Genomic DNA, 57671 nt, shown 5'->3' on the forward strand with positions numbered 1-57671 from the left:
AGAAAGCGATGGAAACAGCCCGCGAAAAAGGCATCAAGGTAGGAATCCTCCGCCCCATCACACTGTGGCCGTTCCCCAAAGAAGCGATAGCATCGTATGTCGGCAAAGTGAAAGGAATACTTGTAACCGAGTTGAATGCCGGACAAATGATCGAAGACGTTCGTCTGGCAGTAGACGGAAAAGTGAAGGCAGAACACTTCGGTCGCCTCGGAGGTATCGTCCCCGACCCGGACGAGATAGTAAAAGCTTTGGAAGAAAAATTAATTTGATGAACGATTTAGTGATTATATATCAAGGTAGAGAATACCGCAAACGGGAATCACTGCTTATTACATCACAAAACCGCCAATCGTTAAATTACAAATAAAAATGGATCCCGATAAAATAAGAAACGTATTGAACATTGTGTTTATGATATTGGCTGTAGCGGCGGTTATCATTTATTTCGTCGCAAAAGACGACTTCAAACTGTTTATCTACGTATGCGGTGCGGCAATATTTATCAAACTGATGGAGTTTTTTATACGGTTCACCAACAGATAAGGCTGAGGCAAGCGAAAACGGAAAAACAGCCAAACGGCAAAACTGCCAGCTTGGCAACCGGAGATCGCCGGCTGAAACTTTGTCAACTAAAAACTAAAGTTATGACTAAAGAAGAAATAATCAAACCTGAGAATCTGGTTTATAAGAAACCGACTCTGATGAACGATACTCCCATGCACTACTGCCCCGGTTGCAGTCACGGCGTGGTACATAAATTGATTGCCGAAGTAATCGAAGAAATGGGAATGGAAGAAAAAGCAGTCGGCATATCTCCGGTAGGTTGCGCGGTGTTTATTTACAACTATCTGGACATCGACTGGCAGGAAGCAGCGCACGGAAGAGCTCCCGCATTGGCTACTGCCATCAAGCGCCTGTGGCCCGACCATCTTGTGTTCACCTATCAGGGAGACGGCGACTTGGCGTGTATCGGTACGGCCGAAACCATCCATGCGCTGAACCGGGGCGACAACATCACCATCATCTTCATCAACAATGCCATCTACGGAATGACCGGCGGACAAATGGCGCCGACAACGCTGTTGGGAATGCCCAGCTCTACCTGCCCCTACGGGCGTGAGGCCAGCATCCACGGCTATCCGCTGAAGATGACCGAGATTGCCGCCCAACTGGAAGGTACGGCGTATGTCACCCGTCAGTCGGTACAATCGGTTCCCGCCATTCGTAAAGCGAAAAAAGCGATTCGCAAGGCTTTTGAAAATTCGATGAACGGCAAAGGATCCAACTTGGTAGAAATTGTCTCCACATGCAATTCCGGCTGGAAAATGACGCCCGGAAAAGCCAACAAATGGATGGAAGAACACATGTTCCCGTTCTACCCGTTGGGAGATTTGAAAGATAAATAATCTGTTTTCGAGTTTTCGAAGAGTTTTGAGTTTGGATGCGGAAACCCGCGAAAGAAGCAATTTCAAAAGGAGTTCGCCGCTCGTATTCAGAGATTTATGGGATTGCAAGGGTCATACCCGCTGTTCTGAAATCCTGTAAGAATCGAGATCCGAACGCTCACCGCCCGCTCCGGTTTACGGATGCAGCTCGAAAACCAAAGAACGAACAAATAAAAAAAGTATGAAAGAAGAAATAATTATTGCAGGTTTCGGCGGACAAGGAGTGTTGTCCATGGGAAAAATTCTGGCTTATTCCGGACTGATGGAAGGCAAAGAAGTGACTTGGATGCCGGCATACGGCCCCGAACAGAGAGGAGGCACGGCCAATGTGACAGTTATCGTGAGCGATGATAAGATTTCCTCTCCCATTTTAAGCAGATATGACGCTGCCATTATCTTGAACCAACCCTCGCTGGAGAAATTTGAGAGTAAGGTGAAGCCGGGCGGTATTCTGATTTACGACGGATACGGCATCATCCATCCGCCTACTCGCAAAGACATCAAGGTATATCGTATCGATGCCATGGATGCAGCCAACGAGATGAACAACGCCAAGGCTTTCAACATGATTGTGCTGGGCGGATTGTTGAAACTCCATCCTGTAGTGACTCTCGAAAGCGTTATCAAAGGATTGAAAAAAACTTTGCCCGAGCGCCACCACCATTTGATTCCGATGAATGAAGAAGCCATCAAACGGGGGATGGAGCTGATTCGCGAAGTGGGATAAATAAAAAGCCGAGAACGGAGAATGAGAAAATTATTTGCTTGCGAATATCGAAAGCAACATATTTTCAATTCTCCGTTCTTGGCTTTTCAATTTAAGTAAGTATCTTTGTCTCCATTATGAGACGAATCTTACTGATATATACATTACTTTCCGTTATGGGAGCGACCGCAATCCGCGCTCAGATCAACCCCGCCCGAAGGCAGATCGACAGGAACGGACGCGATCAATACGGAAATCAGGTAGACCCTTCCACAATACCGGAGAATCTGGACAGCGCAAATGTAGAGATACAAGGTCTGCCCCCCAAACTATACATGTGGCGCATCAAGAACGAACTGGGCGACCGGGTTATGATTCCCGCCGACACCGTTTACCATCACTTCCAGAACACGAATCTGACCGAAGGTATCAAGGGGCACTACAATTATTTGGCCAATTTAGGCTCTCCACGCATATCGCGCATCTTTTTCAAACGGCGCGATCCGCAGCCCGGCATCTTCATCGAGCCGTTTTCCGGCTTCTTCGTCCGACCCGAAGAATTCAATTTCACCAACAGCAATGTGCCGTATACTAACCTGACTTATCACAAGGCGGGAAATAAAGTCAATGGCGAAGAACGATTCAAAGCGTATTTTTCGGTCAATGCAAACAAGAGGCTGGCCTTCGGATTCCATATAGACTACCTGTACGGAAGAGGATATTACAACAATCAGAGTACCGCATACTTCAACGGGGCAGTGTTCGGAAGCTACATGGGCGACCGGTATGAAGCGCAAGGAATATACAGCAACAATTACCTGAAAACGAATGAAAACGGCGGAATTACGGACGACAGATACATTACTTCTCCTGAAGAAATGGCCGAAGGTAAAAGAAGTTATGAATCGGTGAACATACCTACCGTGCTGAATGCTTCCACCAACCGGAACCATGCTTTTTACGTTTTCCTCACCCAACGCTACAAGCTGGGGTTTAAGCGCGACCTTCCGAAAGCGGAGAACGACACCACACCCGCACAGAAAGAGTTTGTTCCGGTTACGAGCTTTATTCACACACTACGAGTCGAGCGGTCGCGGCACAGCTTCCACATGAACGATAACGTAAAAGACTACTTCCGGAACACTTATCTCGATCCCGGCAACACGGCGGTAAACGACAGTACGGTTTACGTCGGTGTGAAGAACACTTTCGGCATCGCTCTGCTCGAAGGATTCAACAAGTATGCCAAAGCAGGGCTTACGGCATTCGTCTCGCATAAGTTGAGCAGATATTCGTTGATGGGCATCGAAGCGCAGAAAGCTGATAAATACAATGAGAATGAAGTATATGTGGGCGGAGAACTCTCCAAGCGCGAAGGACGAGTATTGCATTATCACGCCATTGGCGAAGCGGGAGTAGCGGGAAAAGCCATCGGACAATTCAGCGTGAAAGGAGATATCGACCTCAATTTCCGGCTGTGGAAAGATACCGTCAGCCTGATTGCGCGTGGGGAAATCAGCAACCGGATCGCTCCGTTTTATATGCGCCACTACCAGTCGAAACATTTCTGGTGGGACGATGATATGGATAAGGAATTCCGCACCCGCATAGAGGGAGAGCTGAGCAGCGAACGGTGGAAAACCCGCATCAAGGCCGGAGTGGAGAACATTAAAAACTTTACGTACTTCAACCGGCAAGCGCTGCCCGAACAAAAGAGCGGAAGCATCCAAGTGGTATCGGCAACCCTTCAGCAAGATTTCAAATTAGGAATCTTCCATCTCGACAACGAGGTAATCTGGCAGAAAACAAGCGACGGAGATGTGCTTCCCCTGCCCGACCTCTCTCTATACCACAACTTCTACATGCAGTTCAAGCTGGCAAAAAAAGTACTCAGCGTTCAGTTGGGCGCCGATATGAGGTACTTCACCAAATATCATGCGCCGGCCTATATGCCCGCCATACAGCAATTCCATCTGCAACCGGAGAACGACCGGGTGGAAATAGGCGGCTACCCGATGGTGAACGTATATGCGAACTTCCACCTGAAGCGCACACGTTTCTACGTAATGATGTATCATGTAAATCAGGGTACAGGGCGAAAAAATTATTTTCTGGCTCCCCATTATCCCATCAACCCGCGTCTGCTGAAGATCGGACTATCGTGGAACTTCTATGATTAAAAAGACATTCAGATACCTGTTGCCTGTCATCCTCATCTCAGGCGCCATTTTCGTTTTCCGCTATTGCGGCAAACGCGAAAAGCCCGTCGCCGGGCATCCCCGCGATTATGCAGCCATCGCCGAAGAAGGAATCTTACGCGCGGCAACCGAATACAACTCGACCGGATTCTTTGTCGACCGCGACACCCTCTCCGGATTCTATTACGACCTGATACAGGCGTTTGCCCGCGACAAAGGGCTGAAAGCCGAAATCATCCCCGTGATGAGCTTCGAACGGTGCATGAGAGAATTGAGCGAAGGGAAATACGACATCATCGCCAGCAGCATATTGGCAACCAGCGAACTCAAAGATTCACTTCTTCTGACCACTCCCATAATCCTCAACAGGCAAGTGCTGGTACAGCGCAAACCGAAAGACGAAAACGACTCGCTATACATCCGCAGCCAGTTGGATCTGGCAGGACGAACGCTGCATGTGGTAGAAGGTTCTCCCTCCATCCTTCGCATCCGCAATCTGGGAGACGAAATAGGCGATACGATTTATGTCAGGGAAATCGAGAAATACGGTCCCGAACAGTTGGTTTCGCTCGTAGCGCACGGAGACATAGACTATGCTGTTTGCGACGAAAGCATAGCCAAAGCCTTATCCGATTCGCTCCCGCAAATAGACATAAACACGGCCATCGGTTTTACACAATTCTATTCGTGGGCCGTCAGCAAGCAATCGCCGGTTCTTCGCGACAGCCTCGACGCATGGCTGAGCAAATTCAGAAAAGGGAAAGAGTTTCAACGTATCTATCGGAAATATTATTATAAATAAGCCCTTGCGACAAAGAAAAAAACACGGCTTATTTTACAGAATCTACAAGCTGTTGTAAAACATTATTTCGATTGCTCCAACAGAGCCTCTGAATCAATCGGATAGAGCTTCTGACGCCCTCTGGCAGAGGCTCCGTTGGGGGCAAACAGAGGCTCTGTTGGAGCAATACTTCCGGTCAGTAAATAATCAATAAAGTTGCTCTAAAAGAAAAATAATTATATCTTTGAACTTTGTTAGAAATAATGAGAACATGAGCGAGAAGATTATCAAATGGGGATTCATAGGTTGCGGAGAGGTGACCAAGACCAAGAGTGGCCCCGCTTTCCAAAAAGTAGAGCACTCGGAAGTTGTGGCGGTGATGAGCCGCAAAGCGGCAAAAGCCAAAGCCTATGCCAAGGAGAGAGGCATTCCCAAATGGTATGACGACGCGCAAGAACTGATAGACGACCCCGAAGTCAACGCCGTATACATAGCGACTCCCCCCTCATCGCATGCCACCTACGCCATCATGTCGATGAAAGCGGGCAAGCCCGTTTACATCGAAAAGCCGATGGCGCAAACCTACGAAGAGTGCACCCGCATCAATCGAATCTCGCGCGAAACGGGAGTACCCTGTTTCGTAGCCTATTACCGCCGGTATCTTCCCTACTTCAGGAAAGTAAAGGAATTGGTGGAAGACGGAGCTATCGGCAACGTAATCAACGTACAGATTCGTTTTGCCCAGCCTCCGCGCGATTTAGATTACAACTGCGAAAACCTCCCTTGGCGTGTGCAGGCGGACATTGCCGGCGGCGGTTACTTCTACGACCTCGCTCCGCATCAGATCGATCTGCTGCAAGACATGTTCGGATGTATACTCAAGGCGGGGGGCTATAAAGCCAACCGCGGCGGACTATACAGTGCCGAAGACACGCTAAGCGGCTGTTTCCAGTTCGACAACGGACTGGTAGGAAGCGGATCATGGTGTTTCGTGGCACACGATTCCGCACGCGAAGACCGCATCGAACTGATCGGCGACAAGGGAATGATCTGCTTCTCGGTTTTCACTTACGACCCCATCGCCTTGCACACCGAACGCGGGCGCGAGGAAATACGCATCGACAATCCGGAACATGTGCAACAACCTCTGATACAGGCCGTAGTAGACCATTTGCTCGGAAAGTCGATTTGCTCCTGCGACAACGAAAGCGCTACTCTCACCAATTGGGTGATGGACAAAATACTCGGAAAGCTGTAAGCCCCGCCGGCTATCGGGCGCATCATGTCCGGAATGAGGAAACACAAAGTTCCAAACAAAACATAACCTATCCCGACACTTAAAAACAAACAAACTTAAAGACGCAAACAACATACTTTTTCGCACCATGACCAAAGAAGAATTGATGAGGAAAGCAATTGAGCTTTCCTATGAAAACGTAGCGAACGGAGGCGGCCCTTTCGGAGCAGTAATTGCAACCAAAGAGGGAGAAATCATCGCTACGGGGGTCAACCGGGTTACTTCTTTATGTGACCCTACCGCCCATGCCGAAGTAAATGCCATACGTGCCGCAGCCGCACGCTTAGGTACTTTCAACCTCAGCGGACATGTAATTTACACCTCATGCGAGCCTTGCCCCATGTGTCTGGGAGCCATCTATTGGGCCAGATTGAATAAGATATACTACGGAAACACCAAAGAGGATGCCAAGAACATAGGGTTCGACGACTCCTTTATCTACGGTGAGCTGGCAGTGAGTGCCGCCGACAGGAAACTTCCATCCGAGAGTTTGTTGCACGACGAAGCCATTACCGCTTTTCAGAAATGAATGGTTACAGAAAATAAAATAGAATATTAAATTCTATAATCTCCCTATTATTAACTAATTAATATCTCATTAAATGAAAACAAAAAAAATTTTAATGTTCCTGACATTAGGAACTTTGTTTGCATGTCAACAAAATGAGCCACAAGAAACGACCAATGAGTCCCTCAAGCTCTTTGTTACTGTTGAAAACGACGAATTAGGCGCACTCACCCGTTCGCTCGGTATGAATTACTCTCTGGGGAAAAACGCTTTTTCTGCCGGAGAGGTTCTCTCTGTCGCCGCAGCCAACGAGGACTTCCTCCCGTACACCATAGGGAAAGACAATTACCTGTGGAACAATATGAAAACAACCAATCAGAATGTAGAGCTCGCCGCCCACTATCCTGCTGTCGATAACCGACAGTTAAGAGAAGAGCGTATCCTCGAAGGAGGTGCAGAGTACCTGTTCGGAACCACAGAAGTAGCTCAGGGAAGCTCAAACGCAGCTCTCAGGATGAAGCGAATGACCGTTCCTGTCGTTCTACTCTCTGAAAACGGCGAACCATACAATGGTAACGCTAAAGTAACCCTCCACCTTCAGAACGAAGGAGTCCAGAACCTGAGAACCGGATTGATACAAGCTGCTCCAAACGCGCTGAAAGAAGAAATCGAAATCAACAAGTTCTCTGACGGACCTATAACAAACCTTATTCCGCAAAGACTTGTCAAAGGACAACGAATCGGTACGGTAGCGTACGGAGGAATAGAGAAGAACATCTTTGTCGACCAGAACATCTCTTTAAGCTCGGGCAATATGTTAAGCATCCGTTTGTCCGAATACACCAATGACATTATTATCGACGGAAGCATCCCCTTGCGCAACGAGCCTATACGCAGAAGAAACCGATAAATGTAAAAGATACCTGTAATCAGAAATCCCCGGAGAAGCTATAAACATTTAGCCTTCCGGGGATTTTCTTACACACAAAAGTTTATATTGAATTGAAACTGCCGGATATTAAAAGCGCATGCCGAGCGTAAAAACTACCTTATGATTATCGTTAGCGATCGAAGTGCCCGGTAGATCTTTATGATCGAAAGCGTAGAAGTCTTCCTTGTAATTGCTATACTGGTAAGCCATATCGGCATAGAAAGACTTTCCGCGATATCCGAATCCTAACGTGTAATTATTGGTAGAGCCGGGATTCGAGAATTCAGTATCCGTGCGTACGGAGTTGTTCGGAAGTCTTTTAAACGTCTCTACACCCGATTTCATGGAGGCAGTGACATGATTATACCCTAAGCGGACAGCGAATTCAGGCGCAACCTTCCATTCCATGCCGGCGCGAAACGTATGAACTCCCTTCATCATGCTGCGTATGTCATCTGTCTGTCGAAGCCTGTTGCCATCCGAGTCATTCAATTTGGCGGATGAATAATCGCTATACTCATATTCAACCCCGATAGCGGCGTTACTGCCTATGGTATAGCCTGCATTTACATTAAACTTCCACGGCGTAATCAGATGATACTCATATTCACCATCCATCCCGTTGCCATACTTGTCAACCACCTCTTTCACACCATGCGTATCCTTATTCAGGTTGTAGTCGATGTAAGCATTGTTATACTCTTTCAAAGAAAAGAAAGTAGGCGTATGTACCGAAGCCCCGATGCGGAATGACGAATACTCTATAGGGCGCCAGATAAAACCGAGCTTGAAATCAACTCCGTTTCCATCCACCCAAAACTCGTTTCCAAGATCATAACCGCCATGTTCTTTGCCGTCGGCTGCCAGAAAGTCTTCTTTGTAAAGGCTCGTACGGCGGTAGTCCACGCTATACGCTCCGATGGTGGCGCCCAGATAAAAACGGTCGTACAGGTTAAACGCTACATTGAAGTCGTACGAATGCAATCCTCCCCTTTCACGGGCCGTATACGCTTGTATGACCTTATCGCCTGCTTGCCTATAAGGAGCATAATGGTGCAAAAACTTATTTCCTTCTTTATCTTTGGCTTCTACAGGATCCACCAAATAAGAATTATAACCTAAAATACCAATCCAAGGTAGCTTTGGATTGAGATAAGCATCTTGGGCCTCCAAATCCTTTACAGGATGCGGATGTACCTTTTCCATATCATCAAAAGTCAATATATCTGCGATAAAATCCGTTTGAGACTGTTCGAACACTCCGTTCATCACCACATTCTTATCAAAAGACTTCATGCGGTGGTAATTGAAAGCGAAGTTTACATAACGCAACGCAGTAGAGTTTCCCTGCTTCAGGGAGAACACAAATCCCGCATTATCAAAAGAACCGTGGAACTTGTCCACTTTAGCTCCTCCCGCATCCTTGGCTCCGGTGTTGTTAAATCCAAACGACGCCATCACCTCATTACTGCGATAAATACCTATGCCTGCGGGGTTGGTTCCTACAGTCGATATATCTCCTCCTAAGGCGCCTAAAGCTCCTCCCATACCAACGAACCGTGCCGTTCCATTCAAATCCCGGCCCATCCAGCGATTGGCATCATAGATAGTAGTCTGCGCGCCTACCTGCGCACAGATGCCCAAAAGCAGGGCACCTGCTACAAATATTTTATTCTTATTTCTCATAACTATTCTTATTTTTGGAATCTATCTTCTGGTACTTCTCAAGGTGCCTCCGCTACTGCTGCCGGACGAACGCGACGAGCTTCCGCTTGAGTAGCTGCTGCGGGAACTTCCGTCATAAGAAGACGACGAGCGCGAAGAACCGCTTGAATAACTGCTGTTGCCCGAACTTCTGCTGTAAGAACCTTCGTTGTATGACGAAGAACGGCGGGAGCTTTCTCCGCTACTGCGCGAATATGAACTTGATCTGCTTCGCGAGTATGAGCTCGAACTTCCTCGTGAGTATGACGGGCCTCTATCTCTGACACTCGTTCCTACACTGCCTCTCGACGTTCTGCTTCCCTCATCCGTCACAGGAGAGTAACCTCGGGTACTGCTCGGACGGGTGTAAGTAGAAGAACCCCGGCGCGTGCTTTCCATTCCCGAGCGGCTATAAGTACCTGTTCCCTCCGAACCGGACACACGGCTGCTGCTTCCGTTGCGAGTACCTACCACTCTTCCTGAAAAGGTTCCATCCCGGCGAGATGTGGCTTGATATCTGGAAGAGCGCACATCACCGCTACGATCGGAATAGTATGAAGACCGGCCGTTGCTGTAACGCGAGCGGCTGTTCGCATTGTAAACGCTGCGGCCTCTGTAGTAATTGCCTCCGTACCAACCGTAATCATAATAATGATGCCCCCAGTAGCCGTCATACCAGCCACCCCAATAGCCCGGATAATGCCACCGTGAGTAGTAAGGATATCTCCATGAGTAATAAGGATAACCCCATCCATAGTTCCATCCCCATCCGTAATTCCAGTTCCAGCTATAAGAGCGGTAGCGCCAGTCCCACCAGAGAGGATTCCTAAAGGTCGGGAATGCATAAGCATACAAACCGTCGGTATATACATTCCAGTCCCATGAGTTAGGTCCGTAAACCACTTCCCAATAAAGCGGACTACTGATACTTATGGCAAAACGCGGATTGCGAAAGCGAATGATCCGTTCAGCGTACTCATAATCGTCTCGCGTCCCGGCAAATTTGCCGGTCACCCACTCTCCTTCCAGCTCCGGACGTTTCTTTTCTTTAATATACAAAGTATCGTTCTCTACCGCGAAGTCGTTGTCATGCGATTCATAACGACGATTATATTCATCTACATTCCGCGTATTCCCATTCCGGTCCCGAATCACGACCGTAGTACCCGGGGCTGTGTAGATGTTGGCTCTAACCTCTTTCTTCACCGGAGTTTCTTTCTTTTCTTTCTCCTTGGAAGGTACAAAGTAGAGGTCGTCATCAACGCTTTGCGCCATCAAGCCTATCGGAAAGCACAAGGCGAATAGCAAGGAATAAACAATCTTTTTCATATCATCTCGGTTTATATAATTAATGCAAGCCTTTTTATTCACATTACAAAGATACTGAAGAGATTCACCACCTTAAGGAGATTTTCCCCAAAGGATAATAGGGGAATCCCTATTTCTAATTATATTTGCACATTATTTACCGGAATTAAAGAAACGATGAAATACTTTGAATTCATATTCCATACAGAGCCATGCACGGAAACCGTGAATGATGTGTTGGCGGCAGTTTTAGGCGATGCAGGCTTCGAAAGCTTTATTGAGAATGACAACGGATTGACCGCATATATCCAACAAACACTCTGTAACGAATCTGCCATCGAAGAGGCGATAAAAGATTTTCCTGTCCCCCACGTACGTATTTCATACACTTTTACCGAAGCGGAAGACAAAAACTGGAACGAGGAATGGGAACAGAACTTTTTCCGTCCCATCGTCATCGGCGACCGTTGCGTGATTCACAGTACATTCCACGAGGATATTCCCAAAGCTGAATACGACATTGTGATCAATCCGCAAATGGCTTTCGGAACAGGGCATCATGAAACGACAAGCCTCATCATCGGAGAATTGCTGGAGAGCGAACTGAAAGGGAAATCGGTATTGGACATGGGGTGCGGCACTTCCATCCTTGCCATCCTTGCCCGGATGCGTGGCGCACAATGTTGCACAGCCATCGACATCGACGAATGGTGCGTAAGAAATTCGCTCGAAAACATAGAGTTGAACAAGATAGACTCCATCGACGTTTTGCAGGGAGACGCTTCATCATTGACGGGTAAAGGTCCTTTCGACGTTATTATCGCCAACATCAACCGAAATATTCTTTTGAGCGACATAAAGCATTACACAGCTTGCATGCGTTCAGGCTCCGAGCTATACATAAGCGGTTTTTATGTGGAGGACATTCCGCTTATCCGCAAAGAAGCAGAGAAACACGGACTTTCGTTCGTTCATCATAAAGAGAAAAATCGCTGGGCAGCAGTAAAGTTCATTATGGCTTCTATTTAAGAAGCAATGTTTCCAACTCTTCCAGAGTACCGTTGTAAACATTCAAGTCTACCTTTTTCTCTATTCCCGGTACGGTAGCCACATCGGTGTGTTGCCAGAAGTGCCATTTACCCTCATATTTCACCGAATCCTGGTAATAGTGAGCAATCCAATAAGGGTATGTATTAAACACGGAGTCGTTAAGATAACGTTTTTTAAACTTGTAAGAAGTATAAAGTATCGGTTTCACTCCGTAGTGAGCTTCTACATGATCCAACCAACGCTTTATGCCTTGCTGCAATTCACTTTTTTCTTTTTTGCCGGTTACTTCGACATCGAGCACCGGAGGCAAATCTCCCGGTTCGAGACGGACGGTACGGATAAAAAAATCGGCTTGTTTCACGGCATCGGTAGCGGGAATATAAAAATGATATGCACCGCGTATCAACCCATAATTGCGGGCATTTACAAAATTGGCGACAAAAGTACTATCGCCATAGTCACCGCCTTCCGTAGCTTTCATAAAAACGAAATGCAAAGGAGCTGCCGTATTTTGATTCTGCAAAAACTCTGCCCAATCTATCTTCCCTTGATAATGAGAAATATCCACTCCATGAACACTATAGCCGTAAGGCACGCAAACTCCATATACTTTCCGTCCGTAACAAGGCTTCCAGCGATAGGCATAAGGACGAATAAAAAAATAGTAAAATACGACCGACAAACAAAAAACCATCAGCATAGCCAGCAAATTACGCTGCCATACAGGCATGGAACGATTCGATCTCTTTTTCTTCGAGGACCGACCGGACTTATAGTACCTCTTTCGCTTGTTGGCAGTACCGGCTCTTTTCTTCCGAACAACGGAAATAGACGAAGAAGACAAGTGATTAACGGTTAATGGTTAAATTGGACATAGATAATGAAGCTAAATCGGGAAAATGACGAACGGCGAACAAGCCGACACGGAAATATCCCATGTGTTCATTGCTCACCGTTCGTATTCATGCTATATTATTATTTAGCTTGCTCCAACTGCAAAGTTTTAGTAGGTTGGTCGCAAACTTCTGTCGGACCAAAATACTGTATCGGACCCGGATATACATAATCCGTTTCGGCTGCCCAGCGATCACGCTGTGCGGCAAAAGCCTTGAAAGGGGCTGCATCCAATCTTACCAGAGCTTTCTGGATAACCGGCTTCATTTCACCGTGGCGACGCTCCATATTCATCATCATCGTAATAGGTACACCGCCGGCAAGCCATTCGGCAGCAGGAGCCGTTGTGTTGCGCACCGACGACATATAACCCGTTTTACCATCGGCAATCAGCATAGAAGCCGTATATCCCAGAGAGTAGCAGTAATCGGCATCGAAATTAGACGGAGCGGCGCAACGTCCCTCATACCCGAAGAAGTGATGTTGGGCAGCAAACTTGCCTACATACTTGCCCGCCTTCTTCCATGAGTCCAACTTGGTAGCCACCATCTCCGACAAGAGTTTTTCCGTCTCGATGAGCGATACCTGAACGTTTCCGTGAGGGTCGCGATCCAGAGTAAGCTGACGGGCTACCCCATCCGGCAGACTGGCATATATGGCCGAATTCTCGGGAGACAATTTGCTGATAATATAGTCACGTTGGTGCGAACGTTTGATGTGAGAGAATTCCTCTGAATTTTTGGCCAGGAAATCGTTCAATTCGGCAATTAAGCGTTTCATGGCCGGAATGAATTCTACCAAACCTTCCGGAATCAATACTGTACCGAAGTTGTTTCCTTGGGCTGCACGATCGGCTACAACCTGAGCAATGTAAGTCACCACATCGTCCAATGACATATCTTTCTGTTCCACTTCTTCGGATATGATGCACACATTAGGCTGAACCTGCAATGCACATTCCAAGGCAATGTGAGAAGCCGAACGCCCCATCAGCTTGATGAAGTGCCAGTATTTACGGGCAGAGTTACAGTCGCGTTGGATGTTGCCGATTACCTCGGAATACGTTTTACAAGCCGTATCAAAGCCGAATGAAGTCTCAATCATATCGTTCTTCAAGTCGCCGTCGATCGTTTTCGGACAGCCGATTACTTGTACGCCATATTTTTTAGCAGCGTAATATTCAGCCAATACGCAAGCATTCGTATTGGAATCATCACCACCGATAATCACCAATGCTTTGATGCCCAGTTGCTTGATTATCTCATATCCTTTTTCGAACTGCTCTACGGTCTCCAACTTTGTGCGCCCCGAACCGATAATGTCAAAACCTCCCGTATTGCGGTATTCATCGATAATATCTGCTGTCAGTTCCATGTAATTATGGTCTACCAAACCACCGGGACCGAGAATAAAGCCATATAGTTTATTGTCTGCATTCAGTTTCTTGATACCGTCGAACAAACCGGAAATCACATTATGGCCGCCCGGAGCCTGTCCGCCGGAAAGAATGACACCGACATTCATAGCAGTCGATTTAGCAGACTCACCTGCTTCAAACGAGATCAACGGCATTCCGTAAGTGTTAGGAAATAAAGCCTTGATAGCTTCCTGGTCGGCAACAGATTGAGTAGCGGCACCTGCTACAGCCTTAACATTTCCTGAAGCCAAAGCTTTCGGAAGTTTGGGCTGATAAGCAGCCCTTGCGATTTGCAATGCACTTTTTGTCATTTTCTCTATTAATTTATTTAAAGGTGTTAGTAAGATTCTTGCCTAAATTGAAAAGCGTTGCAAATTTCGCATTTTTTCGTGAATTACGAAAGAGAAGCCTGATTTTATTTTGCTTCATGAAAATACGCGAACCCTATTTTTAGGAAAAACGCATTTTTGAGTCCCCCAAAAACATTAAAATGCTTGACGATTGACTATGAGATAAGTGTTTTGTAAAATACACACAATTAAGAAATCCTAATTATATTTAGATGAATTTTGCCGAATAAACAAATTATCTCTTATTTTTGTATTTGTAAATTCTATACTAACAAATATTCCGATGAAAAAACATTTTCTCCCAATTGTTCTTCTTATCCTCTGCACTTTGAATACTTGCTCTGTACATGCTCAAGAGAAGCGCAAAAAGGTAGCTGTGGTATTAAGCGGAGGAGGAGCTAAAGGAGTTGCCCATATCAAAGCTTTAAAAGTAATTGAAGAAGCTGGTATTCCGGTTGATTATATTGTAGGAACAAGTATGGGTTCTATTGTCGGCGGACTTTATGCCATAGGTTATACTCCCGAACAGTTGGACAGCATGGTGCGCAAACAGAATTGGACATTTTTGTTAAGCGACCGCGTAGAACGAAGCGCTATGTCGCTTACCGAACGCGAACGGTCGGAGCAATACGTGCTCTCGTTTCCCTTTATGAAGAAACCGAAAGATGCCGTATTGGGAGGTATTATTAAAGGGAAAAACCTGGACAATTTGTTTTCGGAACTCACCGTGGGATATCACGATTCTATCAGTTTCGACAAGTTGCCGATTCCTTTTGCATGCGTTGCAGCCAATGTGGTTAACGGCGAACAGGTTGTGTTTCGCGATGGAGTGCTTTCTACTGCTATGCGTGCCAGCATGGCGATTCCCGGAGTTTTCACGCCCGTAAGGAAAGACAGTATGGTACTTGTCGATGGCGGAATGGTAAACAACTATCCGGTAAACGTGGCCAAAGCAATGGGAGCCGATATCGTGATAGGAGTCGATGTGCAAAAAGACTTGAAACGGGTATCTGAACTCAACAGTGCTTCCGACATTTTGGGGCAGATTATCGATCTCGCCTGTCAAGCCAATCACGATAGGCATGTAGATCTTACCGACGCATATATTCAAGTAGATGTGGAAGGATATTCATCCGCCAGCTTTACTCCCGAAGCTATCGACTCGTTGATGAAAAGAGGAGAAGAAGCCGCACGTGCCCAATGGCAGACGCTTATTGCATTGAAGAAAAAAATCGGCATATCCGACACCTATGTGCCCAACCCTCGCCCTCCTTACTCCTTGCTTTCCGATACTTGCACGCTTTATGTGAGCGACATTACATTTTCCGGTATAGAAGAGAGCGATGAAAAATGGTTGCTGAAAAAATATAAATTGAAAGAAAACAGCAGAATTAGCAACCGCCAAATAAAACAGGCTTTACTATTGTTGCGTGGAAGTAAATCGTACTCTAACGTCAGCTATACACTGACCGAAGAACCCGACGGTTATCATCTTGCGTTTTTACTGGAAGAAAAATACGAAAAGCGCATCAATCTGGGCATCCGGTTCGATTCGGAAGAAATAGCCTCCCTGCTCGTGAATGCTACGGCGGATTTCAAAACTCCCATCCCATCCCATCTTTCTCTCACCGGCAGATTGGGAAAACGCTATGCCGCACGCATAGATTATACCCTTGAACCGATGCAACAGCGCACTATAAACATTTCATATATGTATCAATACAATGATATTAATATATACAACAAAGGAGACCGGGCCTACAATACGACCTATAATTATCATTTAGGAGAATTGGGGTTTTCCGATGTCTGGTACAAAAATTTGCGTTTCGGTCTCGGACTTCGTTTCGAGTATTACAACTACAAAGATTTCCTATTCAAAGAGCCGGCGTTAAACGAAGAGAACGTGAAATCGGAACACTTCTTAAGCTACTTTGCTCAAATATATTATAATACATTCGACAAAGGATATTTTCCCACAAGAGGAAGCGATTTCAAAGCCACTTACTCGGTATATACCGATAATATGGTGGAATACAACGACCATACTCCATTCTCCGCCTTAATGGCTTCATGGACCAGTGTCATTCCTGTCACAAGACGCTTCTCCGTCACACCTTCCATCTATGGGCGTGTACTTATCGGGAGAGAGATTCCCTATTGGGTGAAGAACGCTATCGGAGGGGAAGTTTTCGGATTTTACGTTCCCCAACAACTGCCTTTTACCGGAATTACAAATTTAGAAATAATAGACAACACCATCTTAATATCTTCTCTTAAGTTCCGTCAACGGATGGGAAACATTCATTATCTGACATTGAGCGGTAATTACGGGCTGGCAGACAGGAGCTTTTTCGACATATTGAAAGGAACACAATTATACGGTATAACAGCCGGTTACGGAATAGATAGCATGTTTGGCCCATTGGAAGTATCTTTGGGATATTCTAACCGGAGTAAAAAAGGCGGTTTTTATATCAACTTGGGATATTACTTCTAATAAAGAGTGATGGATACTGAATCAAAGACAAATCGAACAAAGTCCCATAAATCAGTATCCATCAAACTATTATAAACAGGTAAGGTTTTAACCAAATAGTAATCTTCTCATTGTTCTAAAACCCTGTCCAGAGTTTTAAACACTTTTAACTCAACCCCTCTATAACACCATCCACAATATCCATATGCAATGCTTGCGGATTTTTGGGCAAGCCCGGCATACGGACGATTTCTCCTGCAATGGCTACAATCATTTCGGCACCATTATTGATAACAAGGTCTTTAATATGGAACTCAAAATTTTCCACCACTCCATATAATTTCGGATCGGCAGAAAAAGAATACTGGGTTTTTGCTATACAAACCGGAAAATGGGCGATTCCCATCTTTTCAATTTGCTTGATACGGTTACGTGCCGCGACACTATATGTCACTACACTTGCGCCATAGATGCCAATCGCTATTTTTTCAATCTTCTGCTCTACGCTGTCTTCTTCCTTATAAGTAAACCGCAAAGGCTCCGAAGGACGATTTTCTATTGTATCCGCTACCAGATGTGCCAGCTCTACAGCGCCTTCTCCGCCTTCGATAAAAGCATTATTCACGGCAAAGCCTACTTCCAGTCGCTCGCAATGTTGGCGCACCAACTCGATTTCCTCATCCGTATCACAAGCAAAACGATTATATGCCACCACAACCGACTGTCCGAACTGCCGGAGATTATGAACATGCTTGTCCAAGTTGCGCAATCCTTCTTTCAAACCTTTCATATCCAGCTCTTTCAAGCGATCGAGACTTACGCCTCCGTGCATTTTCAACCCCTGGGCCGTAGCGACGATCACCGTCAGGCACGGACAAATACCACCCTTACGGCATTTGATGTTATAGAATTTCTCAGCTCCCAGATCTGCCCCGAATCCGGCCTCCGTAATCACATAATCGCCAAAAGTCATAGACATTTTGGTAGCAAGAATGGAGTTGCATCCATGAGCTATATTGGCAAACGGTCCGCCATGTACGAAAGCGGCAGTGCCTTCGGTTGTCTGCACCAGATTAGGATGAATGGCATCTTTCAGCAACACGGTTATGGCTCCCGCTACTCCTAAATCTTTCACCGTAAACGGTTTGTCGTCGAACGTGAAGCCGAGCAATATATTTTCAATCCGGCGACGCAGGTCGGGAATATCTTTTGCAAGACATAGAATAGCCATGATCTCCGAAGCAGAAGTAATATCAAACCCCGACTCTTGCGTAATTCCGTTCGATTTAGGACCAAGCCCCACAACGGTACTTCGCAAAGATCGGTCGTTTACATCCAACACACGCTTCCAGAGAATTTCCTTCAATGCAAATCCTTTCGCCTGATTATGATACAGATAATTGTCCAGCAATGCGGAAATCATATTATGGGCGGAAGTGATCGCATGAAAATCTCCCGTGAAATGCAGGTTTATTTTTTCCATCGGCAACACTTGCGCGTAACCTCCTCCCGCAGCGCCGCCTTTCATTCCGAAACAAGGTCCCAGAGAAGGCTCGCGTAAAGCCACAATCGCTTTCTTCCCTATTTTGTTCAATCCCAACGAAAGACCGATAGACACTGTGGTCTTTCCGATTCCTGTCTTTGTCGCCGTGATGGCAGTCACCAATATCAGCTTGCTCTTTTTAATTTTCTCTTCATCAATGAGATGCTCCGGGATTTTAGCCACATAACGGCCGTAATTCTCTACTTCATAACGTGGAATGCCGATGTTTTCGGCTACCTGCTTTATTTTCTTCAGCTCAATGCTGCGAGCAATTTCAATATCCGACTTCATATAAAATTATGTTTTTGATTTAATAATGAAGTGCAAAAATAACAAATCCTCGCAAAGTTTCAAGCACAACTAATTATTTAAATCGCGAGGTGTCCACCTCTTCTCTCTTTTTCTCCTTATATCCGCCGAACTTATATATTGCCGAGAGTCCCAGTTTGCGTGTGCGTTGCGAGTAGTGATTGGTTACGTGCTGACGTTCGAAACGGATGCGGGGAGAAATCGTGCTCGTGTTGAATATATCGTCGCAACTGAAAGTCAACAACAGCTTCTCTTTGCATAAAGCATATCGCAAGGAAGCGTTTAAGTATCCCGAGCAAGGAAGGTCGTATATACCCTGTATCGCTCTGTTCTGATAAAACCCGCTTAAGGTAAACTTTATATCGGGGCGTGCAGAAAGCGTAAAGGTGTTGTTCATAGTCAAAACAAAAGTATAGAGCTTGCGATCGAAAGAAGTATCCCAGAAATCACTATCTTTTTGACGATAATACAAACCGATAGCGGTAAAACGGGAGTTGAGCCATTTTTTTATTTTCACCGGGACGGCCACCACCATGCCTGCCTGCCGGCTAAAGTCGAAGTTGACGAATTTATAGATTTCGGCCAAGCGTTCGGGCGATTGATAAAGCGTTTGCATGGCTTTGTCTTTGGTATGACTGTAATAGAGAGAAAAAACATACTTATTTTTAAGAATATAGTTAAAGCTCGTCTTATAAGTGGCTTCAGATTTCAGCAGCGGGTTACCCTGAATTTCCGAATACGAATCGAGATAAGATGTTGCCTCCTGAACGCTCCAATAGGCAGGATATTTCTTATCGCTACTGACAGACAGTTGAAGCACCTGCCCGGGCGTTGGAATATAAGTCAGATTGGCGGTAGGATAGAAACTCCATTCATTCCATCGATCGGTATGATATTTTTCCATAGCCAGAGACATATTCGCCGTAAGTTTCTTGCCGAAACTTTTACTCCAACCGGCATATATATTCAACGTCCGTTCGTGCCGGCGCGATTCCATCTGATTGCCCGGCAGAGGAGTAAGGGTTTCAGGATCATAATAATGCTGGTAGCTTCGATCCAGAGTCGTTGTATAAACAGCCCCGTAATTCACTCTCCACCCTCTTCCCAACGAATGCTCCTGTCCGGCATACAGCTTCCATAAATTAATACGCTGATTATCTTTACTTAAGAAATACAGGGTTTGCGTTCCCATTATGCTGTGCAACAATTGGGTCCGCGGCGAAGTATAGTAGGTAAAAGCGCCTCCCGCCTTCATTCCAAAAGGGGTCTGATAATCCAATTGCACATTGTGAAGTTTGCTGTCGCTATCCTTGTTTGTGGAAGAGCGTTGCACTCCCGACGTCTCGGCCCGGCCTTTGGAGTCGGTAAAGGAGCCCGTATATATCAGGCTGAGTTGATGGTTCTTGGAGAAGGTATAATCCGATCCCCAACGAATCCGGTGCGTATTGTAGCGGTTCGTGGATAAGTTCTTCAGGTCCATGGTATGCACGGAGCCATCGGCAAGGGTATGTATCGCTTCTTTGTCCGTCTCCGTCCTCCCCCGTCCGTAAGAATAAGAGTAAAGAAGATCGGTAAACAATTTCTTCTTTGAGAAAAGAACGCTTACCCTTTCTTCCAACGATTCATAATGTTTTTGATAATAGAAAGAAGCCAATTCCCCCTGTAGCAGATCCTTCTGTTTCGTGTTCGATTTTAAAACAAGGTTAATCATCGGGCCGCGCACCTGATAAGAGGCCGGAGCAGCATACATCACTTCGGCCTTTTCTAATCTGCCGACAGGTATGGTCTTTAAGAAATGGTTCAAATATTCGCCTGATAAAGCCGTCACCTTGCCATTGATAATAACTGCCACCTTTTGTCCTGCCAAAGTCAGCATTCCGTTTTGTTCCACTACCCCCGGAAGATTTTTCATTGCGTCAAAAGCATTCTCCACCGGCAAACCGGCGACCAATTGAGGCAAATCGTATACCAGTTTCCCTTGGTCTGCCCTTACCAGAGGGCGTTGGCCGGTTATCATCACCTCAGGCAATGCTTTAAACAGACTGTCCGTATAAGCAAGGTTTAAACTGTCAGCCGTCTCTTTCTCCTGTTGAGCCGATAAATTGAACTTAAATCCGCAGAGAATCAAAAATAACAGAACAACTCGTTTCATAATAATATAAAAGTTTGGTTTTCACAAAATTCGGAAGAAAAAGTAAAACGTCGGGTTATCAATACCTTATCTACTGTTATTTAGTCTTATCAAAAAGCGGAAAAGAAAGAGTTTCTTCTTACTTTTGCAAGTATGAAACTGCCACTCAGACATATCGTTATTTCAGTTGTCGGTTCATTGACGATTATCTTAAGCTATCAGGCCTATTGGCTGATAGGTTTGTATCGCACCATGAAGTCCGAAATGATAAACAACATCAGAGGTGCCATGCGCACCAGCGACTTCAACGAGATTATCCTCAGAATAAAAGATATGCAAACGCAGAATCAAAAGCACGGCTCCATATCCGTTTCGACAGGATATGATGAAAAAGGAAAGAAAGTCAGTATGGTTGCGTATAATAATTCAGACAGTACACAAGCCAAAGTAATAGCCTATAGGCAAGAGAATATCTCCGACAGCGTAAAACCTGTGGCGGGGATTCAGACCAACAAGGGGCTGAGCCTTTTACTAAAAAAACACGACTCGCTGAAAGAGTTGTCCGACTACATTCAGCAAGGAATACATTCCGGAATCGATCTATATCATGAGGTAAACCTGCAACGGTATGACAGCTTACTGACCGATGCCCTGTCGGAGCACAACATCGACATTCCACACCGTACGTTATTGCTGCGCAACATACACACAGCAAAATCAGACAGTACACATACCGACACGCTGGGCATGGCAGGCAACAGCGACTATATTCCCACAAGCAAGGCAGTAAGATACGACTATTCGTATGACTTACGCAGGAACTACCGCTATCAACTCGTATTAGAGCCTGTCGACTCTATCGTTTGGAGACAGATGACCGGTATTCTTATCACTTCGCTCATTACTCTTCTTATCGTAGGCTTCGTATTTTGGTTTCTCATATATATGCTTCTCCGGCAGAAAACACTGGAAGAAATGAAAAGCGACTTTACCAACAATATAACACACGAGCTAAAAACACCTATTGCGGTGGCTTATGCCGCAAACGACGCTTTACTCAATTTCAACCAAGCCGAAGAAAAAAGTAAAAGAGACGCGTATCTGCGCATTTGCCAACAACAGTTGAAACGACTAAGCGGACTGGTGGAACAAATCCTCGCAGTGAGCATGGAGCGACGCAGAAATTTCAGCCTGCATTTGGAAACAATCGCATTGAAAGAACTTATTGAGCCGCTAATCGACTTGCACAAGCTGAAAGCGGATAAAGAAACAAATATAGCATTGGATATAACACCCGGTTCGCTTACTGTTACGGCAGACCGAAACCACCTCGAAAACATCATCAGCAATTTGATGGATAATGCGATAAAATATTCGAAAGAAACGGCAGAAGTGTCGATCAGATGCTATCGGCAGGATGATAAAACGACGATCAGCATTGCGGATAAAGGAATCGGAATTTCCGCCGATAAGCAGAAACACATTTTCGATAAGTTTTACCGTGTTCCGACGGGGAATGTGCACGATATAAAAGGATACGGATTAGGGCTTTACTATGTCAAAACAATGATAGACAAACATGGAGGCAACATCACGGTAAAGAGCGATCCCGGTAAAGGAACGACATTCATTATTGATCTATAAAACTCAGAAGAGCATGGGAAAACAATCGATTACGGTATTATTGGTGGAAGATGAGCCGACATTGGCCATGATCATCACAGACACACTGACAGAAAACGGTTTCATCATACACGCTGCTCCCGACGGAGAAAAGGGGTTGAGAGATTTCTTCCAACTTCGTCCCGATATTTTAGTAACCGACGTAATGATGCCGCGAATGGATGGTTTTGAGATGGTACGCCGCATCAGGCAAACCGACAAAAAGACGCCGGTGTTGTTTCTGACTGCCCGCTCGGCCATCAATGACGTAGTCAAAGGATTCGAGCTCGGAGCCAATGATTATCTGAAAAAACCGTTCGGCATGCAAGAGCTGATTATCCGCATCAAAGCTTTGTTAGGAAAAGCTTTCGACTCCGCCGCCGAACAAACTCCTTCCCGTTTCGAAATAGGAGATTACTTGTTCGACCCCACAGCGCAAATGCTGCAACACAGCGAAATGAAGCAGAAGTTGTCGTACAGAGAGTCGGAGATACTGCGAAAGCTATGCGAAAACCGCAACCAAGTGGTCAATGCGCAAGATGTATTGCTCGATCTCTGGGGCGACGACAGTTTCTTCAATTCCCGGAGCCTGCACGTCTTCATCACCAAGTTGCGCCACAAGCTCTGCAAAGACGACCGAATACGCATCGTAAACATACGGGGAATCGGCTACAAATTGCTTGTAAACGAAGCGGAATCGTTTTTATAAACAACTTGCGAATCATTACTTCAATATCGTACGCCAAACGATCGCTCACATCTTGCAAATCATGACTCCGGAAGTTTTTATTGCAAAGGAAGAGTCTCACTTTTCATTTTATTCCCTACCTTTGCAGAAAGTAAAAAATATTCTACATCAATGAAGAAAATTATAAAAGGCATCCGATTCACTCCGGCATGCTACCCTGACGAAATAGAAGAGAAAATCCAGAAATACAGGAAACAACACTACAAACTCCCACCCAGAAAAGTACTCCGCACACCGGAACAACTGGAAGGAATCCGCGAAAGCGCCAAGATAAACACCGCATTGCTCAACCATATATCCGACAATATACGCGAAGGGATGTCGACCGAAGAAGTGGATAAAATGGTGTACGAATTCACCGTCGGACATGGAGCCATCCCCGCCCCTCTCAATTACGAGGGATTCCCGAAAAGCGTATGTACAAGCATTAACAATGTGGTTTGCCACGGGATACCGAGCAAAAATGATATTCTGAGAAGCGGAGACATTGTCAACGTAGATGTTTCGACCATCTACAACGGATACTTCTCCGATGCTTCACGCATGTTCATGATTGGCGAAGTGAGCCAGGAAAAAAGAAAACTGGTACAGGTAACCAAAGAGTGTTTGGAAATAGGCATTGCCGCTGCCCGCCCTTGGGCGCGTCTGGGAGATGTGGGAGCAGCCATTCAGGAGCATGCCGAGAAAAACGGATTCAGTGTGGTACGCGATCTTTGCGGGCATGGCGTAGGAATCAAGTTTCACGAAGAGCCCGACGTGGAGCACTTCGGACGTCGCGGAACGGGAATGCTGATTCTGCCGGGAATGACTTTCACCATCGAGCCGATGATTAATATGGGAAGCTACGAAGTGTTTGTAGACGATGCCGACGGCTGGACGATTTATACCGACGACGGACTGCCTTCCGCGCAATGGGAGCACATGATTCTCATTACCGAAACGGGAAACGAAATTCTGACTTACTGATGGAGACCGTTTTACTCATTGCCATCAGTGTACTGCTGGTTGTATTGCTTATTCTCGTACTGACAAAGGGAAACAACCGGGCAGAGACGGAACAGTTGCAGGCCGATTTGCGGAAACAAATGCAAGAGAACCGCGAAGAGCTGAACCGCAGCATGCGCGAATTGCGCATGGAAATCACACAGGCATTCGACCGGAACATGCAGCAGATACAGGACGCGCTACATAAAAACATGATTACGAACGGCGAGCTCCAACGACAGAAGTTCGAGACAATGACACGCCAGCAACAGCAATTGATGCAGTCCACCGAAAAAAGGCTGGACGACATGCGACTGATGGTAGAGGAAAAGCTCCAGAAAACATTGAACGAACGGATCGGGCAATCGTTCGAGATGGTGCGTTCGCAACTGGAAAATGTACAACGGGGGCTGGGAGAAATGAAATCACTGGCGCAAGACGTGGGCGGGCTGAAAAAAGTACTGAGCAACGTGAAGATGCGCGGAACGTTCGGTGAAGTTCAACTCGGTGCTTTGCTGGAGCAGATGATGAGCCCCGAACAGTACGACGCCAATGTAAAAACCAAAAGAAACGGAACCGAATTCGTCGAATTTGCCATCAAACTGCCCGGCAAAGATGACGCCGGCAGTACGGTCTATCTGCCCATCGACGCCAAATTTCCCAAAGACGTGTACGAGCAATATTACGACGCTTTCGAAGCGGGCGACGCAACGCTCGTCGAATCATCGGGCAAGCAGTTGGAAGCAACCATCAGAAGAATGGCCAGAGACATACACGACAAATACATCGATCCGCCTTTCACCACAGATTTCGCCATCCTGTTCCTACCCTTCGAAAGCATCTACGCGGAAATCATACGGCGCACCCATCTGGTAGAAACATTGCAGAAAGAGTATAAAATCGTGGTGACCGGACCGACCACTTTAGGAGCCATCCTCAACAGCTTGCAAATGGGATTCCGTACGCTCGCCATTCAGAAGCGGACGAGCGAAGTGTGGACGGTGCTGGGAGCCGTCAAAACCGAGTTCGGAAAGTTTGGCGGACTGCTGCAAAGGGTACAAAAGAATCTCCAGAGTGCCGGCGACCAATTGGAGGAAGTGATGGGCAAACGCACCCGCGCCATCGAACGGAAGCTCCGCCAAGTGGAAGAGCTCCCCCACGACGAAAGCCGCAATCTTCTTGCATTGGAGGAGGAAGAATGAGATATGTTCTGCCTCGAAATGTGCATACAGATTTCTGACATTGATAATTAAGAAGCGTTTTGCGTTTGGAAAGTAATTCCCATTTAAATGTAGGCATAGGTTCTTTGTATTTCAAAACAGGACCGGTCAGCATCTCATAAGTAATAATGTAGCTGGCAGAATCTAATACCATATATCAAAACGTTACAATCCTTGCCAATAAAACGATGCAGACAAACTACAATTGGCAAAAGGCAAAACAGCTCAAGTCGGTTTTATATAAAAGTTTTTTCATTTTACTCTAATTCTATGGGATTATATGGATATGATAATTTTTTATTGTCTATTTCTTTCCCTTCCGGTGTGAAAAATGCTACATGACGCCCCTGTGCCTCCAGAACAGTTGCGAAATTTTCATGTAGATTTTTAATGTAACTGTTTAGCTTTTTTCGGTTGGTGTCCGCAAATTTTATTTTGTACTTTTCAATAAATTCTTGCTGCTTCGGTCGTTCAAGTCCTATGCATTTAAATACATAATGACCTCTGCTGTCAGATACCTCGAGAATTAACCCCGGAAGTCCGGAAAATTTCCAAGGGCCTTCGTGTATCGGGATAGCTGGCGCAAACCAAGCTGTGTAGGTTCTGCCCAGATAGGTGGTGGTGGCAGCCTGACAAGAATAGCCAAGTATTTGTTTTCTTTGATTGAGAATTTTCCAGACTTGCTTAGGAATACTTTCTATATAACGATAGGTGTTATGATCGGTCAATTTTACATTGACCTCCATTTGGTTCGTTTTTTTGTTTTTATAAATAATGGTGGCGGCAAGACCTCTGCCTTCTACATTAAATGCAGAACCTTTGGGAGCTTTCTTTTGCAGATTGTCTATGCCATAATACTGAGAACTCATCAATTTGGTATAGATATTCCCCAATGACAAAGTCAATTGATTGGTCAGTATAACATTCTTTTTCGTACTGTCAGGCAAAAAACTAAGTTCATAAGAAACCATAAGTTTGACAGTATCTATCACAACTTTCTCTTTTGTGTTGAAGGGAATAATACCTCCTGTACTTTGTGCATAAATGCTTTTAAAACTATATCCTAATATGATAAACAATATAATACTCTTCTTGCTCATAATATTTTATTTAGGGTTCACTAAATACCTTTCTTGGAGTTTAATTTCATTCTAATTCAATCGGATTGTAAGGAAAAGAAACGTTTTTGCTCCCGTCTCCTCCTCTTACGGAAACATTGCTTCCGTACATTGCTTTTAAAAATGCGACAGGATTATCGTGATATCGTTTCATCGTTTTATTTAGTTTTATTCGACTTGTTCTTTCACTTTTTACGGAATATTTCACAATAGGTTCCTTCTGTGTCGACTTTTCAATTCCAACACACGAAAAACGATAATGTCCCCGGACGTCGGACACATCTAAAATAAATCCCGGCAGATTACCAAATTTCCAAGGGCCATTATTCACAGGTATCGCAAAAGTAAACCAAGCTTCGTAAGTCCTACCCAGATAATCACATACAGCCTTTTGGCATTGATATCCTTTTATTATTTTCTTTTCATTGGTTATTTTCCATTGGATATTCGGAATAGCTTCTTCATATTCCCATTTTCCTGTCATATTCATTTACACAACAGTCATTTTCCCGGCTTGGGTATTTTTTATAATCTCAATATCCCCAATTCCCCTACTGTCAATGTTTTTTTGAAAAGATTTTGTACGGTCTGTTTTTACTGCGTATTGCGAATTGAAAAACTTTGAATATTTATTGCCTATCAGTAAAACATGTTCACTATCCAAGGTTTTCATTCCATGCAAACTGTCCGGAATAAATTTTAGATGATACGTAAAACGGTAATTGGCACTGTCTAACACGTTGAATTTCTGGTTGTCAAAAGGGGCTACTTGTGACCATGCACATAATGATGCCATTAAACAAATCACATTTAAAAATATTTTTTTCATATTTGATTGCAGTTCAAGTTTATTTCACATAAAGATAAAGACAAATCTATTTCCATTTTATTCCAATTCAATAGGATTATAGGGATAGCTCAACAAATCAGCATTCGCTCCGCCTTTTATATGGATACCGCTTCCGGTCACGCTTTTAAAAAAGGCATTAGGCCTCTCATGCATATTCTTTATAAAGGGGCGCATTTTCTCTCTTGTAGAGCTTTGATAATCCCATTCCCAATACTTGATAGGTTGCTTTTTCTTTAGTTTCTGTATGCCGATACATTGATACTCAAACTCGTTTTTATCATCGGAAACCTGTAATATCAATCCCGGAAGCCCATGGAATTTCCATGGTCCTTCAGATAGCGGTATTTCCGGTGTAAACCAAGCAATGTATGTTCTGCCTCGAAATGTGCATACAGCTTTCTGACATTGATAATTAAGAAGTGTTTTGCGATCGGAAAGCAATTCCCATTTAAATGTAGGCATAAGTTCTTCGTATTTCAAAACAGGACCGGTCATAAAGGTCCTGTACGAGACGGTCATTTTCCCTTTCGGATGATTTTTGTAAATATCTTCCGGTGATGCCAATCCTTGATATATAGGAATATTTCGTGTCCCTTTTTGGATTAGCATTGTACATACCGAATCATTATCAAACAGGTATTTGCTATACGTTTTAGACACATCGTTACCTATTTGCAGAATTTGTATATCCGTATTCCTATCATTAGTCGCTGTGCCACTTATAGCCTGCACTTCATAGGTTATGATATAATTTGCAGAATCTAATGTCATGTATTTCACATGACTTTGAGGTTCGACTGGCATTTGTGCTTTTGCGTAATAGTGCACACACAGTAATGCCAAGAAGAACAGAAAGAGAAATTTTCTCATAAGTAAATTTGCTTTTACCTTCATTTGTTCCATTTTTAATTATAATTTAAACAGATCGTAGTTTTTAATTGTTCCATATTTCGATTGCATCGTTTTCAAATGCTTTCTCAAAAGCGTTACAGTCCTTGCCAATAAAACGATGCAGACAAACTACAATTGGCAAAGGCAAAACAGCTCAAGTCGGTTTTATATAAAAGTTTTTTCATTTTACTCTAATTCAATGGGATTATAAATAAAAGTTAGTTGTTCTCTGTTGTTTATATCATTACCGTTTATCTCTCCAACGTAACCTTGGCTGGTTAACATTTGAGAAAAATGAGTGTGTAACTTTTTAATCACCTTATTTATTGATTCTCTATCTGTTTTTTCATATTTGGCATTGTATTCCACTATCGGTTTTTTATTTTTCATTTTTTCAATACCTATACACATAAAATGATACTCCTTTCTTTCATCAGATACATCTAAAATAAGCCCAGGCAATCCGTAGAATTTCCAAGGGCCCTCAGAGACGGGTATCTCAGGTGTAAACCATGCAATATATTTCCGTCCCAAATAAGTTGTCGTAGCTTTTTGACAAACGTAATTATGTATTTTCTTTTTCTCTGGTCCGATCAGCCATGATTGTCCTTGCAGGCTTTCGGCATAGGTATAAACAGTATTTCTTACACCAAAAAGCATAACTGTTACTTTCTGCATTTTGGATGTATATAGCTTGTAGATTTCCGTTCCTCCTAATCCAACGGCATCCATATTCCTAACCTCTCCTTTCTTATACAGTTCTTTCAGTGCACTTTCGTTATCCAAATAGAAATTATTAAAAAATTTAGAACACTTATTCCCTACAAGGAGAGCCATTATATTTGTCTCTTTCTTATTTTCCACCGTATCTCTCATGAAATTCAGCTGATATGTAAACAAATAATTGGCGGAATCTAACACGGTGTATTTTCTAACATCCAAAGGGGTAATGCGTCCTATCGGACTTTGAGCCAAGCAAACACATACATGTGCATATAGAAAAGTAGAAAGCGATAAAATGAATCTAAATTTAGACTGTTTTCTCATAAAGCTGCAAGTTTAAAGAATTCTCGAATGTTTCATATTTCGGCTGTATCGTTTCAGACTATTTATTTAAGTGTTACGACCCTTACTAATAAAATGATACAGATAAACGGCAATTAGCAAGGGAATAAATGCTCAAGTTAGTTTTACATAAAGCATGAATACCTTTTCCATTTTACTCTAATTCTATGGGATTATAAGGATATGATAATTTTTTATTGTCTATTTCTTTCCCTTCCGGTGTGAAAAATGCTACATGACGCCCCTGTGCCTCCAAAACAGTTGCGAAATTTTCATGTAGATTTCTAATGTAACTGTTTAGCTTTTTCCGATTGGTATCCACGAATTTTATTTTGTACTTTTCAATAAATTCTTGCTGCTTCGGCCGTTCAAGTCCTATGCATTTAAATACATAATGACCTCTGCTGTCAGAAACCTCAAGAATTAACCCCGGAAGTCCGGAAAATTTCCAAGGGCCTTCGTGTATCGGGATAGCTGGCGCAAACCAAGCTGTGTAGGTTCTGCCCAGATAGGTGGTGGTAGCAGCCTGACAAGAATAGCCGAGTATTTGTTTTCTTTGGTTAAGAATTTTCCAGACTTGCTTAGGAATACTTTCTATATAACGATAGGTGTTATGATCGGCCAATTTTACATTGACCTCCATTTGGTTCGTTTTTTTGTTTTTATAAATAATGGTGGCGGCAAGACCTTTCCCTTCTACACCATACGCAGTCCCTTTTGGAGCCTTCCTCTGCAGATTGTCTATATCATAATACTGAGAATTCATCAGTTTGGTGTAGATACTCCCCAATGACAAAGTCAATCGATTTGTCAGTATAACATTCTTTTTTGTGCTGTCAGGGAAAAAACTAAGTTCATAAGAAACCATAAGTTTGACAGTATCTATCACAACTTTCTCTTTTGTGTTGAAGGGAGCAATGTTTCCTGTACTTTGTGCATAAATACCTTTAATACTATAGATTAATACAATAAACAATATAGTAATTTTCTTCTTGTTCATAATATTGATATTTATTCTGATTATTCATGGCATTACGTTAACGGTCCTATCCTTTCGGGTTTGAACCTCCAGTGTTCACATATGCGCATGAACACCTGCAGCACTTTCCTCCTTTAATTTCTTTCATTTCCCGATTAGCCAAACTGTTTCCGGCCAATTTATTCAAATTAAATTTTCTAAGTTTTATCTTTTTTCAATATTTTATTGTCTGAATATTTTGTTTTTCAAATGAATGCCGATTCCCTTTTCATTCTAATTCTATAGGATTATAAGGAAAAGACGAACTTCTTGTTCCACCTTTTACAGCCACAACTATCCCTCCCATACTTTCTATCATTGCAACAGGGTTTATATGTTCATTTTTAAACATTTTATTGAGCTTTTGTCGCGTCGTTTTTTCGTATTTGAAATTATAAACAACAATGGGCTCTTTTTTTGTCAATTCTTGTATTCCGATGCACTCAAACACGTAATGTTCACGGGTATCCGAAACTTGAAGAATTAATCCCGGAAGTCCGCCAAATTTCCAAGGGCCGTTGGGTATGGGAATTTGATGGGTAAACCACGCCGTATAATTTCTTCCCAAGTATCGGGTAGTCGCTTTTTGACAGGAATAACCTTGTATTATTTTCTTTTCGGTACCAATTTCCCAGTTTTGAACAGGATAATCTTCCGTATATTCAAATTTACCTGTCATCCCCATTACTTTTACATTCATCTTGTTATTCGCTTTGTCTTTGAAGACTTCAGTTCCTCCAAGTCCTTGCATATTCATTCCTACAGCAGATCCTGCTGGAGCCGAAATATCGCTTTTGGACTTTTCGTATTCGGCATTATAGCTTTTGGATATTTTATCGCCAATCAACAGTATAAGTCTCTGTTCATCAACTTGCTGTCTCTTGGAGCTGTCCGGCATATATTTTAGACTATACGTGAAGCGATAATTGGCCAAGTCGATTTGGGTGTTCTTTGTCGGATCAAAATATCGCCCACCTCCTATACTTTGCGAAACTCCAGGGAAGCAATGAGCAAATATAATAAATCCAATGATTAATAACTTCTTCATATAATAATTACAACCATCTACAGAGTGTCCATTCGGACCTAATTTAACATAAGCACAAGAGCATGAGCAACCCCAAGAGCCTCCTCCTTTCAATTCTTTTATCTCCCGATTAGCCAAACTGTTTCCGGCCAATTTATTCAATTTAAATTGCTGAAGTCTCATGCCTTAAGTTATTTGTTTTTTCATTTTACGGTTAGCCAAACTGTTTTCAGCGATTTATAAGGTTTAACTTTAATATCGCAATTTATTCCAATTCGATGGGGTTGTAAGGGTATGAAATCTTTTTTACTTCGGCTTCGCTTTTCCCGGGATAACGTAATTTGGTGCCAATACTTACTGCAAAATCAGCCGGTTGTTGATGCATCCGTTTTATCATTGAGTTCAGTTTTTCTCGATTTGTTTTTTGTGTATCCCATTCCCAAAAGACAATCGGTGTTTTCCTCTTTGGTTTCTGTATCCCAATACAAGTGTATGAGTAATGATTCTGCGCATCAGCTATTTGAAGAATTAAGCCGGGTAAACCAGCGAATTTATACGGTCCCTCTTTTATTGGAATTTCCGGAGTAAACCATGCCTCGTAGACTCGTCCTCGAAAAGAAGTTGTAGCTTTTTGGCAAGTATATCCCAGTATTGTTTGTTTCTCTGTAAACACTTTCCATTCAAAAGTTGGGATATTTTCCACATATTCCATAATGGGGCCACTCATAAAAGTACGATATACCACTGTATTTTCCCCCTTAGGATAGTTTTTGTAAACAATTACAGGTGGAACTAACTCTTGAAACAATGGAACTGCTCTTGTTCCTTTCTTTGTCAAAATAGAATTTATTGAATCCGCTTGATAAAGTAATTTACTGTACGACTTTAAAATTCTATTTCCTACTTCTAATACGACTATGTCTTTAGCCGGCTTCTTTGACTCTTCCGGATTATTAACAATAGTCAATTCGTATGTAACAAAATAATTTATAGTATCAATAACCGTGTATTTATCTATGCTTACCGGAATAACAGGTAATTGGGCATTGGTCGGCAAGAACCAGCATAATCCTACAAGGAATAAATATATTTTTCTCATTGGGGTATCAAATTTATCGTTTAAGTTTTATATTAATGTAAAATAGGGTTTGTTCTCATAATAATCTGAACCTCACTTTCAGCATTACCGCCATCGGCCGGATGCCGTATTCGGAATAGTACGAGTTTAGCGCACCATAAGATGCCGAAACGTATTTTTCCGTATTGAAAATGTTTGTCCAATCGAGCGAATAACGCACGCCTCCGTTCACATACGTCAAGCCCAAATCGGCAAGCGAGAAGTTCTTGTCGCCCTGAATGGCGCTGTTATAATAATGTTCCAACGAACCGTTCAGGCTTATGCCCAACGGCAGCGAGATGTCTATTACGGCCCGGTGCGTAAGCGATTGTATCGGCTCAAAACTCTCTCCCGAACTGACCTTTCCCTTGCTGCGTCCCCACGATATTTTATATTCTGTGAGAAACCAACGAAACGGCTTTAAGTTTACCGACGCGCTTGCGTTTGTCCATTGGCTTTTATAGGTCACCAACTTACTTTGACGCATTTGTTCGCTTGCGGATTTTCCCCACGATGCGTCTGCCGAAACGACCAATGCCTTCCAGTCAAAACCTTTGCTCATCCGTCCGTTTACCGAAAAAGAATTACCGCCGTTGGATTGCATGGCGACTTGAGTTACGGACAACAGCCCGTCGAAGGTTTGAGCGTACATCCCTTCGCTATGGTAGCGATTGAACGAAATGCCGCCGCCCGCAAAAAACATATCTAAAATGTTCTTGTAAGATAAACCGAGTGAAGCGAATAAACTGTTTGAATCAAAAAGTTGTGTGTCATATCTGTTGATGCTGCGATAGTTTTGCAGGATATAGCCTGTATAAAGCGACGCGAGTCCGGGTGTCCGGGTGTAATATCCTGCCCCGCCGTTGGCTTCCAGCTGATTGGTGAAATTGTATCGTGCCGAAAGAGACGGTTGAAAATAAAATTTGCCGACATGCAACGTTTTATCGTTCGTCTGCCGGTCATTCATAGAGGTGTACCGATACGTAACAGGCATAAAAAAGCTGATTTTCAGATTATCTCCGTTGTATGTCGCGTCAAGCGAGATACCGGCATTCATGCGCGTCCAAGTTATGTCATTTCGCATTTCGGCATTCAGAACCGGATGAATAACGTTGCTATTGTCCGTTGTTTCCATATCGGAACGCAATGTTTGATGTTCAACATTGACGTTTGCCGTCGGGTTAATCCGCACATTACCTATCACTGCCGCCGATAGAAACGAAAATCTGTTGTTCGACGCGAAAGCGTTGTATCGCACGTTTTGCGAAAGAGCGGCGTATTCATTGCCTGCGTTTATGAGGTCAGGGTACAGCCCCGGAGTAATGCGCAAGTGATGCGGCTGTGTGCGATAGGCGTTCCGGAGCATCAACTCTACGCCCTTCTCATTTTCTCCGCGTTTTATCCAATGGGTAACATTATTGGCGAAAAAACTTTTGTTATCCAACCGTTGTCCTATCGTTTGCCGAGTGTTTACTTCCCCCGAAGCGTCGTCCCAACTTCCCGAAACGTTGAGAAAATTATTGAAGTAGTTGCGGTCTTTGTTTAAGTTGTATCGAAGTTCCGTTTCAATGTTATTGGTCCTGTTTCGGGTCGAAATATCTTCTTCGATGATTTTTGCATCTTCTCCCGGCAGTACGTATGATGTCCGGGCAAAGCTGTGGCGCCGGTCTTCGTTGTTGAAATAAATCAGATTGGCGTTTACTTCAGCATCGTTTTTCAACTTGAACAGGTTGTTTGCCGTAGCTGCATGCGATGTATTGAAGTTGTACCGCTCAAAACGTATGGATGGAGGCGAAGGCTGTTGCACGCCCGTCATTTGCAGTCCTCCGATAAGGTTGTCGGCGGTAAAAGAGCGCAATTCTTTGTTTACATCCGTACCGTTGTTGTTGGTTTTATAGGTAAACAGGTGCTGACGTCCTTTGGCGAAATACATCCCGGTAAGTTCTTCCTGCCACAAAAAGCTTTTATCGGTGCCTAATCCCAACATGGCCATCATACTGAAAATGCCTTTTTTGCTTTCCTTTATTTTCAGATTGATTGCCGCATCATTGGAAAATTGCGTTTTTTCCAATGCTTTTATGGGTTGATGATTCTCGAGAACTTGTACGGTCGCTATATCATTGGCCGAAATATTGTTGGTTGCAATGCCGTAGCGACCTTGCAACATATCGAGATTCTCAATATAAAACTTATTGATAGGCTTGCCTTTGTAGGTGATCTGCCCGCTTTCTTTCACATCGATACCGGGCATTTTCTTCAACACATCGCCAATGACAATGTCTTTTTTATCTTTGAAAGCCGCAACGGAATAATTGATGGTGTCTTTTTCGCCCCACATTTTGATTGGTTTTACAACCACCTCCCGAAGGGTAATGCTGCCTTCTTCTGTCGTAAAAGTAACGGTCTGGCTTTTGTTTTCCACGCGCTTGATTTGCCGCTTGATATCAAATGCGGATATGGTGATTAGCAGATGCGGACTGTTGCCTTTGTAAGAGAGTTTGTAATTCCCTTTTTCGTCCGTGAAGCTGTAATCCACTATGGCGCTGTCTGCCGGAAGCATCAGCATTACGGATATGTCGGGCAAGCCTTTATTGCCTTTGTCGATTACTCTTCCGGTTATGACCGTTTGGGAAAACGAAGGAAGCGTACTGCACAATAACAGCAGCCACCATGTTGGAATGAATATTTGTTTGTAAAAACAATGATTATCCATGTGATCAAGTATCAGAAATAAGAATGACACAAAGATATATTTTAAAAGCTAAAAACAAAATTCATCCGATAAATCCGTACTTTCTTTTAGTAAAAATTTATATGACTGTAAAAAGACCCAAAAAAGGCGGCGGGCTTTGAAAGTAAACACGCACGGGCTTTGAAAAAAAGGCGGCGGGCTTTGAAAGCAAACACGGCGGACTTTTTTTCAAAGCCCGCCGCCTTTTTAGACAGCTATGAAGTTCTTTCTCAGAAAAGATTCTTTTGCTATTGCACCCTAAAGCTGCTGCCGGCAATCGAGGGTGAAGAAGAGCTGAACAGACGTTACCAAGGACTAAAAATCAATCCCCGCGGTGAAGCACCGACCGAAGAAGCAGATAGCCCAAGACACCTGAAAGAATGGAACCGGAGAGGACTCCGAATTTAGCCTGATTCAGCAATACCGGATAATCGACGCCGAACGAGAGATTGGCTATGAAAAGAGAAACGGTAAAACCGATACCTCCCAGCAGAGATACCCCGGCAAGGTTGGTCCAGTTCATGCCTTCGGGCATGGTAGTGACACGTAACTTGATAGCCAATCCGGTAAACAGATAAATCCCGATGAATTTTCCAAGCAGAAGGCTGAGGGTAACCGCCATGCTGACATGACCTATCAAACTATCTCCGCCACCGAATACAACGCCTGCATTGACAAAAGCGAAAAGCGGAAGGATGAAATAGTTTACCGCCCCATGCAGGTTGTCTTCCAACGACTGAAGGGGGCTGATCACGCGGTCGGAAGCAGACTCCACTTCTTTCAGTTTGGCAATCTGCTCGTTAGTCAACACGATACTTTCCGACTCCATTTCAGGAAATTCGGAAATCGTATGACGGATACGTTCGATATATCTTCCGACATCAAGACGGGGCTTGGCAGGAATCACAAAGGCCAGAAGAACTCCCGATATGGTGCTGTGGATGCCTGATTGAAGGAAGAGATACCAAATCAGCACACCGATAATCAGGAAAAAGATCTTATTGTTCGTACCGCGTTGACCAATCAGATAGAGTACTAAAAACAGAAGGGCGGCAATCAACAAATAATCTACTAAAATATGAGAGCTGTAGAATATGGCAATCACCAGAATACCGCCGATATCGTCGACTACGGCAAAAGCGGTCAGGAATATCTTCAAAGACAAAGGAACACGATTGCCGAGCAAACTCAATACGCCCAAAGAGAAAGCGATATCGGTTGCCATCGGGATAGCCATTCCTCCACCTCCTTCAGTGCCCGGAGGGCAAATAAACGTATAAATAAGTACCGGGAGTAGCATACCGCCACAAGCGGCAATGAAAGGAAGAACTGCTTTACCGAAAGAAGAAAGCTCGCCTACCAATAACTCACGTTTAATTTCCAATCCCACCATCAAAAAGAAAATGGTCATCAAACCGTCATTGATAAACTCGATAACCCGAAGATTTTCTCCACCGTGTGAGAGCAGGTTCAATCGTCCGATCTGAAGATTGAGTTCGTGATTCAAAAATTCTTGATAAGCCGGAGCAAAAGAAGAATTGGCAATAACAGCAGCGGCAATAGCTGCCACGAATAGAAGGATACTCGCCGCAATATCTGACGACGAGAATTTCCGAAGATTCCTAAAAACTGACATATTACAAATTATTTTTATATAATGCCCTCAAATATAGTCATTTGTTTTAACCTCTATAGCTTATTAATGCTAATTTTTTGACCCATACGACAAATATACCAGTTAAAATCAAATTTAACACCAATGTAAGCACTGAAATCACCAATGCAGGACCTCCCAAATGATAACCTAACGCAATAAAAATAATTCCGGCGCCTACTTCACCGCGGGTAAACATGCCGATAGAAAGTGCCAAACGCTCTCTCAACTTCCTGTTACGATAGAAAAAAACAGGACAAAGCTTGCCGATATTCGACAGAAGGGAAACAACGAGTACATGGAAAAGAATCATTTCCCAAGACATCATAGGCTGCGAACCAGTGAGCGAATGTATGCCCGAATGATTCTCGGCAACACCCATAAAGTAGGGCATGCTCATACCCACCAGAAACATGAAGAGAAAAGAAATGCCGCTAGCGACCTTTTGTTCGGCCGGGCTATCATGGTTTTTATGCTTCATGACCATACCGAGCACGAAAGCGGGCAACAGCACTTCGATATGAATACTGCCTTCCGCCCCGTACAATTCTTTAGTTCCCAGATAGAGCAGATGGGTAGAAAGGAAAATCAAGACGGAATAAAAAAGAATGGCTTTCCAGTCTTGACGCAGATCGTATTTATTGAGTTGTTTCCAGCCCAAAGACAAAAGCAAAAATACGATGAACACAACAATAATAAGTTGCCAACGCATGCCGATCATCATTATCTGAAGCGGAATCATCAGGAGAATCGTATCCAAATCGTCGAAAATAGCCAATACCTGTATCTTCTTATAGATCCAACTGGCCTTCAGTCCGATGGCAGCGAGCATGGTAAACAGAATACCTGCCGAAGTAGGCGCGGCGAAACGGCTCAGGAGAAGATTCTCTTTCCATGCGCCCGAATGGTTCCAATACTCGGGAGGCATCAGCACGAATACATAATACACCGCAAGCAGAAGCCAGGGAAGCGCGGCTGTCACCATGGCGATCAGATAATCTTCGGCATAGCTTTTCCAACGCGACTTGTCGAGTACGAACTCCCGCCCCACATTAATCATTATAAAACTAAGACAGACATAAAGCAGTACATTCAACACGGATTTCACTGTTCCATAATCTTCTCCTGCCATTGCAGGAAGAAATTGCGAGATAATGAGCCCCAGCATCAGGAAGCCCGAAAAAGACAGAACTTTTCTCATATTTTACTTATTATTGTTGTTTTAAATAAAGCAGTTGCCACGGAAAGCTCTGCAGACAAAAGGCAACTATTATAAAATAATAAAACAGCAAGAGAATTTGTTCGGGACAATCCGGACAAATTTCTTGCTGTAATCGTTAATCGAGTTTCAACACGGCGAGGAATGCCTTCTGAGGAACTTCCACATTACCGATCTGTTTCATTCTCTTTTTCCCTTTCTTTTGTTTTTCGAGCAACTTGCGCTTACGGCTCACATCTCCGCCATAACACTTGGCTGTGACATCTTTTCGAACCGCCTTTATCGTCTCGCGGGCGATGATCTTGGCTCCGATGGCTGCCTGAATGGCTATCTCGAATTGCTGGCGGGGAATCAGTTCTTTCAGTTTCTCGCACATCCGGCGCCCCATGTCGTAAGCGTTGTCGAAATGCGTCAGTGTGGAAAGCGCGTCTACCGGCTCGCCGTTCAGAAGGATGTCGAGCTTCACCAGCTTGGAGGTATGGAACCCGCTCGGATGATAGTCGAACGAGGCATAGCCTTTCGAAATGCTCTTCAGCTTGTCGTAGAAGTCGATCACGATTTCTCCCAAAGGCATCTTATAGAAAAGCTCCACGCGGTTGCCCGATATATACTCTTGTTTGAGCAACTCTCCCCGCTTGCCGAGACAGAGTGTCATGATAGGCCCTATGTAGTCGGTGGTGGTAATGATAGACGCTTTAATATAAGGCTCTTCGATATGGTCTATCAGCGTGGGGTCGGGCATGCCACCGGGGTTGTGCACCTCTTTCACCCCACCCTGCTTATCGTATATCAGGTAAGAAACGTTCGGCACCGTGGTAATCACATTCATATCGAACTCGCGGTCGAGACGTTCCTGTACGATCTCCATGTGAAGCAATCCCAAGAATCCGCAACGGAAACCGAATCCCAACGCCAACGACGACTCGGGCTGGAAAGTCAGCGAAGCGTCGTTCAGTTGCAACTTTTCCAAGGAGGCGCGCAAGTCTTCGAAATCTTCCGCTTCGATGGGATACACCCCGGCAAACACCATCGGCTTCACCTCTTCGAATCCGGCAATGGCCTTCGCACACGGACGGGCAATATGCGTAATCGTGTCGCCCACTTTCACCTCTTTCGAGGTTTTGATGCCCGAAATAATATATCCCACATCGCCGGTGCGGAGTTCTTTACGCGGAACCATATCCATCTTGAGAACTCCTACCTCATCGGCGTCATACTCCTTGCCTGTATTGAAGAATTTCACTTTATCGCCGGTGCGGATCACTCCGTTTTCAACCTTGAAGTAAGCGATGATTCCCCGGAAAGAATTAAATACGGAGTCGAAGATCAACGCCTGCAACGGAGCTTCTTCATCGCCTTCGGGATGAGGAATACGTTCGATGACCGCTTCCAGGATCTCTTCGATTCCCATACCCGTCTTTCCCGAAGCGCGAATAATCTCCTCGCGCTTGCAACCCAGCAACTCTACAATCTCGTCTTCCACCTCTTCGGGCATGGCGCTTGCCATGTCGCATTTGTTGATGATGGGAATAATCTCCAAATCATGCTCGATTGCCATGTAGAGGTTCGAAATGGTCTGGGCCTGCACCCCCTGCGACGCGTCTACAATGAGCAACGCCCCTTCACAGGCGGCGATGGAACGGGATACTTCGTACGAGAAATCGACATGTCCCGGAGTGTCGATGAGGTTGAGCACATACTTCTCTCCTTTATAAGTGTACTCCATCTGAATGGCATGACTTTTAATCGTGATGCCTCTCTCCTTCTCCAGATCCATACTGTCGAGCATCTGTCCGTTCGTCACCTGGATAGTGTGCGTAAATTCCAGCAGACGGTCGGCCAATGTAGATTTACCGTGGTCGATATGGGCAATGATGCAAAAGTTGCGGATATTTTTCATTCTATATTTCTGTTATTTTTATCTTTTTAGAGCGCAAATATACGTAAATGAAAGAAAATAAAAAAATGCGTTGATTACATTTAATACCATGTACCAACGCATTTTTTTATTGCTTAAGTGAGTTACTCGCTTAGACCAATTTGAAGAAGAGTTCACCTTCAACTTCTGCCACAGAGACTTTGTCTTCTCTCAACAGCCAGCCAAGGCCGAGGAACAAATCTTTGTCAACCAGCTTGGCAGCTTTTTTCAGTTGCTTAGCAGTCATACCTTCTGTTCCGTTCAACGCGTTCCAGATCTTGCCTGCCATTTCACCTGCTTTTTCTTTCAACATTTACTTTGAAGTTTTAAGTTAGACATGCCGATAAAAATCATCCGGCCGAAGCTTTCAGATTTTATATCGGAGGCAAAGATAGTTATTTTCATGCTATATAACACGTGAATCAGCAATTTTTTATTAAAATTGTAACAAAAAGATGTTTTTTCGTTTATTTCGGATGCTTTTCGAGGTATTCCGCCCAAATACGGGCAGCTTCTTCCACCATTTTAGCGCAAGGTCTTTTGGCGTAATAGTGCGGCGTTCGCTCTTCGGGAAGAGACGATAGCGATTCTTTTTTATTCAGTCCGAGCAACTCTCTGCAAATCAACGAGCCGTTTCGTTTCTTAAACTCCGCCGCCAACTCCTGTACCAAGGCATAAGTGGCAGCTTTTCCCGCGCGGTCGGAAGCTTCAATGGTTCCCTTTTCCAAACCGGCAATCAGAAACATGCCGCATGCCGCTCCGCATGTCTCGCGCATACGACCTATGCCGCCTCCGAAAGCGGCTCCCATACGTAGGGCTTGCTGTTCGGTAAAGCCATACATATCGGCAAAAGCAGCCACTACAGACTGCGAGCAGTTGTATCCGCTCTTGAAAAGAGCCACTGCTTTTTCTACTCTATCTTCCATTTTTTCATTCATGTTCTATTTCCAACAGCATCGGACAGTGGTCGGAATGCACAGCTTCGTTCAAAATAGCCGCAGCTTTCAGCATGGGCCGCACCGATTCTGTCGTCATGCAATAATCAATCCGCCATCCTTTGTTCTTGGCCCTTGAGTTAAAACGGTAGCTCCACCAGGTATACTCCTGCTTTTGGGGATGCAACAGGCGGAACGTATCGATAAACCCGGCCGACAGGAATCGGGTCATCCACTCCCGTTCTTCGGGAAGAAATCCGCTGTTTTTGGCATTTCGTACCGGATCGTGAATGTCTATCGGCTCGTGACAGATGTTATAGTCGCCGCAAAGCGCCAGATTGGGGCGCGACTCGCGCAACTTCGTCACATAATCCTGATACGCTTCGAGCCAAACCATTTTAAAGGCCTGACGCTCGTCTCCGCTGGTTCCCGAAGGATGGTAAACGCTCACCACCGACAAATCTCCGAAATCGGCGCGGATAAAACGTCCTTCACGATCGTACACGTCGATTCCCATTCCGTATTCCACATGATCGGGCATTCGCTTCGTCAAGATAGCCACTCCGCTATAGCCTTTCTTCTCCGCGCAATGAAGGTAAGAGTGGTAACCCAGCGCTTCAAACATTAGTTCAGGATACTGGTCGGGCTGGAGTTTTGTCTCCTGCAGACAAACCACATCCGGATTTTCTCGCTCGAGCCACTCCGCAAAACCTTTTCCGACAGCGGCACGCAATCCGTTTACGTTGTATGTGATAATTTTCATTTTTCTATTCTTTTTATATTCAAGCAAACAGTAACATGATATTCAGCGCAGACACGATGGCGGCAATGGTATATAGCACGAAGGTGCTCCACCGGCTGTTGACATAGTCGCCCATCACTTTCCGCGAGGAGGTGAGCCCCACTTGCAAAAACACCGTGAAAGGCAGTTGGACGCTCAAAATCATTTGCGAAACGATCAGTCCCTTAAAGGGATCGCCGATAAAGAAAATGAGCAGCAAGGCTACACCCAACGACAAAAGAATGCCCACTTGCGAGTGACTGTCTTTTACATGATACGACTCGCCGAAAATACCGGCAAATATAGAACCCGCAGCCATCCCGCTCGTTATGGTAGACGAAACGCCCGCCATGAGCAAAGCCAACGCAAACACTATCGCCGCATTATTGCCCAACAGAGGCTCCAGGAGAGACTTGGCCTGTTGCAGCTCCTCCACCTGAATGCCGCTCTTGAAGAAAGTGGCGGCAGCCAGCAGAATCATGGCGCTGTTGATGGCCCATCCCACAATCATGGAGAAAAGCGTGTCGAACAATTCATATTTCAGCACTTTCCTGATGGAAGCCTCGTCTTGCTTGTTGTACTCATGGCTTTGTATCACCTCCGAATGCAAAAACAGGTTATGAGGCATTACCACCGCTCCCAACACGCTCATAATGATGAGCATGCTCCCTTGCGGGATAGAGGGAGTCACCCATCCGGCAGTGGCTGCCTGCCAATCGATTTCCACTAGGAAAAGTTCGTAAATAAACGAAAGTCCGATGACCGAAACAAAAGCGATAATCGAACGCTCTATCTTTTTATAAGAATTGGTAAACAGCATGATCGAAACAAACAGCGCGGTGAGTACCGACCCCCAGATGATGGGTATATCGAACAACATCTGCAACGCGATAGCGCCTCCCAGTATCTCCGCCAACGAAGTGGAGATGGAAGCCAGCACGGCGGTTCCGAGAACAGGACGGGATATCCATTTGGGCGTATATTTCGTAGCGGCTTCCGAAAGACAAAGCCCGGTGACAATGCCAAGGTGCGCCACGTTGTGCTGAAGAATAATCAGCATAACGGTAGAGAGCGTCACCACCCACAGCAACGAATAACCGAACTCCGATCCTGCCGCAAAATTGGAAGCCCAGTTTCCCGGATCGATAAATCCCACCGTCACCAATAATCCGGGACCGATGTATTTAAAAACGTCCAACCCTCCGAGATAACGTTTATGGTCTCTTCTTTTTAAGTCTTGAAAAATATTTTTTATCATTCTATCCTTTTTATTATTTCTCTTGAAAAGTATTCGTAATAGAACGGCAGAGATAAACGTTTTGTTCAAAAAAGAACAGCCTTCGGCAACCGAGGTCCACCAAAGGCTGTTCTTGCTTTCAACGAAAGGAATGTCCCGAAAATCGGTTTTTAAAAAGTTACTCTTCGCCTTCGGGTTTCATGTTGGTATAAACGGTTTGCACGTCGTCGAACTCTTCCAGACGCTCCACCATCTTGTCCAAAGTCTCACGCTGTTCCGCAGTCACGTCCTTCAGGTCGTTGGGGATATACGTAAAGTCACCGCCTACATCCTCGAACCCGCACTCTTCCAGATGCTTCTGAATAGCCGCATAGCTCTTCGGATCGCCGTAAATGGTGATTGTTCCCTCTTCCTCGTCCTCTTCGAACTCATCTTCCACATCATAGTCGATCAGATCCAGAATCAGTTCTTCCATATCGATGCCCTCTTTCTTTTTGAAAGTGAACATGCATTTGTGGTCGAAAAGGAACGCCAACGATCCCATTGTTCCCAGATTCCCGCCGAACTTATTGAAAACCGATCGCACATCGGCCACCGTGCGGGTGGGATTGTCGGTCAACGTGTCTACGAACACCGCTACCCCGTGAGGCCCGTATCCTTCGTAAGTCATGCTCTTGTAGTCGCTCTGGTCTTTCCCCATCGCGTTTTTAATCGCGCGGTCTATATTATCCTTCGGCATGTTCTCACGTTTCGCGTTCGCGATAATGGCACGCAGCGTAGGGTTATTTTCAGGTTCCGGTCCGCCGGCTTTCACGGCAATCGCAATCTGTTTGCCGATTTTGGTAAACGTACGGGCCATGTGACCCCATCTTTTCAGTTTCGCGGCTTTTCTATATTCAAATGCTCTTCCCATTGGTTTATATTTATTTATTCTAAAACTTTATTTATCTCAATTTCGCTCCCAATTTGTCTTCCAGATTCTTCACCAGCTTCGACATGATTTTATCGATCATCTTATCGTTCAGCGTCTGTGTTTCATCCTGAAGCATGAAGCTCACCGCATACGATTTTTTTCCCGCTTCGAGGTTTTTCCCTTCGTACACATCGAAAAGTTCCACTTCTTTCAGCAGCTTCTTTTCGGTTTCGTAAGCAATCTTTTCAATCTCGGCAAAACGGACGTTTTTGTCGATCAACAACGCCAAATCGCGTTTCACAGCCGGGAATTTCGAAATCTCCTTATAACTGATTTTCACCGAACGCACGGCTTTCATCAATTCGTTCCAGTTGAGATCGGCATAATACACCTCATTGTCGATATCGAACGCTTTCAGCAATTTACGGGTCACCACGCCGAACGAGGCCAGGCGTTTTCCTCCCCGCGTGTTGACCGACAGCGCGGCGGCAAATACATCATCCGTCAGATTGCCGATTACCAGATTATGCAAATCCAAACCCAAACGCTTCAATATGTTCTCCACATACGCTTTCAGGTCGTACACCGAACTCTCTTCGTCGGGATGCGCCCACGAGTTGGAAACATTCTTTCCGGTCACCCACAGTCCCAGATGGTAATTCTCGGAGTAAGGGGCCAACACCTTCTCGGCGTTTTTCTTTTCACCGTCGAAATAATAGCAATTACCGAATTCGAAGAATTTCAAATCGGCATTTTTACGGTTGGCATTGTGGGCAATACTTTCCAGACCTCCGAACAACAACGTCTGACGCATGGCATTAAGGTCGGCGCTCAACGGGTTCATCAGCATCACCAGCCGTTGCGGCGGATAAGCTTCCAGCCCGTCGTAATAAGCGGCACGGGTCAGCGAATTGTTGAGTATTTCATTGAACCCGCATCCCACCAACTGCTCGGCAACCAGGTTCTGCAATTTGTTCGATTTATCGTGCTCGCCCTTCGTCGTCAGGCTCGACTTCAGTGTCGACGGAATCTCCACATTGTTGTATCCGTAGATGCGGAGGATATCTTCAATCACGTCGCAGTCGCGCTGCACGTCCACCCGGTAAGGGGGAACCGCCAACGTCAGTCCTTCCGGCGTCTCATTCATAATCTTCATCTCCAGGGCGGTTACGATGTTCTTCACGGTTTCCGCAGGAATCGCTTTGCCGATCAGGGTATTCACCTTTTCGTACGGCAGCTCCACCACGAATTCTTCCGCCGGAGCAGCGCATACGTCTTTGATTTCAGAAGAAATGCTACCGCCCGCCAGCTCTTTAATCATCAGAGCCGCCAGTTTCAGGCAATAGACCACGCCGTTCGGATCGATTCCGCGTTCGAAACGGAACGAAGCGTCCGTATTCAAACCATGGCGGCGGGCAGTCTTGCGCACCCACGTAGGATGGAAATAAGCGCTCTCGATGAATACATCGGTGGTGGTTTCCGTAGAACCCGAATCCAAGCCGCCGAACACACCGGCAATGCACATCCCTTCCTCGCTGTTGCAAATCATCAGGTCGCGTTCATTCAGTTTGCGTTCCACGCCGTCCAGCGTGACGAACGAGGTACCTTCGGGCATTGTTTTCACAACCACTTCGTTGCCTTTTATCTTGCCGGCATCGAAGCAATGCAGCGGCTGACCGAATGCATGAACGATATAATTCGTGATATCCACCACATTATTAATAGGGCGTATACCGATCAGACGCAGTTTGTTCTGCAACCATTCGGGACTCTCCTTCACCGTCACTCCTTTCACGGTTACACCGGCGTAATGCGGACAGGCTTCGCTGTTCTCCACCTTCACCGCAATATCCAAATCATGGTTTTCCACCTTGAATCCTTCCACCGACGGACGTTTCAGTGTCGTCTTTTTTCCGCTCTGAACAAGGTAAGCGTACAGGTCGCGCGCTACCCCGTAATGCGAACAGGCATCGGCACGGTTGGGCGTGATATCCACCTCGAGCACGTAGTCGCTTTTTATGTTGTAGTAATCTTTGGCAAGCGTACCGGGCACGGCATCCGCAGGCAGTACAATGATTCCGTCATGGCTCGTACCGATACCGATTTCATCTTCCGCACATATCATACCGATCGACTCCACACCGCGGATTTTCGATTTCTTGATGGTAAAGCATTCGTCTCCGTCGTAAAGCTTCGTCCCCAAGGTGGCGACAACCACTTTCTGACCGGCAGCCACGTTCGGTGCGCCGCATACGATTTGTACAGGATCACCCTCTCCCAAATTAACGGTAGTAATATGCAGGTGATCGGAGTTGGGATGCTCCACGCAAGTCAGCACCTCGCCGATGACCAGTCCCTCCAGACCGCCTTTCACGGTCTGCACTTCTTCTACACCACCTGTTTCCAAGCCGATAGAGGTCAACGCCGCAGCCGTCTCTTCGGGAGTCAGCTCAAAATCGACATACTCTTTCAGCCAGTTATAAGAGATATTCATATCATCATTAATTTTATATTGTTTCTCAAAAGACTTGCAAAGTTAATAAGATTTTTCGGTTGGCGGGAAACGTTTACAGAGAAAATTATTAAAAAGGCAACGGCCCGTCGCCCGGCGCTCCGAACGGATTGTCCGTCTGCGGAACAAAATCCGGTGAAGGCGGAAGAGTCGCAGAACCCGAATTGAGCTTCGATCCCAGCATGGCTCCCGCAGGATCGCCCGGCATGGGAATCACCATATCGTCCTCCGGATTCGAGAAGCGGGTAAACTCTCCTTTGAATCGAAGCAACACATCGCCCACCGCACCGTTACGATGCTTGGCAATAATAATCTCCGCCATGCCGCGAAGGTCATTTCCACGGTCGTCCTGATAAATTTTATAGTATTCGGGACGGTGGATGAAACAAACCATATCGGCATCCTGCTCTATTGCTCCCGATTCACGCAGGTCGCTCAACTGCGGACGCTTCCCGTCGATACCTTCCCGGTTCTCCACCCCACGGTTCAACTGCGACAGGGCGATGATGGGGATATTCAGTTCCTTCGCCAATCCCTTCAGCGAGCGTGAAATCGTACTCACCTCTTCCTGACGGCTTCCGAAAGCCATGCCGCTGGCGTTCATCAACTGAAGGTAGTCGATAATAATCACACGCACACCGTGTTCGCGTACCAGCCGACGCGCCTTCGTGCGAAGCTCGAAAACGGACAACGAAGGGGTATCGTCCACATACAGCGGAGCATCCAGCAGATCCTTCAGTTTATAGTCCAACTGCTGCCACTCGTAACTTGCCAACTGTCCGCTCTTGATTTTCTCGCTCGGAATCTCGCAGACGTTCGATATCAGACGATTCACCAGCTGAACATTGCTCATCTCGAGAGAGAATAAAGCTACCGGATTCCTGTAATTCACGGCGATATTCTTCGCCATGGAAAGCACGAAAGCCGTTTTACCCATTGCGGGACGGGCGGCAATGATAATCAGATCGGAATTCTGCCAACCCGAAGTCATCTTGTCGAGTTTGGTAAAACCGCTCTCCAAACCGCTCAACCCATCCGTCCGCGCGGCAGCCTTCTGAATCAGCTTATACGCTTCGTCAATCACCGGATTGATCTGCGTATAGTCTTTCTTCATGTTCTGCTGCGAAATCTCGAACAGCTTGCCTTCCGCTTCCTGCATCAGATCGTCCACGTCCAGCGTCTCATCGAATGCCTTGCTCTGAATATGACTCGTAAACGTTATCAGTTCGCGTGCCAACGCTTTCTGCGCAATGATCCGGGCATGATACTCGATGTGCGCCGAAGAAGCCACCTTGCTGCTTAGCTGAGTGATGTAGAACGGACCTCCCACTTCCTCCAGATCCCCCTGCTTGCTAAGCTGCTCCTTCACCGTGAGAATGTCCACCGGCTTCTGATTTACCGCCAGATCGGTAATAGCAGCGTAGATCAACTGATGCCGGCGTTCGTAAAAAGAGTCCGGACGCAGGATTTCGCTCACCAGCGAATAAGCGTCTTTCTCAATCATCAAAGCGCCCAATACCGCTTCCTCCAGTTCGGGAGCCTGCGGTTGAAGGCGGCCATAATCATTGACCGGTTGTACTTTTGTCGATTTTGTGCTACGGGTATTTCTTCTTTGTTCGGCCATCCAGACAGTTGCGATTTTACAATTTACAATATACGATTCACTAAATTAGCAAGACTCATAAAAATCTTCTCCCACGTAAGGGATGACAAAGATAGAACATAATAACGAAGAATAGTAGCGGGCATCAAAGTTTTTATTATTTTTGCATTCACAAGCATTGTTCATTATTCGGTTCATAAATGCCGTGCAGGCAATGCCGGTCAGTAACAGCCGACTGTCAATAATCAATCTTCAACTGTCATGATCTGTTTTCCGAACGCTAAAATAAATTTAGGACTGTCTGTCACAGAAAAACGCCCCGACGGATACCACAACCTCGAAACTGTTTTTTACCCTGTCGCATTGGAAGATGCGTTGGAAATCAACACTTCATCCCGAAACGGAGAAAAATTCCGGCTCACGCAGTATGGAACCAAGATTGCCGGCAACCCCGAAGACAATCTGGTAATCAAAGCCTGCAAACTACTCGACAACGATTTCGACCTCCCTCCGCTCGATATCCGTCTCTATAAGCACATCCCTTCGGGAGCAGGGTTGGGCGGCGGGTCGTCCGACGCGGCATTTACGCTCAAGCTCCTTAATGAGTATTGCCGGCTCCATCTGTCCGAAGAGAGTTTGGAAACCTATGCCGCCATGCTGGGTGCCGATTGCGCTTTTTTTATCCGCAACAGGCCCACCTTTGCCGAAGGCATCGGCAATCGGTTCTCACCGGTATCCCTTTCACTCAAAGGATACCGCATAGCAATCGTCAAGCCCGATGTTTTTGTCTCCACCCGCGAAGCTTTTTCAGCCATCCGCCCGCACCGCCCGCAGTATGCGGTGAAAGAAACGGTCTCCCTTCCGGTGCGCGAGTGGAAAGAGAAACTGGTCAACGATTTCGAGGCAAGCGTATTTCCGCAATACCCCGTCATCGGTGAAATCAAACGGGAACTTTACCGCTCGGGTGCCGTTTATGCGTCGATGAGCGGCTCCGGCTCTTCAGTGTTCGGGCTTTTCGAGCCGGAAGCCATCATCCCCTCTTTCTCTTTTGGCCCCGAAACATTTACTTTTCAAGGAGTGCTATGAGAGTAGCTGAAAAGTCAAGGAATCAAAAAGAAAAACCTCTTTTTTATAAAAACAAAACCCAAAGAAAGAATGAACCATAATATTGCAACGATATATTTATTCCAAGTACTGATACTGAATTTCAATACAGAAATTTATTTCTCATATTTTTTTATCAATAAAGAAACAAATTCCTGTAAATCTCCTTTCTGATTAGTTTTAATATATGCAGTCGACTTCACCCAAGAATCTTCAAAAGTTTTTATTTGTCTGTCAAGTTGTCCTTGATCAAAAGACTTATTGTGTTCTATAGCATCAATTACCGCATCAAAATATAAATTCCATCGGTAAGTATAATAATTCGACACTAATCCTGACCAAGTACGACTCGCATAATCGTTCAAACTTCCACCCCAAGTAGTAATCAAGTTGCGTGCATTCAATTCATAATAATCAGCCAATACAACATTTTCACTATACTCACGAGCTTTATTCAACCAATGGTGTATAGAAGTAAACGGATGGAAAGAAGTAAGTTTGTCGATATCGGTCAACAAATCTTGCATTTTCAAAATATATTTCTGTAAGTCTGCTTTATTCTTTGCGTGATAGGCCTTATCAAATTTGTTTTTTAATTCCAGAAAGTAATTCCCCATCCATTGTCGACCCACAGTAATAATATCAAGCTGTAAGGCATCCCTTTGAGAGATGTTTGCAGAGACCAATAGCTTCCAGACCTCAAACAAACGGTCATTATCATACTCTATTACCGTCCGCTTGTTCTTTTTATCCATGACTGGCCTCAAATTGGGCAACACTCCTAATGTCTTTGGTACTTGTACGTAAATATCATTGAAGAGGATTTGCCAGGCTTCACGAGCTTTCTTAGATATCACTCCCACATGTCTGTCTGCTAAAGCATTAACCCATTGTTCATCAGTCAGACAATCAGTCCATGCCTTCTCAAAAATATATTCATAAGGAAATTGAACCACATCCAATCCCTCCAAAGTAGAACCAATACCACACAAATTGCTTCCGCCGTTCAGCAAGGCATTATTAAGGCGCTCACCACTTTCCTTCACATTACCCGTAAGAGTCGTATTACCTCCAAAATTTCCCAAATAGCACCAAATATAAGGCTGTCCATGAAAACTTTTTGTCGTTTTCCAAAGCTCTACATTCTCGCAATGATAATCCAATAACACCATTTTATTTTGAGGAACACCTGTCAATAAAGCCTCGACACGGGATGGAGTCCATTTTTTGCGATCAAAATAAAACATCCAGGTCATTTGCATCCATTCTGCTTTCGGATCAGCTTGCGTCAGAGTCTTATACATATCGGATGAGACCTGCTTCAAATAATCCGGTTCCCAACTGGGAGGATCTACCTCATTAAACGGATCTACTCCATAAATATGATCAGTACCGAAAAGCATATTCTGCTCATGCAGAAATAATTGTTGAATTTCCGCGAACAAAGGTTCTTCAGGATTTAAGAAATGACAACGATTTGCATCTGAAAACCCTGCCCATTTACTCAAATATTTAATATTTATGTGGGGATAGAGACGTTTCAAGGCTCCGGGCACATGTCCTGCAAAAGCGGGAAGTACAGGTCGCATGTTTAATTCACGTTCACGTGCCAATATTTTCTTCTGAAGTTCTACCTGAGTATCCAACCAATGTTTTGGTAAAGGTCCATTCCAACCGTCAATATTGGCCATACGATGCCAAGGGAGATAAGTCGGTCCTGTAAAATACGATCGGATTTCTTCATCGGTCAGCCCCAGTTTACTCCACACTTTATACCACACAGCTTCTTGTCCGGTAATAGCCAACGGCATGTTGACACCGTTCAACGCCATCCAATCAATTAATCGTTCCCAATCGCTCCACTTCCAAAAAGGCATAGTATAACCATAAGTACAATAATTAAGGAAAAAGCGTCGTTCCACTTTGGCTTCTTTCCGAATCGGATGAGGTATGATAGGAAGCACTTCCGGCATCTCTACAGGAATATCAGCATACCAAGAAACTGTAGTTTTACAATAATACTTCAGATAATAGTTAAGCGCTACTGCCATCGAATTAGCGGAATTGCCACGAATCAAGATTTTTCCATCTTTACTTTCCAAAGTAAAAGAATCCTTTCCATCTTCTTTCTTCTCTTGACTGAAACAGAAGTAGGCAGTATATTCGGGAATCAAACGTTTAGCTAAATTCGTTACCACAACTGCCTCATCGGATAACGCCGACAAAGGAAGACATGTCAAACTTATCAATAAAAAACAATATATTCGAGTCATAAAATAAAAATAATAGAATAAAATCAAGAAATAAAAAAGTAAAGTAATGCTGAAGAAACGGCTAATATCATTCCTATCAATGTCTCATAAGGAATCAATTTCAATCGGTCCTTAAATATCAATCCACACACGCCTCCTGTAGTATGGAAAAACGAGCCATGCGGCAAATGATCTAATACCGTAGCACCGGCATTTACCATCAAAGCTCCCCATACACCAGGAATTCCGACTGATATGAGCGTATCGGCAAAAGACGCGGATGCCAACATCGCTCCAGCTGTGGTAGATGCAGTAGCTGCCGACATCAAAGCTCCCGAAACCGGGGCTACTATAGAATCGCTTAAATGACAATAGTTCAGAAACCAAAGAAGAAAGCTGTTAAGATCCGAGTTTTTGATAACTCCAGCAATAGTTCCTGTGCCAATAAGCAATGTAGCTACAGGTGCCATCTTTTGTAGTCCTAACTCAAGTATTTGGGGCACTTTTTTCCAACACCGGATACTGAGAATGCCTGCAACGCCACCTAAGGGCAAAGCAATAAGAGGATCAATAACGACACCGAACAACGGACGTAATGCCAGCAAAACAATAGTAACTAAAGGAGCCATCAGGCTAGACCAAAGAGTAAGTTGTTCATGCGACTTATCTTTAACTTCAAAAACAAATTCTTTCGAAACCTGTTTTTTTTGAGATATCCATTCAACAAGAATCATCGTCATTACTAATCCAATAAATGCTGGAATTATACCTGCAAACATTACCGATGACAAATCGGTGTTGAAATTCTCAGCAGCGATAATGGTATTTGGGTTAGGAGAAATGATATTTCCCGACTTTCCTCCGCCTATCATAGCCAGTAATAAAAAGGAGGTCGGGATATCTAACCGCTGCTGAATAGATAAAGCTATCGGTGCTACTGTGATAACTGCCACATCGATAAACACCCCTACTGCACACAATAAGAAGGTGGCGAAAGATAAGGCTAAATAAATATGCTTCCTGCCTAAACGTAAAATAATGGTATTGGAAATTTTAGCAGCTGCTCCCGTTTCAATCAAAACGCCGGACAACACTCCTGCTGACAAGATGCGAATTACAGCCGGAGACACATCTCTGACACCATCGACCATCACATTAACCGTTTCTATAAGCGAAAGCCCACCAGCAAGCCCACCAGCCAAAGCACCCGTCATCAGTCCATATACAGGGTGGATTTTATTTATAATAAGCCAAATAGCCAGCAATAAACCTAGCAAGGCACCCAAAGTCGTATACATTTCATTTGTCGTTTTATCAAGATTTCACACGTAGCATCAATCGCAAGATCTGAACAACCGTCCGGTTCAGGTTCTCTAAAGCTATTTCTTTCCGCATGGCTTTCTCCAACGAAAACGGCGACGGCTGAATGGAAAAAACAGCCGTAAAGCCCAATTCGTTCAATTTTTCCACCTCCTCTATGCAACCGCCCAAAGCGACAACGGGAACCTGTTTGGCCACAGCCCTGCCCAATACACCGCTCAATGCCTTGCCCATACCTGTTTGAGCGTCGATCTTTCCCTCACCGGTCAGCACCACATCCGCATCCGCCACCTCCTTGTCGAAGCCGATAAGATCAAGTACAATATCGATACCGGGTTTCAACGTAGCATCCATGAAAGGAAGCAAGCCGCCTCCCATCCCGCCGGCCGCACCGGCACCCGAAAGCATGGCTACATCCTGCCCCGTTTCTCTCAGCAGCACCTCCGCATAATGCCGAAGCCCTCTGTCGAGCAGGTCGACCTCTTCCGGAGAAGCTCCCTTCTGAGGAGCATACACGTATGCAGCACCCTCCTTGCCGTAAAACGGATTGCTCACATCGCACGCTATGACAAACGAAGCCTCTTTCAAATCCGGTCTCAAACGCGAAAAATCGATCCGCTTTATTTTTCCCAGATTCCGCCCGATAGGATGGAGTTCATCACCGGCTTCATCGAGAAAACGCAAGCCCAATGCCCGCATCGCTCCCGTACCGGCATCGTTGGTAGCGCTACCTCCCAATCCGATGACAAACTTCCGATATCCTTTATCCAACGCGTCGGCTATCAGCTCCCCTGTTCCATAGCTTGTCGTATTCATGGGATTCCGGCGGTCCATAGACACCAGCGGCAAACCGGCGGCAGCCGCCATTTCAATAACCGCCGTACCATCTTGTGAAACAACATACGAAGTACTCCGCTCTTCCATAAGAGGACCATGGACCCGGCAGGAAAGGGTTTCTACAGGCAGATACCTGCCTATCGCCCGGGCCGTTCCTTCTCCTCCATCGGCTATAGGGAATGACTTCACCTCGCATTCCGGCCACAGCCGGCGGATGGTTAAAGCCAGAGAGTCACTTATATCCGAAGCGCTCAAAGACCCTTTAAAGGAATCGAAAGCCAGTACAATCTTTCTCATAACGGTTTACATATTACGTAGTTTATTTACTTCTTTTATGGCAGCGTCCAATGCATTTTCAAAAGGTTGCGTACTATTATTCCAAGGGAGAGAAAGCCATTCTTCTTCCCAATTTTGAAGTTGATCGCGATGTGAAGAGAAATATAGCTCCATTCTCGGAATATAGTAATCTTTTATCAATCCACTCCAAAAACGTGCGGCATAATCTCGTTGAAGCCCTCCCCAAGTCGTAACAAGACGCTTCGCATTCATCTCATAATGGTCTTTCTCATCAGAGGTAACGCCACAATCACGGGCCATCTTTACCCAAGGTTCCAAACGATATAACGGATGAGAAGCCAAAAGACGATCTACTTTCAACAAAATGTCAACAGCTATTTTCAAGTTATCCCGGGCATTTTCTTTGTGTCCTACAGAATCCGCTCTTAATGCTGCAATATAGGCTTTATCAGCTTTTGCCGCTAGATAATAAGCAGCAAACTCAATAGCATCATTAACATAAAGCCGGGAATCTTTCAGACTATCGACACAATCCAGAAACAATTCAACGCCATGTAAGAAATCGTCGCCGACATCTATTTTGCTTAACCTATGAGTATCGGGGACAACCGTTTGCCAAGTAAAGCGCGGATAAGAATATAAGCTCGAATAAGCTGTCTGCCGGAAGATATTCCATGCCATTTTCATCTTTGAAGGGAAAGAGCCATAACGCGCCTTACCATAGTTGTCAATCCAAGAATTCAAATGAATAGGTTCGTCAGTCCAGCCCATGTCTGCCAAAAGCTCATAAACGACCTCATTGTTCTCCAAACCTTCGGGGGCAGAACCGAAGCCGACCAGATTGCCTTTATTCGAGGTGTGAAGTGCCATCGAAGATGAAGAGGCATACATCTGCAAATCACCGGTCATCGGAGTTTTTCCTCCAAAGTTAGGGACATAACTAAATATCCACTTTTTACCATAAAATCCATCGTGCACTTTCCAAGTTTGTTCGGTATTCCATACCCATTTAGGATAATCATTTCCCAAATCAACAATAATCATCTTATCATTGGGAACATAACTGAGAAGAGCTTTCAAACTTTCTTTATCCCAAAAATCATGTTGATATCCGAAGGTCCACCCTTGCGTGATCCAAACAGCGTCTTTATTTCCTGCTGCAATAGATCGATAAATAGATTCGCCATATTGAGCGAGCAACTTGTGCTTCCCTTCCACATCACTTTGATCAACCGGAAGGCGCATTTCATTAAAGCTATCCGAAAGATAATAAGTGTGTTTGCCGAATTCCTTTTCCCATTCCTGAACAAACAGTTTACCTATCTCCTCAAAATAAGGAGAGTCGGGTGGTAGCACGTAAGCATTATATTCAGGTCGGAAACCGCCCCATTCTAAACGTTTAAAACTTATTTCAGGATGTTGATCAACAAAGGCTGTCGGCACAAAACCTGCAAAAGCGGGAACAATAGGTTTCATCCCAAGCTCATGCATACGATCAAGCACTTTGTGTTGCAGTTCGACCTGCTTTTCCATCCATTCATCAGAAAGAGGACCTTCCCATGTAGTCAGGTTCCCCATACGATGCCACGGTAAGTGAGCAGGTGCGGTAAAGAACATACGTACCTCGTCTTTCTCTAATCCCATCTTCATCCACACCCGTTCAGCAATAGCTTCATTGGCAATAGTAGCAAGAGGCATATTCACACCTCGAAGTGCCATCCAATCAATTTCTCGTTCCCAACGCTCCCAATCCCAATAAGGTGCTGTATAACCGAAAGTGCAAACGTTGAGGAAATACCTGAACTCATACGGCGAAGTCTGTTTTTCACCAAAATCAGGCCATTGATCCGGTAACTGGAAATGCTCTCCTCCCCAAGTTTTCAATGAATGACAAGCTTTTTTCATATAGCTATGAAAAGCATAACATAGAGCTACACTGCTACTGCCACTCAAGGTCAAATTACCATGTTGTGCTTTTATTTCATAAACATCTCTATTCCCAACAGCAGGAATGATTTCCAAATTTATATCTGCCGCCCGACTCCCTATTTGCCTATAGATAACATCACGGGCAGCACGAACTTCAGTACTCGACTTAATTTTATGATACTCCAAATCAGTCACAACAGGTAAATGATCGGAAAGAGTGGAAAAAACAGGTTGGCTTCGAATTACCTTCCATCCTTTCATCGGCTTAGCAAACAAAAAGTCGATTCTTCGAACAGGATTTGAAGAGGGAATAGTTGGTCTAACATCCGGATCGGAAAACCAATTCTTCTCCATTGTTTTCACCACCTTGGATGAAGGAATGGAATTAAAATCACCTCCCAAAACAAGCGGATACTTCACATTCATAAAATGGTTGCAAATAAAATCGGCTTGTAATTCACGCGCATCGGCTCTTTGAGCATCAAGATGTGTAGAAGCAAAAACCAGCGTATCTCCATCCATCTCGAAAAGCCCTTCAAGTACGGCACGTTGCTCAACATCTTTTTGAATGTGAGGTAATAAAGTCTTTTGGCTACTGATATACGGATAACGGGAAAGTATTCCGATACCATAATATCCTCCTTTATAATCAATGGTCTTGCCATACAAGCCAAACATACCGGTATAATATGCCAGTTCGGAGATGAAATTTTTACCGTTCTGTTTCGGAGCACGTTCACGCTGTGTATTACAGTCTACTTCCTGCAAAGCCACAAAATCAGGAGAAAAAGATTTGATATGCATAGCCAATTCTTCCAAAGAGGCCAGCTCTCCAAAACGCAGGTTATAAGTCATCACGCGTATTCTCAAAGGTTCACTGGCATACAGACTGACCGTCAGCAAGACAAAAATAAAAAACAACATGTTTTTTTTCATACCAATAAGCTATAAAGGTTTCAATACAGATACAATAGGCAAATGATCCGAAGCATTAATCCCTGTAAAAACAGTGTGAGAAATTACATTAAACGCATTATCGGGTTTAAAGGCAATGTAATCGAGCTCGCGGTTGGGTTTGTCGGAAGGAATAGTAAACTTGGTTGGGTCATTATTGGTCCTTTTAAAGCCATTACTGTCTAATGAAGAAATAACAGAGTGATCCGGTTTCGAATTAAAATCGCCTCCTAAGATTACGGGAGCTCCTGTCAGTTTATTAAGTTCGGCTAAAACAAATGGAAATTGCTTTACACGTTCCGATTCCGTTACAGACAAATGCGTTGTAGCCAAATAAATATCCTTTCCTTTAAAAGTTATTCGAGCACTTCCTAATACATTACTTCCTCTTATTTGCTGTCCGTCTATTTCTGTGGGAAGTTTGTGGTTAACGATAGATCTCAGTTTATATTTAGACAAGATTCCGGCGCCATAGGCGCCTCTTCCATAGGTCTTTTGCTTAAAAAAATAATAATATTTGAATCCGGACAATTTAGAAAGCTCTTCTACTTGATCTATACCGAAGCTCCGGCTGGTACAAGAGTCTACCTCTTGCAAAAGTACGACATCCGGATTCTTTTCTTTCAACACCTTTGCTATATTATTCACTTCGGCATCCGATGGAACTCCCGAACCATAATAAGGTGCGCAATGACGAACATTATAACTCATGACAGCAAGATAG

47 protein-coding genes (2 of these 47 cut by a window edge) are annotated in these 57671 nt (G+C 44.7%); 16 read left to right on the forward strand and 31 right to left on the reverse strand.

All coding sequences use genetic code 11. The features are described from left to right. The 9 genes from GGR07_RS04805 to GGR07_RS04845 form a co-directional block, all read left to right on the forward strand. Nucleotides 1-269 carry the 3' end of a 3-methyl-2-oxobutanoate dehydrogenase subunit VorB gene (locus tag GGR07_RS04805; RefSeq protein ID WP_034542377.1) on the forward strand. Its footprint begins 811 nt before the window's first position, so the window shows 269 of its 1080 coding nt (coding positions 812-1080); its start codon lies beyond the left edge, outside the window; its stop codon occupies nucleotides 267-269. Nucleotides 270-369: 100 nt separating this feature from the next. Then, nucleotides 370-543, forward strand: a complete 174-nt coding sequence (locus GGR07_RS04810; RefSeq protein ID WP_122056607.1) for a hypothetical protein — start codon at nucleotides 370-372, stop codon at nucleotides 541-543. A 101-nt stretch (nucleotides 544-644) separates the two neighbouring features. Continuing rightward, nucleotides 645-1406, forward strand: coding sequence for a thiamine pyrophosphate-dependent enzyme (locus tag GGR07_RS04815; RefSeq protein ID WP_034542378.1), 762 nt, complete (start codon nucleotides 645-647; stop codon nucleotides 1404-1406). Between the two features lie 220 nt (nucleotides 1407-1626). Further along, on the forward strand, nucleotides 1627-2172 hold the full coding sequence (locus tag GGR07_RS04820) for a 2-oxoacid:acceptor oxidoreductase family protein (RefSeq protein ID WP_027325830.1): 546 nt from the start codon (nucleotides 1627-1629) through the stop codon (nucleotides 2170-2172). A gap of 116 nt (nucleotides 2173-2288) precedes the next feature. Further along, on the forward strand, nucleotides 2289-4331 hold the full coding sequence (locus tag GGR07_RS04825) for a putative porin (protein ID WP_034542381.1): 2043 nt from the start codon (nucleotides 2289-2291) through the stop codon (nucleotides 4329-4331). Next, nucleotides 4324-5151, forward strand: coding sequence for a transporter substrate-binding domain-containing protein (locus GGR07_RS04830; RefSeq protein WP_021645128.1), 828 nt, complete (start codon nucleotides 4324-4326; stop codon nucleotides 5149-5151). The genes GGR07_RS04825 and GGR07_RS04830 overlap by 8 nt, the downstream gene beginning before the upstream one ends. A 250-nt stretch (nucleotides 5152-5401) precedes the next feature. After that, complete coding sequence (locus GGR07_RS04835; protein WP_034542382.1) at nucleotides 5402-6388, forward strand: Gfo/Idh/MocA family protein; 987 nt, start codon at nucleotides 5402-5404, stop codon at nucleotides 6386-6388. 127 nt (nucleotides 6389-6515) lie between these two features. Further along, complete coding sequence (locus GGR07_RS04840) at nucleotides 6516-6956, forward strand: nucleoside deaminase (protein ID WP_034542384.1); 441 nt, start codon at nucleotides 6516-6518, stop codon at nucleotides 6954-6956. Between the two features lie 73 nt (nucleotides 6957-7029). Beyond that, nucleotides 7030-7845: a hypothetical protein gene (locus GGR07_RS04845; protein ID WP_034542385.1), complete on the forward strand. Its 816-nt coding sequence runs from the start codon at nucleotides 7030-7032 to the stop codon at nucleotides 7843-7845. A 108-nt stretch (nucleotides 7846-7953) separates the two neighbouring features. On the opposite strand, the gene GGR07_RS04850 is transcribed toward GGR07_RS04845, so the two are convergent. After that, the gene (locus GGR07_RS04850; RefSeq protein WP_021645132.1) at nucleotides 7954-9552 is read right to left on the reverse strand and encodes an OmpP1/FadL family transporter; all 1599 of its coding nucleotides are present in this window, start codon (nucleotides 9550-9552) and stop codon (nucleotides 7954-7956) included. A 21-nt stretch (nucleotides 9553-9573) separates the two neighbouring features. Continuing rightward, nucleotides 9574-10899: a hypothetical protein gene (locus GGR07_RS04855; protein WP_034542474.1), complete on the reverse strand. Its 1326-nt coding sequence runs from the start codon at nucleotides 10897-10899 to the stop codon at nucleotides 9574-9576. A 156-nt stretch (nucleotides 10900-11055) separates the two neighbouring features. On the opposite strand from GGR07_RS04855, the gene prmA reads away from it, so the two are divergent. After that, nucleotides 11056-11907, forward strand: coding sequence for a 50S ribosomal protein L11 methyltransferase (gene prmA, locus GGR07_RS04860; RefSeq protein ID WP_021645134.1), 852 nt, complete (start codon nucleotides 11056-11058; stop codon nucleotides 11905-11907). Here prmA and GGR07_RS04865 read toward each other — a convergent pair. Together GGR07_RS04865 and GGR07_RS04870 are read right to left on the reverse strand one after the other, a co-directional pair. Then, a complete protein-coding gene (locus GGR07_RS04865) occupies nucleotides 11900-12772 on the reverse strand; it encodes a glycoside hydrolase family 25 protein (protein WP_039972547.1) in 873 nt (290 codons plus the stop codon). The two genes, prmA and GGR07_RS04865, sit on opposite strands and share 8 nt — an antisense overlap. 131 nt (nucleotides 12773-12903) lie before the next feature. Further along, entirely contained in the window at nucleotides 12904-14550 is a 1647-nt protein-coding gene (locus GGR07_RS04870; protein ID WP_034542387.1) for a diphosphate--fructose-6-phosphate 1-phosphotransferase, read from the reverse strand. A 322-nt stretch (nucleotides 14551-14872) separates the two neighbouring features. On the opposite strand from GGR07_RS04870, the gene GGR07_RS04875 reads away from it, so the two are divergent. Next, on the forward strand, nucleotides 14873-17089 hold the full coding sequence (locus GGR07_RS04875) for a patatin-like phospholipase family protein (protein WP_021645137.1): 2217 nt from the start codon (nucleotides 14873-14875) through the stop codon (nucleotides 17087-17089). A gap of 145 nt (nucleotides 17090-17234) precedes the next feature. Here the strand turns inward: GGR07_RS04875 and GGR07_RS04880 are convergent, their stop codons facing one another. Both GGR07_RS04880 and GGR07_RS04885 read right to left on the reverse strand, forming a co-directional pair. Continuing rightward, nucleotides 17235-18902: a formate--tetrahydrofolate ligase gene (locus GGR07_RS04880; protein WP_021645138.1), complete on the reverse strand. Its 1668-nt coding sequence runs from the start codon at nucleotides 18900-18902 to the stop codon at nucleotides 17235-17237. Nucleotides 18903-18975: 73 nt separating this feature from the next. Continuing rightward, the gene (locus GGR07_RS04885) at nucleotides 18976-21072 is read right to left on the reverse strand and encodes an outer membrane beta-barrel family protein (RefSeq protein ID WP_021645139.1); all 2097 of its coding nucleotides are present in this window, start codon (nucleotides 21070-21072) and stop codon (nucleotides 18976-18978) included. A 132-nt stretch (nucleotides 21073-21204) separates the two neighbouring features. On the opposite strand from GGR07_RS04885, the gene GGR07_RS04890 reads away from it, so the two are divergent. The 4 genes from GGR07_RS04890 (at nucleotide 21205) to GGR07_RS04905 (ending at nucleotide 25647) form a co-directional block, all read left to right on the forward strand. Beyond that, complete coding sequence (locus GGR07_RS04890) at nucleotides 21205-22695, forward strand: sensor histidine kinase (protein ID WP_021645140.1); 1491 nt, start codon at nucleotides 21205-21207, stop codon at nucleotides 22693-22695. 13 nt (nucleotides 22696-22708) lie between these two features. Next, the gene (locus tag GGR07_RS04895) at nucleotides 22709-23422 is read left to right on the forward strand and encodes a response regulator transcription factor (RefSeq protein WP_034542388.1); all 714 of its coding nucleotides are present in this window, start codon (nucleotides 22709-22711) and stop codon (nucleotides 23420-23422) included. Between the two features lie 150 nt (nucleotides 23423-23572). After that, entirely contained in the window at nucleotides 23573-24427 is an 855-nt protein-coding gene (gene map, locus GGR07_RS04900) for a type I methionyl aminopeptidase (protein WP_021645142.1), read from the forward strand. Then, the gene (locus tag GGR07_RS04905; RefSeq protein ID WP_021645143.1) at nucleotides 24427-25647 is read left to right on the forward strand and encodes a DNA recombination protein RmuC; all 1221 of its coding nucleotides are present in this window, start codon (nucleotides 24427-24429) and stop codon (nucleotides 25645-25647) included. Before map ends, GGR07_RS04905 begins: the two co-directional genes overlap by 1 nt. A 275-nt stretch (nucleotides 25648-25922) precedes the next feature. On the opposite strand, the gene GGR07_RS04910 is transcribed toward GGR07_RS04905, so the two are convergent. The 20 genes from GGR07_RS04910 to dnaB form a co-directional block, all read right to left on the reverse strand. Further along, nucleotides 25923-26765, reverse strand: coding sequence for a GLPGLI family protein (locus GGR07_RS04910; RefSeq protein WP_122056608.1), 843 nt, complete (start codon nucleotides 26763-26765; stop codon nucleotides 25923-25925). 46 nt (nucleotides 26766-26811) lie between these two features. Continuing rightward, nucleotides 26812-27273 carry a GLPGLI family protein gene (locus GGR07_RS04915; protein ID WP_051990534.1) on the reverse strand — a complete coding sequence of 154 codons (462 nt, stop codon included), beginning with the start codon at nucleotides 27271-27273 and terminating at the stop codon, nucleotides 26812-26814. Further along, nucleotides 27274-27612 (reverse strand): hypothetical protein, encoded by a 339-nt coding sequence (locus GGR07_RS04920; RefSeq protein WP_051990535.1) that lies wholly within the window; start codon nucleotides 27610-27612, stop codon nucleotides 27274-27276. Nucleotides 27613-27669: 57 nt separating this feature from the next. Then, the gene (locus tag GGR07_RS04925) at nucleotides 27670-28536 is read right to left on the reverse strand and encodes a GLPGLI family protein (RefSeq protein WP_051990536.1); all 867 of its coding nucleotides are present in this window, start codon (nucleotides 28534-28536) and stop codon (nucleotides 27670-27672) included. A gap of 174 nt (nucleotides 28537-28710) precedes the next feature. Continuing rightward, complete coding sequence (locus GGR07_RS04930) at nucleotides 28711-29571, reverse strand: GLPGLI family protein (protein ID WP_081723999.1); 861 nt, start codon at nucleotides 29569-29571, stop codon at nucleotides 28711-28713. A gap of 172 nt (nucleotides 29572-29743) precedes the next feature. After that, complete coding sequence (locus GGR07_RS04935) at nucleotides 29744-30589, reverse strand: GLPGLI family protein (protein ID WP_122056609.1); 846 nt, start codon at nucleotides 30587-30589, stop codon at nucleotides 29744-29746. A 46-nt stretch (nucleotides 30590-30635) separates the two neighbouring features. Then, on the reverse strand, nucleotides 30636-30776 hold the full coding sequence (locus GGR07_RS14155) for a TIGR04149 family rSAM-modified RiPP (protein WP_081724001.1): 141 nt from the start codon (nucleotides 30774-30776) through the stop codon (nucleotides 30636-30638). A 60-nt stretch (nucleotides 30777-30836) separates the two neighbouring features. After that, nucleotides 30837-31817 (reverse strand): GLPGLI family protein, encoded by a 981-nt coding sequence (locus GGR07_RS04945; protein WP_081724002.1) that lies wholly within the window; start codon nucleotides 31815-31817, stop codon nucleotides 30837-30839. A gap of 82 nt (nucleotides 31818-31899) precedes the next feature. Beyond that, complete coding sequence (locus GGR07_RS04950; RefSeq protein WP_051990538.1) at nucleotides 31900-32733, reverse strand: GLPGLI family protein; 834 nt, start codon at nucleotides 32731-32733, stop codon at nucleotides 31900-31902. Between the two features lie 55 nt (nucleotides 32734-32788). Continuing rightward, nucleotides 32789-35494, reverse strand: a complete 2706-nt coding sequence (locus GGR07_RS04955; RefSeq protein ID WP_256680585.1) for a TonB-dependent receptor — start codon at nucleotides 35492-35494, stop codon at nucleotides 32789-32791. 310 nt (nucleotides 35495-35804) lie between these two features. Beyond that, a complete protein-coding gene (gene nhaA, locus GGR07_RS04960) occupies nucleotides 35805-37118 on the reverse strand; it encodes a Na+/H+ antiporter NhaA (protein ID WP_027324924.1) in 1314 nt (437 codons plus the stop codon). Nucleotides 37119-37164: 46 nt separating this feature from the next. Beyond that, nucleotides 37165-38337: a cation:proton antiporter family protein gene (locus tag GGR07_RS04965; protein WP_027324923.1), complete on the reverse strand. Its 1173-nt coding sequence runs from the start codon at nucleotides 38335-38337 to the stop codon at nucleotides 37165-37167. A gap of 136 nt (nucleotides 38338-38473) precedes the next feature. After that, nucleotides 38474-40255 (reverse strand): translation elongation factor 4, encoded by a 1782-nt coding sequence (lepA, locus tag GGR07_RS04970; protein WP_021645631.1) that lies wholly within the window; start codon nucleotides 40253-40255, stop codon nucleotides 38474-38476. A gap of 130 nt (nucleotides 40256-40385) precedes the next feature. Continuing rightward, nucleotides 40386-40586, reverse strand: coding sequence for a winged helix-turn-helix domain-containing protein (locus GGR07_RS04975; protein WP_021645630.1), 201 nt, complete (start codon nucleotides 40584-40586; stop codon nucleotides 40386-40388). Between the two features lie 154 nt (nucleotides 40587-40740). Next, nucleotides 40741-41199: a C-GCAxxG-C-C family protein gene (locus tag GGR07_RS04980; protein WP_027324922.1), complete on the reverse strand. Its 459-nt coding sequence runs from the start codon at nucleotides 41197-41199 to the stop codon at nucleotides 40741-40743. 4 nt (nucleotides 41200-41203) lie between these two features. Next, entirely contained in the window at nucleotides 41204-41971 is a 768-nt protein-coding gene (locus tag GGR07_RS04985) for an exodeoxyribonuclease III (protein WP_034542392.1), read from the reverse strand. 19 nt (nucleotides 41972-41990) lie between these two features. After that, nucleotides 41991-43244, reverse strand: a complete 1254-nt coding sequence (locus tag GGR07_RS04990; protein ID WP_034542479.1) for an Nramp family divalent metal transporter — start codon at nucleotides 43242-43244, stop codon at nucleotides 41991-41993. Between the two features lie 160 nt (nucleotides 43245-43404). Continuing rightward, the gene (locus GGR07_RS04995) at nucleotides 43405-44139 is read right to left on the reverse strand and encodes a YebC/PmpR family DNA-binding transcriptional regulator (RefSeq protein WP_021645626.1); all 735 of its coding nucleotides are present in this window, start codon (nucleotides 44137-44139) and stop codon (nucleotides 43405-43407) included. Nucleotides 44140-44170: 31 nt separating this feature from the next. Beyond that, complete coding sequence (gene pheT, locus GGR07_RS05000; protein ID WP_021645625.1) at nucleotides 44171-46633, reverse strand: phenylalanine--tRNA ligase subunit beta; 2463 nt, start codon at nucleotides 46631-46633, stop codon at nucleotides 44171-44173. A gap of 88 nt (nucleotides 46634-46721) precedes the next feature. Then, nucleotides 46722-48275, reverse strand: a complete 1554-nt coding sequence (gene dnaB, locus GGR07_RS05005; RefSeq protein WP_021645624.1) for a replicative DNA helicase — start codon at nucleotides 48273-48275, stop codon at nucleotides 46722-46724. 240 nt (nucleotides 48276-48515) lie between these two features. Between dnaB and ispE the strand changes: the two genes are divergently transcribed. Then, nucleotides 48516-49340, forward strand: coding sequence for a 4-(cytidine 5'-diphospho)-2-C-methyl-D-erythritol kinase (gene ispE / locus GGR07_RS05010; protein WP_021645622.1), 825 nt, complete (start codon nucleotides 48516-48518; stop codon nucleotides 49338-49340). A 134-nt stretch (nucleotides 49341-49474) separates the two neighbouring features. Here ispE and GGR07_RS05015 read toward each other — a convergent pair whose 3' ends face one another. The 5 genes in view from GGR07_RS05015 to GGR07_RS05035 are tightly spaced (at most 23 nt apart) and all read right to left on the reverse strand, a layout consistent with a single transcriptional unit that may run on beyond the window. Continuing rightward, complete coding sequence (locus GGR07_RS05015) at nucleotides 49475-51631, reverse strand: alpha-N-acetylglucosaminidase (RefSeq protein ID WP_039972644.1); 2157 nt, start codon at nucleotides 51629-51631, stop codon at nucleotides 49475-49477. Between the two features lie 23 nt (nucleotides 51632-51654). Next, entirely contained in the window at nucleotides 51655-52908 is a 1254-nt protein-coding gene (locus GGR07_RS05020) for a GntP family permease (protein ID WP_021645620.1), read from the reverse strand. Between the two features lie 16 nt (nucleotides 52909-52924). Further along, the gene (locus GGR07_RS05025; protein ID WP_021645619.1) at nucleotides 52925-54064 is read right to left on the reverse strand and encodes a glycerate kinase; all 1140 of its coding nucleotides are present in this window, start codon (nucleotides 54062-54064) and stop codon (nucleotides 52925-52927) included. Between the two features lie 6 nt (nucleotides 54065-54070). Then, nucleotides 54071-56929 (reverse strand): alpha-N-acetylglucosaminidase TIM-barrel domain-containing protein, encoded by a 2859-nt coding sequence (locus GGR07_RS05030; RefSeq protein ID WP_021645618.1) that lies wholly within the window; start codon nucleotides 56927-56929, stop codon nucleotides 54071-54073. A 9-nt stretch (nucleotides 56930-56938) separates the two neighbouring features. Continuing rightward, nucleotides 56939-57671, reverse strand: the 3' portion of a protein-coding gene (locus GGR07_RS05035; RefSeq protein WP_021645617.1) for an endonuclease/exonuclease/phosphatase family protein. The gene runs 119 nt beyond the window's last position; only the last 733 of its 852 coding nucleotides appear in the window; the start codon falls outside the window, past its right edge; the stop codon is at nucleotides 56939-56941.

The organism is Bacteroides pyogenes (assembly GCF_014196225.1).
In the GTDB taxonomy this organism is placed as follows: Bacteria; Bacteroidota; Bacteroidia; order Bacteroidales; family Bacteroidaceae; genus Bacteroides; species Bacteroides pyogenes_A.

What these genes read in the sequence shown, in the direction of transcription:
- GGR07_RS04880 (WP_021645138.1), bottom strand. Translation starts at nt 18,902, where the DNA reads ATGAAGTCGGATATTGAAATTGCTCGCAGCATTGAGCTGAAGAAAATA.
- GGR07_RS04935 (WP_122056609.1), bottom strand. Translation starts at nt 30,589, where the DNA reads ATGAACAAGAAGAAAATTACTATATTGTTTATTGTATTAATCTATAGT.
- GGR07_RS04890 (WP_021645140.1), top strand. Translation starts at nt 21,205, where the DNA reads ATGAAACTGCCACTCAGACATATCGTTATTTCAGTTGTCGGTTCATTG.
- dnaB (WP_021645624.1), bottom strand. Translation starts at nt 48,275, where the DNA reads ATGGCCGAACAAAGAAGAAATACCCGTAGCACAAAATCGACAAAAGTA.
- GGR07_RS04820 (WP_027325830.1), top strand. Translation starts at nt 1,627, where the DNA reads ATGAAAGAAGAAATAATTATTGCAGGTTTCGGCGGACAAGGAGTGTTG.
- GGR07_RS04965 (WP_027324923.1), bottom strand. Translation starts at nt 38,337, where the DNA reads ATGAGAAAAGTTCTGTCTTTTTCGGGCTTCCTGATGCTGGGGCTCATT.
- GGR07_RS04845 (WP_034542385.1), top strand. Translation starts at nt 7,030, where the DNA reads ATGAAAACAAAAAAAATTTTAATGTTCCTGACATTAGGAACTTTGTTT.
- map (WP_021645142.1), top strand. Translation starts at nt 23,573, where the DNA reads ATGAAGAAAATTATAAAAGGCATCCGATTCACTCCGGCATGCTACCCT.
- GGR07_RS04910 (WP_122056608.1), bottom strand. Translation starts at nt 26,765, where the DNA reads ATGAGCAAGAAGAGTATTATATTGTTTATCATATTAGGATATAGTTTT.
- GGR07_RS04835 (WP_034542382.1), top strand. Translation starts at nt 5,402, where the DNA reads ATGAGCGAGAAGATTATCAAATGGGGATTCATAGGTTGCGGAGAGGTG.
- GGR07_RS04980 (WP_027324922.1), bottom strand. Translation starts at nt 41,199, where the DNA reads ATGGAAGATAGAGTAGAAAAAGCAGTGGCTCTTTTCAAGAGCGGATAC.
- GGR07_RS05015 (WP_039972644.1), bottom strand. Translation starts at nt 51,631, where the DNA reads ATGACTCGAATATATTGTTTTTTATTGATAAGTTTGACATGTCTTCCT.
- GGR07_RS04855 (WP_034542474.1), bottom strand. Translation starts at nt 10,899, where the DNA reads ATGAAAAAGATTGTTTATTCCTTGCTATTCGCCTTGTGCTTTCCGATA.
- GGR07_RS04920 (WP_051990535.1), bottom strand. Translation starts at nt 27,612, where the DNA reads ATGAAAAAAATATTTTTAAATGTGATTTGTTTAATGGCATCATTATGT.
- GGR07_RS05025 (WP_021645619.1), bottom strand. Translation starts at nt 54,064, where the DNA reads ATGAGAAAGATTGTACTGGCTTTCGATTCCTTTAAAGGGTCTTTGAGC.
- GGR07_RS04870 (WP_034542387.1), bottom strand. Translation starts at nt 14,550, where the DNA reads ATGACAAAAAGTGCATTGCAAATCGCAAGGGCTGCTTATCAGCCCAAA.
- GGR07_RS04925 (WP_051990536.1), bottom strand. Translation starts at nt 28,536, where the DNA reads ATGGAACAAATGAAGGTAAAAGCAAATTTACTTATGAGAAAATTTCTC.
- GGR07_RS04915 (WP_051990534.1), bottom strand. Translation starts at nt 27,273, where the DNA reads ATGAATATGACAGGAAAATGGGAATATGAAGAAGCTATTCCGAATATC.
- GGR07_RS04905 (WP_021645143.1), top strand. Translation starts at nt 24,427, where the DNA reads ATGGAGACCGTTTTACTCATTGCCATCAGTGTACTGCTGGTTGTATTG.
- GGR07_RS04985 (WP_034542392.1), bottom strand. Translation starts at nt 41,971, where the DNA reads ATGAAAATTATCACATACAACGTAAACGGATTGCGTGCCGCTGTCGGA.
- GGR07_RS04995 (WP_021645626.1), bottom strand. Translation starts at nt 44,139, where the DNA reads ATGGGAAGAGCATTTGAATATAGAAAAGCCGCGAAACTGAAAAGATGG.
- GGR07_RS04825 (WP_034542381.1), top strand. Translation starts at nt 2,289, where the DNA reads ATGAGACGAATCTTACTGATATATACATTACTTTCCGTTATGGGAGCG.
- GGR07_RS04975 (WP_021645630.1), bottom strand. Translation starts at nt 40,586, where the DNA reads ATGTTGAAAGAAAAAGCAGGTGAAATGGCAGGCAAGATCTGGAACGCG.
- GGR07_RS04830 (WP_021645128.1), top strand. Translation starts at nt 4,324, where the DNA reads ATGATTAAAAAGACATTCAGATACCTGTTGCCTGTCATCCTCATCTCA.
- GGR07_RS04945 (WP_081724002.1), bottom strand. Translation starts at nt 31,817, where the DNA reads ATGAGACTTCAGCAATTTAAATTGAATAAATTGGCCGGAAACAGTTTG.
- GGR07_RS04950 (WP_051990538.1), bottom strand. Translation starts at nt 32,733, where the DNA reads ATGAGAAAAATATATTTATTCCTTGTAGGATTATGCTGGTTCTTGCCG.
- lepA (WP_021645631.1), bottom strand. Translation starts at nt 40,255, where the DNA reads ATGAAAAATATCCGCAACTTTTGCATCATTGCCCATATCGACCACGGT.
- GGR07_RS05030 (WP_021645618.1), bottom strand. Translation starts at nt 56,929, where the DNA reads ATGAAAAAAAACATGTTGTTTTTTATTTTTGTCTTGCTGACGGTCAGT.
- prmA (WP_021645134.1), top strand. Translation starts at nt 11,056, where the DNA reads ATGAAATACTTTGAATTCATATTCCATACAGAGCCATGCACGGAAACC.
- ispE (WP_021645622.1), top strand. Translation starts at nt 48,516, where the DNA reads ATGATCTGTTTTCCGAACGCTAAAATAAATTTAGGACTGTCTGTCACA.
- GGR07_RS04810 (WP_122056607.1), top strand. Translation starts at nt 370, where the DNA reads ATGGATCCCGATAAAATAAGAAACGTATTGAACATTGTGTTTATGATA.
- nhaA (WP_027324924.1), bottom strand. Translation starts at nt 37,118, where the DNA reads ATGTCAGTTTTTAGGAATCTTCGGAAATTCTCGTCGTCAGATATTGCG.
- GGR07_RS04840 (WP_034542384.1), top strand. Translation starts at nt 6,516, where the DNA reads ATGACCAAAGAAGAATTGATGAGGAAAGCAATTGAGCTTTCCTATGAA.
- GGR07_RS04885 (WP_021645139.1), bottom strand. Translation starts at nt 21,072, where the DNA reads ATGAAACGAGTTGTTCTGTTATTTTTGATTCTCTGCGGATTTAAGTTC.
- GGR07_RS04815 (WP_034542378.1), top strand. Translation starts at nt 645, where the DNA reads ATGACTAAAGAAGAAATAATCAAACCTGAGAATCTGGTTTATAAGAAA.
- pheT (WP_021645625.1), bottom strand. Translation starts at nt 46,633, where the DNA reads ATGAATATCTCTTATAACTGGCTGAAAGAGTATGTCGATTTTGAGCTG.
- GGR07_RS04930 (WP_081723999.1), bottom strand. Translation starts at nt 29,571, where the DNA reads ATGAGAAAACAGTCTAAATTTAGATTCATTTTATCGCTTTCTACTTTT.
- GGR07_RS04850 (WP_021645132.1), bottom strand. Translation starts at nt 9,552, where the DNA reads ATGAGAAATAAGAATAAAATATTTGTAGCAGGTGCCCTGCTTTTGGGC.
- GGR07_RS05020 (WP_021645620.1), bottom strand. Translation starts at nt 52,908, where the DNA reads ATGTATACGACTTTGGGTGCCTTGCTAGGTTTATTGCTGGCTATTTGG.
- GGR07_RS04895 (WP_034542388.1), top strand. Translation starts at nt 22,709, where the DNA reads ATGGGAAAACAATCGATTACGGTATTATTGGTGGAAGATGAGCCGACA.
- GGR07_RS04875 (WP_021645137.1), top strand. Translation starts at nt 14,873, where the DNA reads ATGAAAAAACATTTTCTCCCAATTGTTCTTCTTATCCTCTGCACTTTG.